This is a genomic window from Streptomyces sp. NPDC052101 (genome assembly GCF_040680235.1).
Lineage (GTDB): Bacteria > Actinomycetota > Actinomycetes > Streptomycetales > Streptomycetaceae > Streptomyces.
This window is the reverse complement of the sequence record NZ_JBFAWH010000001.1, coordinates 57244-113293: the sequence shown is the minus strand read 5'-3', so window position 1 is coordinate 113293 and position 56050 is coordinate 57244. Positions and strand designations below refer to the sequence as shown.

Annotated in this window: 52 protein-coding genes (1 of these 52 cut by a window edge); 25 read left to right on the top strand and 27 right to left on the bottom strand. The window is 71.8% G+C overall.

Going from position 1 to position 56050, the window contains the following annotated elements; translation table 11 throughout:
* Window positions 1-73: 73 nt before the first annotated feature.
* Window positions 74-1183 (bottom strand): ATP-grasp domain-containing protein, encoded by a 1110-nt coding sequence (locus tag AB0L75_RS00515; RefSeq protein ID WP_365173383.1) that lies wholly within the window; start codon window positions 1181-1183, stop codon window positions 74-76.
* Window positions 1184-1505: 322 nt separating this feature from the next.
* Between AB0L75_RS00515 and AB0L75_RS00510 the strand changes: the two genes are divergently transcribed.
* Complete coding sequence (locus tag AB0L75_RS00510; protein ID WP_365173381.1) at window positions 1506-2411, top strand: metallophosphoesterase; 906 nt, start codon at window positions 1506-1508, stop codon at window positions 2409-2411.
* Window positions 2359-3039 (top strand): 4'-phosphopantetheinyl transferase superfamily protein, encoded by a 681-nt coding sequence (locus AB0L75_RS00505; protein ID WP_365173379.1) that lies wholly within the window; start codon window positions 2359-2361, stop codon window positions 3037-3039. The genes AB0L75_RS00510 and AB0L75_RS00505 overlap by 53 nt, the downstream gene beginning before the upstream one ends.
* A 35-nt stretch (window positions 3040-3074) precedes the next feature.
* Here AB0L75_RS00505 and AB0L75_RS00500 read toward each other — a convergent pair whose 3' ends face one another.
* From AB0L75_RS00500 to AB0L75_RS00490, 3 genes are all read right to left on the bottom strand, one after another.
* Window positions 3075-3302, bottom strand: coding sequence for a hypothetical protein (locus tag AB0L75_RS00500; protein ID WP_365173376.1), 228 nt, complete (start codon window positions 3300-3302; stop codon window positions 3075-3077).
* Between the two features lie 186 nt (window positions 3303-3488).
* Window positions 3489-4028 carry a toxin-antitoxin system, toxin component gene (locus AB0L75_RS00495; protein WP_365174802.1) on the bottom strand — a complete coding sequence of 180 codons (540 nt, stop codon included), beginning with the start codon at window positions 4026-4028 and terminating at the stop codon, window positions 3489-3491.
* Window positions 4029-4060: 32 nt separating this feature from the next.
* Window positions 4061-4717 carry a helix-turn-helix transcriptional regulator gene (locus tag AB0L75_RS00490; RefSeq protein ID WP_365173374.1) on the bottom strand — a complete coding sequence of 219 codons (657 nt, stop codon included), beginning with the start codon at window positions 4715-4717 and terminating at the stop codon, window positions 4061-4063.
* A 247-nt stretch (window positions 4718-4964) separates the two neighbouring features.
* Here AB0L75_RS00490 and AB0L75_RS00485 point away from each other — a divergent pair, with 247 nt between their 5' ends.
* From AB0L75_RS00485 to AB0L75_RS00440, 10 genes are all read left to right on the top strand, one after another.
* Window positions 4965-5645 carry a hypothetical protein gene (locus AB0L75_RS00485; protein ID WP_365173371.1) on the top strand — a complete coding sequence of 227 codons (681 nt, stop codon included), beginning with the start codon at window positions 4965-4967 and terminating at the stop codon, window positions 5643-5645.
* Between the two features lie 177 nt (window positions 5646-5822).
* Window positions 5823-6821 (top strand): LacI family DNA-binding transcriptional regulator, encoded by a 999-nt coding sequence (locus AB0L75_RS00480; RefSeq protein WP_365173369.1) that lies wholly within the window; start codon window positions 5823-5825, stop codon window positions 6819-6821.
* Between the two features lie 129 nt (window positions 6822-6950).
* Complete coding sequence (locus tag AB0L75_RS00475) at window positions 6951-8309, top strand: extracellular solute-binding protein (protein ID WP_365173367.1); 1359 nt, start codon at window positions 6951-6953, stop codon at window positions 8307-8309.
* Entirely contained in the window at window positions 8309-9265 is a 957-nt protein-coding gene (locus AB0L75_RS00470) for a sugar ABC transporter permease (RefSeq protein WP_365173365.1), read from the top strand. Before AB0L75_RS00475 ends, AB0L75_RS00470 begins: the two co-directional genes overlap by 1 nt.
* Window positions 9262-10137 carry a carbohydrate ABC transporter permease gene (locus AB0L75_RS00465; protein WP_365173363.1) on the top strand — a complete coding sequence of 292 codons (876 nt, stop codon included), beginning with the start codon at window positions 9262-9264 and terminating at the stop codon, window positions 10135-10137. Before AB0L75_RS00470 ends, AB0L75_RS00465 begins: the two co-directional genes overlap by 4 nt.
* Before the next feature lie 32 nt (window positions 10138-10169).
* Entirely contained in the window at window positions 10170-11777 is a 1608-nt protein-coding gene (locus tag AB0L75_RS00460) for a glycoside hydrolase family 13 protein (RefSeq protein WP_365173361.1), read from the top strand.
* 56 nt (window positions 11778-11833) lie between these two features.
* Entirely contained in the window at window positions 11834-14011 is a 2178-nt protein-coding gene (locus AB0L75_RS00455) for a discoidin domain-containing protein (protein WP_365173359.1), read from the top strand.
* A gap of 117 nt (window positions 14012-14128) precedes the next feature.
* Entirely contained in the window at window positions 14129-14458 is a 330-nt protein-coding gene (locus AB0L75_RS00450; protein ID WP_365173357.1) for a hypothetical protein, read from the top strand.
* A gap of 147 nt (window positions 14459-14605) precedes the next feature.
* Window positions 14606-16654 (top strand): phosphocholine-specific phospholipase C, encoded by a 2049-nt coding sequence (locus tag AB0L75_RS00445; RefSeq protein WP_365173355.1) that lies wholly within the window; start codon window positions 14606-14608, stop codon window positions 16652-16654.
* Window positions 16655-16720: 66 nt separating this feature from the next.
* On the top strand, window positions 16721-17611 hold the full coding sequence (locus AB0L75_RS00440) for a phospholipid scramblase-related protein (protein WP_365173352.1): 891 nt from the start codon (window positions 16721-16723) through the stop codon (window positions 17609-17611).
* 78 nt (window positions 17612-17689) lie between these two features.
* Here the strand turns inward: AB0L75_RS00440 and AB0L75_RS00435 are convergent, their stop codons facing one another.
* Window positions 17690-18667, bottom strand: a complete 978-nt coding sequence (locus AB0L75_RS00435; RefSeq protein WP_365173350.1) for a hypothetical protein — start codon at window positions 18665-18667, stop codon at window positions 17690-17692.
* Window positions 18664-19467, bottom strand: a complete 804-nt coding sequence (locus AB0L75_RS00430; protein WP_365173347.1) for a phosphatase PAP2 family protein — start codon at window positions 19465-19467, stop codon at window positions 18664-18666. The genes AB0L75_RS00435 and AB0L75_RS00430 overlap by 4 nt, the downstream gene beginning before the upstream one ends.
* A 243-nt stretch (window positions 19468-19710) precedes the next feature.
* Here AB0L75_RS00430 and AB0L75_RS00425 point away from each other — a divergent pair, with 243 nt between their 5' ends.
* Entirely contained in the window at window positions 19711-20355 is a 645-nt protein-coding gene (locus AB0L75_RS00425; RefSeq protein ID WP_365173344.1) for a TetR/AcrR family transcriptional regulator C-terminal ligand-binding domain-containing protein, read from the top strand.
* A 117-nt stretch (window positions 20356-20472) separates the two neighbouring features.
* Here the strand turns inward: AB0L75_RS00425 and AB0L75_RS00420 are convergent, their stop codons facing one another.
* From AB0L75_RS00420 to AB0L75_RS00410, 3 genes are all read right to left on the bottom strand, one after another.
* Complete coding sequence (locus tag AB0L75_RS00420) at window positions 20473-21441, bottom strand: DUF2510 domain-containing protein (RefSeq protein ID WP_365173341.1); 969 nt, start codon at window positions 21439-21441, stop codon at window positions 20473-20475.
* A gap of 113 nt (window positions 21442-21554) precedes the next feature.
* Window positions 21555-22748 (bottom strand): anhydro-N-acetylmuramic acid kinase, encoded by a 1194-nt coding sequence (locus AB0L75_RS00415; protein ID WP_365173338.1) that lies wholly within the window; start codon window positions 22746-22748, stop codon window positions 21555-21557.
* A gap of 3 nt (window positions 22749-22751) precedes the next feature.
* Entirely contained in the window at window positions 22752-24074 is a 1323-nt protein-coding gene (locus tag AB0L75_RS00410; protein WP_365173335.1) for an MFS transporter, read from the bottom strand.
* A gap of 173 nt (window positions 24075-24247) precedes the next feature.
* On the opposite strand from AB0L75_RS00410, the gene AB0L75_RS00405 reads away from it, so the two are divergent.
* Window positions 24248-26932, top strand: a complete 2685-nt coding sequence (locus tag AB0L75_RS00405) for an AAA family ATPase (RefSeq protein WP_365173332.1) — start codon at window positions 24248-24250, stop codon at window positions 26930-26932.
* 23 nt (window positions 26933-26955) lie between these two features.
* On the opposite strand, the gene AB0L75_RS00400 is transcribed toward AB0L75_RS00405, so the two are convergent.
* The 7 genes from AB0L75_RS00400 to AB0L75_RS00370 form a co-directional block, all read right to left on the bottom strand.
* Window positions 26956-27747 carry an SDR family NAD(P)-dependent oxidoreductase gene (locus AB0L75_RS00400; protein WP_365173330.1) on the bottom strand — a complete coding sequence of 264 codons (792 nt, stop codon included), beginning with the start codon at window positions 27745-27747 and terminating at the stop codon, window positions 26956-26958.
* Between the two features lie 86 nt (window positions 27748-27833).
* A complete protein-coding gene (pcaD, locus tag AB0L75_RS00395; RefSeq protein WP_365173327.1) occupies window positions 27834-28967 on the bottom strand; it encodes a 3-oxoadipate enol-lactonase in 1134 nt (377 codons plus the stop codon).
* Complete coding sequence (pcaB, locus tag AB0L75_RS00390; protein WP_365173325.1) at window positions 28964-30313, bottom strand: 3-carboxy-cis,cis-muconate cycloisomerase; 1350 nt, start codon at window positions 30311-30313, stop codon at window positions 28964-28966. The genes pcaD and pcaB overlap by 4 nt, the downstream gene beginning before the upstream one ends.
* On the bottom strand, window positions 30310-30912 hold the full coding sequence (gene pcaG / locus AB0L75_RS00385; protein ID WP_365173323.1) for a protocatechuate 3,4-dioxygenase subunit alpha: 603 nt from the start codon (window positions 30910-30912) through the stop codon (window positions 30310-30312). The genes pcaB and pcaG overlap by 4 nt, the downstream gene beginning before the upstream one ends.
* A 5-nt stretch (window positions 30913-30917) precedes the next feature.
* Complete coding sequence (gene pcaH, locus AB0L75_RS00380) at window positions 30918-31691, bottom strand: protocatechuate 3,4-dioxygenase subunit beta (protein ID WP_365173321.1); 774 nt, start codon at window positions 31689-31691, stop codon at window positions 30918-30920.
* 210 nt (window positions 31692-31901) lie between these two features.
* Complete coding sequence (locus tag AB0L75_RS00375) at window positions 31902-32546, bottom strand: CoA transferase subunit B (protein WP_365173319.1); 645 nt, start codon at window positions 32544-32546, stop codon at window positions 31902-31904.
* Window positions 32546-33301: a CoA transferase subunit A gene (locus AB0L75_RS00370; protein ID WP_365173317.1), complete on the bottom strand. Its 756-nt coding sequence runs from the start codon at window positions 33299-33301 to the stop codon at window positions 32546-32548. The genes AB0L75_RS00375 and AB0L75_RS00370 overlap by 1 nt, the downstream gene beginning before the upstream one ends.
* A 190-nt stretch (window positions 33302-33491) precedes the next feature.
* Here AB0L75_RS00370 and AB0L75_RS00365 point away from each other — a divergent pair, with 190 nt between their 5' ends.
* Window positions 33492-33956 carry a MarR family transcriptional regulator gene (locus AB0L75_RS00365; RefSeq protein WP_365173314.1) on the top strand — a complete coding sequence of 155 codons (465 nt, stop codon included), beginning with the start codon at window positions 33492-33494 and terminating at the stop codon, window positions 33954-33956.
* A gap of 9 nt (window positions 33957-33965) precedes the next feature.
* On the opposite strand, the gene AB0L75_RS00360 is transcribed toward AB0L75_RS00365, so the two are convergent.
* Window positions 33966-35000, bottom strand: coding sequence for a DUF3048 domain-containing protein (locus AB0L75_RS00360; protein ID WP_365173310.1), 1035 nt, complete (start codon window positions 34998-35000; stop codon window positions 33966-33968).
* A gap of 305 nt (window positions 35001-35305) precedes the next feature.
* Window positions 35306-36382 carry an ATP-dependent DNA ligase gene (locus AB0L75_RS00355; RefSeq protein WP_365173308.1) on the bottom strand — a complete coding sequence of 359 codons (1077 nt, stop codon included), beginning with the start codon at window positions 36380-36382 and terminating at the stop codon, window positions 35306-35308.
* A 94-nt stretch (window positions 36383-36476) separates the two neighbouring features.
* On the opposite strand from AB0L75_RS00355, the gene ligD reads away from it, so the two are divergent.
* On the top strand, window positions 36477-37496 hold the full coding sequence (gene ligD, locus AB0L75_RS00350) for a non-homologous end-joining DNA ligase (RefSeq protein ID WP_365173305.1): 1020 nt from the start codon (window positions 36477-36479) through the stop codon (window positions 37494-37496).
* A 66-nt stretch (window positions 37497-37562) separates the two neighbouring features.
* Here the strand turns inward: ligD and AB0L75_RS00345 are convergent, their stop codons facing one another.
* Entirely contained in the window at window positions 37563-39683 is a 2121-nt protein-coding gene (locus AB0L75_RS00345) for a HEAT repeat domain-containing protein (protein ID WP_365173303.1), read from the bottom strand.
* 74 nt (window positions 39684-39757) lie between these two features.
* Here AB0L75_RS00345 and AB0L75_RS00340 point away from each other — a divergent pair, with 74 nt between their 5' ends.
* Complete coding sequence (locus AB0L75_RS00340) at window positions 39758-40696, top strand: ornithine cyclodeaminase family protein (protein ID WP_365173301.1); 939 nt, start codon at window positions 39758-39760, stop codon at window positions 40694-40696.
* A 141-nt stretch (window positions 40697-40837) separates the two neighbouring features.
* Window positions 40838-41947 (top strand): LacI family DNA-binding transcriptional regulator, encoded by a 1110-nt coding sequence (locus tag AB0L75_RS00335; protein ID WP_365173298.1) that lies wholly within the window; start codon window positions 40838-40840, stop codon window positions 41945-41947.
* 39 nt (window positions 41948-41986) lie between these two features.
* Here the strand turns inward: AB0L75_RS00335 and AB0L75_RS00330 are convergent, their stop codons facing one another.
* Window positions 41987-42778, bottom strand: coding sequence for a VOC family protein (locus AB0L75_RS00330; RefSeq protein ID WP_365173295.1), 792 nt, complete (start codon window positions 42776-42778; stop codon window positions 41987-41989).
* A gap of 272 nt (window positions 42779-43050) precedes the next feature.
* On the opposite strand from AB0L75_RS00330, the gene AB0L75_RS00325 reads away from it, so the two are divergent.
* The gene (locus AB0L75_RS00325) at window positions 43051-43296 is read left to right on the top strand and encodes a WhiB family transcriptional regulator (RefSeq protein ID WP_365173292.1); all 246 of its coding nucleotides are present in this window, start codon (window positions 43051-43053) and stop codon (window positions 43294-43296) included.
* Window positions 43297-43428: 132 nt separating this feature from the next.
* Here AB0L75_RS00325 and AB0L75_RS00320 read toward each other — a convergent pair whose 3' ends face one another.
* From AB0L75_RS00320 to AB0L75_RS00305, 4 genes are all read right to left on the bottom strand, one after another.
* A complete protein-coding gene (locus AB0L75_RS00320) occupies window positions 43429-44403 on the bottom strand; it encodes an acyl-ACP desaturase (RefSeq protein WP_365173289.1) in 975 nt (324 codons plus the stop codon).
* 264 nt (window positions 44404-44667) lie between these two features.
* Window positions 44668-45444 (bottom strand): dimethylargininase, encoded by a 777-nt coding sequence (ddaH, locus tag AB0L75_RS00315; protein ID WP_365173287.1) that lies wholly within the window; start codon window positions 45442-45444, stop codon window positions 44668-44670.
* A gap of 141 nt (window positions 45445-45585) precedes the next feature.
* Window positions 45586-47211, bottom strand: coding sequence for an ABC-F family ATP-binding cassette domain-containing protein (locus AB0L75_RS00310; RefSeq protein ID WP_365173284.1), 1626 nt, complete (start codon window positions 47209-47211; stop codon window positions 45586-45588).
* 324 nt (window positions 47212-47535) lie between these two features.
* The gene (locus tag AB0L75_RS00305; RefSeq protein ID WP_365173281.1) at window positions 47536-47952 is read right to left on the bottom strand and encodes an SsgA family sporulation/cell division regulator; all 417 of its coding nucleotides are present in this window, start codon (window positions 47950-47952) and stop codon (window positions 47536-47538) included.
* 258 nt (window positions 47953-48210) lie between these two features.
* On the opposite strand from AB0L75_RS00305, the gene AB0L75_RS00300 reads away from it, so the two are divergent.
* Both AB0L75_RS00300 and AB0L75_RS00295 read left to right on the top strand, forming a co-directional pair.
* Window positions 48211-49266, top strand: a complete 1056-nt coding sequence (locus tag AB0L75_RS00300) for an oxidoreductase (protein ID WP_365174799.1) — start codon at window positions 48211-48213, stop codon at window positions 49264-49266.
* 86 nt (window positions 49267-49352) lie between these two features.
* On the top strand, window positions 49353-49685 hold the full coding sequence (locus tag AB0L75_RS00295) for a plasmid stabilization protein (RefSeq protein ID WP_365173279.1): 333 nt from the start codon (window positions 49353-49355) through the stop codon (window positions 49683-49685).
* Window positions 49686-49695: 10 nt separating this feature from the next.
* Here AB0L75_RS00295 and AB0L75_RS00290 read toward each other — a convergent pair whose 3' ends face one another.
* Window positions 49696-49992 carry a YciI family protein gene (locus AB0L75_RS00290; RefSeq protein WP_365173276.1) on the bottom strand — a complete coding sequence of 99 codons (297 nt, stop codon included), beginning with the start codon at window positions 49990-49992 and terminating at the stop codon, window positions 49696-49698.
* Between the two features lie 61 nt (window positions 49993-50053).
* Here AB0L75_RS00290 and AB0L75_RS00285 point away from each other — a divergent pair, with 61 nt between their 5' ends.
* Window positions 50054-50794, top strand: coding sequence for an endonuclease V (locus AB0L75_RS00285; protein WP_365173273.1), 741 nt, complete (start codon window positions 50054-50056; stop codon window positions 50792-50794).
* Here the strand turns inward: AB0L75_RS00285 and AB0L75_RS00280 are convergent.
* Complete coding sequence (locus tag AB0L75_RS00280; protein WP_365173271.1) at window positions 50758-50946, bottom strand: hypothetical protein; 189 nt, start codon at window positions 50944-50946, stop codon at window positions 50758-50760. The two genes, AB0L75_RS00285 and AB0L75_RS00280, sit on opposite strands and share 37 nt — an antisense overlap.
* A 131-nt stretch (window positions 50947-51077) precedes the next feature.
* Window positions 51078-52268: a saccharopine dehydrogenase NADP-binding domain-containing protein gene (locus AB0L75_RS00275; protein ID WP_365173268.1), complete on the bottom strand. Its 1191-nt coding sequence runs from the start codon at window positions 52266-52268 to the stop codon at window positions 51078-51080.
* Window positions 52269-52583: 315 nt separating this feature from the next.
* Between AB0L75_RS00275 and AB0L75_RS00270 the strand changes: the two genes are divergently transcribed.
* The 3 genes in view from AB0L75_RS00270 to AB0L75_RS00260 are tightly spaced (at most 43 nt apart) and all read left to right on the top strand, a layout consistent with a single transcriptional unit that may run on beyond the window.
* Window positions 52584-53744, top strand: a complete 1161-nt coding sequence (locus tag AB0L75_RS00270) for a CaiB/BaiF CoA-transferase family protein (RefSeq protein ID WP_365173266.1) — start codon at window positions 52584-52586, stop codon at window positions 53742-53744.
* Window positions 53745-53787: 43 nt separating this feature from the next.
* A complete protein-coding gene (locus AB0L75_RS00265; protein ID WP_365173264.1) occupies window positions 53788-55002 on the top strand; it encodes an acetyl-CoA C-acetyltransferase in 1215 nt (404 codons plus the stop codon).
* 41 nt (window positions 55003-55043) lie between these two features.
* Window positions 55044-56050 carry the beginning of a 3-hydroxyacyl-CoA dehydrogenase NAD-binding domain-containing protein gene (locus AB0L75_RS00260; RefSeq protein ID WP_365173260.1) on the top strand. It continues 1177 nt past the right edge of the window, so 1007 of the gene's 2184 nt are visible here — the first part of the coding sequence; its start codon is at window positions 55044-55046; its stop codon lies beyond the right edge, outside the window.

The following is a 56050-nucleotide window of genomic DNA, read 5'->3' as shown; positions in this document are numbered from 1 at the left end:
CCTGACGGCCACACTCCGAAAAAAATGTCCCCCGGGTCCCGGAAGAGGGGACCGTGGGGGACAGGCCGGCGGACTAGAGCGGCAGGGCCTCCACCGCCGAGGCCGCCTGCACGGGCAATGCCGGAAGGGCGATCTTCGCCCCCCTCTGCCGGGGAAGCGACACGGGCAGCAGTGATCGCGGCCCCGCGATCACCGTATAGTCCTGCGCCAGGAACGGCGGCTCAAGAACCCCCGGATCCTCACCCAGCGCCAGCTGCACGGCAGCCCAAGGTGCGTTCACCCCGCACAGCGACAACTGGTGCAAGCCCCCGGAGGGCCGCGTGTTGACGTCGAGCAGCACCGGCCGGTCGCCGAGCATGCGGAACTGGATGTTGGACAGATGGTGCAGCCCGAAGCCCTCCGCGATCAGCCGGGCCGGCTCCAGCCACCGCTCGTCCAGGGTGAAGCCCCGCCGGCGGCCGTTCTTGGTGCGGCCCACCGCGAGCCGCAGCCGGTTGTCGCGGCCGGTCAGGCAGTCCACCGAGACCTCGGGCTGCTCCAGGCGCGGCATCACCAGCCAGTCCACCGGTTCCCCGGCCCGCCGCAGCGCCTCGACGACCAGGTCCAGCTGGACCTGCGGGCCCGGGAACCCGGCGAGGTCGTCCAGCGAGAACGGGTCGCGGGTGATCATCCGGAAGCCGACCCCGCCGGCACCGGCGGCGGGCTTGAAGCACGCCATGTGCCCGGCCGACTCCAACTCCTCGACAGCGGCGAGGAGTTCGTCCGCCGTACGCACCCGCCACCACGGCGGCACCGGGACACCGACCGAGCAGGCCGCGTCGTATGCGGTCGCCTTGTCCTCGAACACGGCCACCGCCTCGGCGGTCGGTGCCAGCAGCGCCGTGCCGGCCGCCCGGAACTCCGCGCGGTGCGCCACGATCGCCGCTTGGTGCAGCCGGGGCACGAAGACGTCGATGCCGCGCCGGGCGCACTGGTCGAGGGCGTACTCGACGTACGCGGCCGGGGACAGGCCCTCCGGCTCCAGGTCGGCGGTGTCGGCGGCGGCGAGGACGGGGGAGTCGGGGTCCGCGTGCGTGGCATGGATCTCCACCGCGCGGTCGCTGGGATTTCTGCGCACCTGATCCATGAAGAACACGTTCTCCGCGTACGTGCGGTTGAGCCAGACGCGTACGCGAGAGGGCATGCAGGCCGCCTTTCGGGGCTTTTCGGGCAGGGCGCAGCGGCCCGTGCCCGGGCAGGAAGGAGGAAGGGACACCAAACAACCCCTGCGAAGAGGGAGGTTGGAGTGTCGGTGTCGGGGCGATCATACGGCTTTCAAGAGCCCGCGCGTGCAACGCGCGTGTTACGGAATCCGGGGGCGGTTGTCCAGACGGCTCGCGCAGCCTGCGACCGGCGTGCGCACCCGGCGATGGCCAGAAGGTGACGCACCGCCAGACCCCACTTGTCCGGTGTCCGGGAATGTGTTCTTGTGTTCCCCGTCGGAGGATCATCGGAAGGGGTGCGGGGTGGAGTCTGGGGCCGGGGCCGGGCAGCTGCTGGCCATCAGCGACCTGCACATCAGCTATGCGGAGAACCGCGCCCTGGTCGAGGAGATGCGGCCCGGCAGCGACGAGGACTGGCTGCTCGTGGCGGGTGACATCGCCGAGACGGTGGCCGATATCCACTGGACGCTGGAAAAGCTCGCGGGCCGGTTCCGCAAGGTGGTCTGGGCCCCGGGCAACCACGAGCTGTGGACCCACCCGAAGGACCCCGTCACCCTGCGCGGTGTCGCACGCTACGAGCATCTGGTGGACCTGTGCCGGGAGCTGGGCGTCGTCACGCCCGAGGACCCCTACCCGATCTGGCAGGGCCCGGGCGGCCCGGTCGCCGTGGCCCCGCTGTTCCTGCTGTACGACTACTCGTTCCTGCCGCCCGGCTGCGCCACCAAGGCCGAGGGCCTGGCCTACGCCGAGAACACGGGCGTCATCTGCAACGACGAGTACCTGCTGCACCCCGACCCGTATCCGACCCGCGACGCCTGGTGCCGGGCGCGGGTCGCCGAGACCGAGCGCCGGCTGGCCGCGCTGCCCGCGGACCTGCCCGTCGTACCGGTCAACCACTATCCGCTGCACCGGCATCCCACCGAGGTGCTGTGGTACCCCGAGTTCGCCATGTGGTGCGGCACCCTGCTGACCGCCGACTGGCACCGCCGATTCCCGGTCGCCACGATGGTCTACGGCCATCTGCACATCCCGCGCACCACCTGGCGCGACGGAGTCCGCTTCGAAGAGGTGTCCGTGGGCTATCCCCGCGAATGGCGCAAGCGCCCGGAACCGCCGGGAAAGCTGCGCCCCATCCTGCCGATGGAGGTCGAACCCGGTGATCGAGGAGCTGCTCCCGGAGTCGGTCGTGGCCGTGGAGGCACACGGTGACGACCCGCTGTGGGACGCCCCGCTCTACCCCGAGGAGGCGGCGCACGTCGCGCGTGCGGTGACCAAGCGCCGCCGCGAGTTCGCTGCCGTGCGCGGCTGCGCCCGGCGTGCCATGGAGAAGCTCGGTGTTCCGGCGCAGCCGATCGTCAGCGGCGAGCGGGGAGCACCGCGCTGGCCGGACGGCCTGATCGGCAGCATGACCCACTGCGACGGCTTCTGCGCCGCCGCCCTGGCCCGCGCCGGCGATCCGACCTCCCTCGGCATCGACGCCGAACCGCACGGCCCGCTGCCGGACGGCGTCGGCCTCACCGTCTTCCTGCCGGCCGAGGCCGAGCGGCTCGCCCGGCTCGCCGGGCAGCGGCCCGCCGTGCACTGGGACCGGATCCTGTTCAGCGCCAAGGAGTCCGTCTACAAGGCGTGGTTCCCCCTCACCCGCGCGTGGCTGGACTTCTCCGAGGCCGACATCACCCTCCACCCGAGCCCCGACGACGAGTCGCAGGGCACCCTGCGCGCCGAACTCCTCGTCCCGGGGCCCTGGGTCGGCGGCCGCCGGCTCCAGGTCTTCGACGGCCGGTGGATCGTACGCGACGGGCTGGTCGCCACCTCCGTGGTCATCCCGCGCCCCTGACGCCCGGCCGCGGCGGCCTGAAGCGCCCCCGCCGGTCAGACGGGCGGGTACCAGTCGCGGAGCAGACGGAAGAACTCCGCCTCGTTGCCCGACAGACCCGCCCGCGCCAGGGCCTGCTCCGCCTCGGCCAGCACGGCGGGCGGCACCACGGCCGGCCGACCGCCGTCCGGTGGCCCGTCGAAGGCGGCGCGCACGGTGTGCAGCAGCCGCAGATAGGCCTGTACGGCGGTGCGCTCACGGTCGGTCAGTACGGCGGTGGGCATCGGTCGGCTCTCCCCGAGTAGGCGTCACGGTCACGCGCGCTGCGGCGCACCACTCCAGCTTGCCGCCCACCACTGACAACGCCCCTCGGGTCCGCCCCGGATCGCCCGCTCAGCGGAGGCCAAACCCGCTGCCCGAGGGCCATCGGGGTGGCCGGGGCGCGGATCAGGGGCGTGCACGCCCCCGGCTCAGCCCTGTGCGCCCGGATACCCCAGGGACGCCTCGATCCGGCCGGCCACGTCGTCACGCTGCACCGGTCCGCGCAGGACCGAACCGGCCAGCCAGGTACGGCACTTGCTGGCCAGCAGCAGACCGAAGGTCTCGGCCGCGCGCTCCTCGACGAGGTCGAACCGGGTCCGCGCCGCGACCCGCTGCACCGTGGCCACGAGCGCGTCCTGGTCGGTGTCGTCCTGCAGCAGCCGCGTGGCGACCCCGATGCCGTCGACATCGTGTCCGCGGTGGTCGGCCTGCATGTGCCACAGCTCATGGCCGAGGATCACCAACTGGTGGTCGGGCGCGGTGCGTTCCTCCACGACGACGAGGTCGCGGTCGCTCAGATCCAGCCACAGCCCGCTCGCCGTACCCGGCGGGAAGGCGGCCGCACGGAAGTGCACCGGTCGGCCGCGGCGGCGGCCCATCGCGTCGCACAGCGCGCGATACAGCTCCCGCGGTGGCGCCGGCGCGGGCAGCGCCAGCCCGCCCACCAGCTCGTTGCACAGCCGGCGCATGTCCCTGCCGATGCCCACAGTCCTCCCCCGGCTCACGACTCGGGCCGCTTGACGCTCTCCAGGAGCATGTCGAGCCATTCCGCGACCTTGTCCCGGTGCTGGTCGGTGGGCAACTGCGCGGCCCGCCAGGCTATTCCGCGCACCCCGTGGTCCTGCAGCAGCCGCTCCAGCGGATCCTGGTCGGTCCTCGCGGCGGCCCGCTCCCGGTCGGCGAGCTTCTGCAGCAGCTCCTGCTCGGTGCGCTGCAGCGCGCCCGCCAGCGCCTCGGGGTCCTCCGCGGTCAGGAAACCGGCGTGCACCCGGAAGAAGCGCTGCAGCGCGTCGCAGTGCTCCATGGTGGGCCGCCGGTCGCCGTTGATGAGCGCGCCGGCCTGCTGCCGGGACATGCCCGCGCCGTCCGCGATCTCCTGCTGGGTGTACTTGCGGCCGTTGGGTTTCAGCCGGGTGCGGCGCAGCAGGCCCAGGCGCTGCAGAAAGCGCGCCTGGACGTCGGGCTCGCCCGCCGGCCGTCCGGTGAGCAGGGCCTTGACCACCGCCTCCGGAACACCACAGGCCACGGAGAGCCGCCCGACGTCGAAGACCTCGGCGTGCCGCACACCGAGCCGGTCGGCGAGCGCGGTGACGCGGGCGACGACGGCCGGCAGCTGGGCGGTCGCCGTGGCGCCCGGATCCTCGTAGCCATCCGTCACCGACAGAACTCCTACGTCTCTCAAGGGCTTCAGATGTGTCCGTGCATGTCAGCTTCTCACGAGCGATCGCGTGAACTTCCCGGAGAGTAGCGGGTGCCTCGAACTCACATCCAGGTGTCGCCACAACTGTGGCGAATTTCAGCCGTCAACGGCCGCAAAATGCCACGATAGTTGACACGGACTTGTCGGGAGCCGCAGGATCGCAGGGCCGCGTCAAGGCCGCAGAGGCAAGAGGGGTGACCTCCCGATGGCACATCAGGCAGGAGGGCAGCGGCCGGCACCGCGGCCCGTCCCCGAGACCTGCGAAACACAGGCGTACCTCCAGGACTACGCCGTCCTGCTGGATGCCCTCGGCTGCCCGTCCCTGGTCGTCGACCACCGCTGGGACGTGGTCATGGCCAACGGCGCCTTCGAGACACTTTTCCGAGGGATGCGCCCGCAGGCCTCGGCCATGCCCGGGGACAACTTCCTGCGGTTCGTCCTGTTCCACCCGGACGCGGGCGACGTCCTCGGCGAGCACGAGCAGGGCTGGTGCCTGCCGATGCTGGCCCACCTCAGGTCCGCCCTGGAGGCGTACGGTCACGACCACGAACTCCAGGCGATCCGCCGTGACATCGCCCAGGACCCGCTCATGGAGGCGGCCTACCGAGAGGGCCTGCCGCACTGGATCCGGGCCGTCGGCGAGAGCGCGACGCGGCTCGACGGCGCCGTCCGGCTGCTGCTCCACCCCGATCCGCGCCGTGGCCCCACCGAGTGCCGCATCGTCGAGGAGACGCCCGAGATCCTGCGGGAGCTGGGTTATCGGCGCCTGACGATGGTCCTGCGCGAGAACCGCCGGCCCGCCGTGCCCGTACGGCGCCCGCGCCGCCCGCGCGGGACACGGGGGAGCGCGGGGCATCTCACGGTGGTCCGGGCGCCCGAGGACTGACCCGGCACCGCCGGCGTTCAGGTCGTCGGCGGCGCCGGGTCGAAAGAGCATCCCCAGCCATCCGTTCGGCTTCCACGCGTCCCGCCGCCCACTCCGCTTCCGCACACCCGAAGACGTGGACTCGCGCACGCAGCCCTTACGCAAGCCGTTTGCATGACTTGCGCTACGCTTGCGTTCATGACGCGACGACTTGCGGAAGTGGCGAAGAAGGTCGGGGTCAGCGAGGCCACGGTCAGCCGGGTGCTCAACGGCAAGCCCGGGGTCTCCGAAGCCACCCGGCAGACGGTGCTGACCGCGCTCGACGTCCTCGGCTACGAGCGCCCCACCCAGCTGCGCGGCGAACGCGCCCGGCTCGTCGGCCTGGTCCTGCCCGAGCTGCAGAACCCCATCTTCCCGGCGTTCGCAGAGGTCATCGGCGGTGCACTCGCCCAGCTCGGGCTCACCCCGGTGCTGTGCACGCAGACCAAGGGCGGCGTCTCGGAGGCGGACTACGTCGAACTGCTGCTGCAACAGCAGGTCTCCGGTGTGGTCTTCGCCGGCGGCCTGTACGCGCAGGCGGACGCCCCGCACGACCACTACCGGCTGCTCGCCGAGCGCAACATTCCCGTGGTGCTGGTCAACGCGGCCATCGAAGACCTCGGTTTCCCCGCTGTGTCCTGCGACGACGCCGTCGCCGTCGAGCAGGCGTGGCGGCACCTCGCCTCTCTCGGCCACGAGCGCATCGGGCTGGTCCTCGGCCCCGGCGACCATGTGCCCTCCGCGCGCAAACTGGCCGCGGCGCGGGCGATCGCCGATGGCCTGCCGGAGGAGTTCGTCGCCCGGGCGATCTTCTCCATCGAGGGCGGTCACGCGGCCGCGTCCCGGCTGATCGACCGGGGTGTCACCGGGATCATCTGCGCCAGCGACCCCCTGGCGCTCGGTGCGATCAGGGCCGCGCGACGCAAGGGGTACGACGTCCCGGGCCGGATCTCGGTCGTCGGCTACGACGACTCGGCGTTCATGAACTGCACCGAGCCCCCGCTGACCACCGTGCGCCAGCCCATCGAGGCCATGGGCCGCGCGGCCGTCGAGTTGCTGAACGCGCGGATCGGCGGCACCGCCGTACCCGCGGAGGAGCTGTTGTTCGAGCCCGAGCTGGTGGTGCGCGGATCCACGGCGCAAGCGCCACGCCATTGAGATCGAGAAGGTCCAAGCAATAGTCGAATAATTTCAAATTCTGCGCGACATCTTGCGGGCCGATGTCGGCGGTGCTTGAGTGTGCGGCGCCCACCGCTCCTGCCATGAGTGCCACCAGGGGGTCCACCGATGACAAGCACCGGGTTCCGCCGTACCTGCGTCGCGATCGGCGTCTGCTCCTCACTCGCCCTCGCTTCCACCGCCTGCGGCTCGGGCGACGGGGACGCCGCCGGCGGCAGGACGCGCATCACCGTCAACTGCGAGCCGCCCAAGAGTGCCAAGGTCGACCGCACGTTCTTCGAGGAGGACATCGCCTCCTTCGAGAAGCAGAACCCGGACATCGACGTCGTCGCGCACGACGCCTTCCCCTGCCAGGACCCGAAGACCTTCGACGCCAAGCTCGCCGGCGGTCAGATGGAAGACGTCTTCTACACGTACTTCACCGATGCCAGGCACGTCGTGGACATCAACCAGGCGGCCGATCTCACGCCGTACCTGAAGGAGCTGAAGTCCTACGACACCCTTCAGAAGCAGCTGCGGGACATCTACACCGTGGACGGAAAGGTCTACGGCATACCGCGTACCGGATACAGCATGGGGCTGATCTACCACCGCAAGCTCTTCCAGAGGGCCGGCCTCGACCCCGACAAGCCCCCCACCACCTGGGACGAGGTCCGCGCCGACGCCAAGAGGATCGCCGCGCTCGGCGGCGGCATCGTCGGCTACGCCGACTACAGCGCCCAGAACCAGGGCGGCTGGCACTTCACCGCCGAGCTGTACGCGCACGGCGGCGGTGTCGTCAGCGCGGACGGCAAGAAGGCCACCATCGACACCCCCGAGGCCCATGCCGTCCTGCAGAACCTGCACGACATGCGGTGGACCGACGACTCCATGGGCAGCAAGCAGCTCCTCGTCATCAACGACGCGCAGCAGATGATGGGTTCGGGCAGGCTCGGCATGTATCTCGCCGCCCCCGACAACATCCCGATCCTGGTCAAGGAGAAGGGCGCGCACTACGCCGACATCGCCATCGGCCCCATGCCCGGCGGCAAGGCCACGCTCATCGGCGGCGACGGCTACATGTTCGACAAGCACGACACGCCCGCCCAGATCCGGGCCGGCCTGAAGTGGCTGGACCACATGTTCCTCACCCCGGGAACCGGTTTCCTCGGAGACTACGCCCGCGCCAGGAAGAACGACGCCCCCGTCGGCCTGCCCGAGCCGCGCCTGTTCACCGGTGCCGCCGACGCCAGGGACCAGCAGGTCAAGAAGGCCAACGCCAATGTCCCGGTGCAGAACTATCACCCCTTCCTCGACGGCAACCAGCAGCTGACGATGAAGATCGAGCCGCCGGACGCCCAGCAGATCTACTCCGTCCTCGACGGCGTCGTCTCCGCCGTCCTCACCGAGAAGGACGCCGACACGGACCAGCTCCTCAAGGACGCGTCCGGCAAGATCGACAGCATTCTGGCCCGGAGCCGGCCGTGATGACCAAGACGGCCGAGCGGCAGCCCGTGACGAAGGCAGCCGTTCCCCCGGTCCCGGCGCCGTCTCCGGCAGGGGACCGCAGGCGGCGCCGCCTGATCGACCAGGCCCGCGCCTACGCCTTCCTCCTCGGCGGCCTGATCTGCTTCACCCTGTTCTCCTGGTATCCGGCGATCCGCGCGGTCGTCATCGCCTTCCAGAAGTACACGCCCGGCTCCGAACCCCAGTGGGTAGGCACCGCCAACTTCACCCGCGTCCTGCACGACCCCGAGTTCAGCGCGGCCTGGCGCAACACCCTCACCTTCACCCTGCTGGCGCTGCTGGTCGGCTTCGCGATCCCCTTCCTGCTCGCCCTCGTCCTCAACGAACTGCGGCACGCCAAGGCGTTCTTCCGTGTGGTCGTCTACCTGCCGGTGATGATCCCGCCGGTGGTCAGCGCCCTGCTGTGGAAGTGGTTCTACGACCCCGGAGCCGGCCTCGCCAACGAGGCGCTGCGTTTCCTGCACCTGCCCACGTCGAACTGGTCCAACGGCACCGACACCGCGCTGATCTCGCTGGTGATCGTGGCCACCTGGGCCAACATGGGCGGCACCGTCCTGATCTACCTCGCAGCCCTGCAGTCCATCCCGGGCGAGCTGTACGAGGCCGCCGAACTGGACGGTGCGAACCTGCTCCAGCGCATCCGGCACGTCACGGTCCCGCAGACCCGGTTCGTGATTCTGATGCTGATGCTCCTCCAGATCATCGCCACCATGCAGGTGTTCACCGAGCCGTTCGTCATCACCGGCGGCGGCCCGGAGAACGCCACGGTGACCGTTCTCTACCTCATCTACAAGTACGCCTTCCTCTACAACGACTACGGCGGCGCCTGCGCCCTCAGCGTGATGCTCCTGGTCCTGCTCGGCGCGTTCTCCGCCGTCTATCTGCGGCTCACCCGCACGGAGGGGGTCACCGCATGAGCACCCGCACCCTGATCTCCCCGGCCACTCTCGCCCGCCCGCGCGGCAAGGCGGTGTACTGGACCGTTTTCACAGCCGTCGTGGTCCTCTTCGCGCTCGCCTTCCTCTTCCCGGTCTACTGGATGGTGACCGGCGCGATGAAGTCCCCGGACGAGGTGGCCCGGACCCCGCCGTCACTCATCCCGCACCACTGGCGCCTCGGCGGCTACACCGACGCCTGGGACCTGATGCAGCTGCCGCGGCACCTGTGGAACACCGTGGTGCAGGCGGCCGGCGCCTGGGCGTTCCAGCTGGTGTTCTGCACGGCCGCCGCCTACGCCCTGTCCAGGCTGCGGCCGGCCTTCGGCAAGGTGATCCTCGGCGGCATCCTGGCCACCCTGATGGTCCCGGCGCAGGCCCTCGTCGTACCGAAGTACCTGACGGCCGCCGATCTGCCGCTGATCCACACCAGCCTGCTCAACGACCCCCTCGGCATCTGGCTGCCGGCCGTCGCCAACGCCTTCAGCCTCTATCTGCTCAAACGGTTCTTCGACCAGTTGCCGCGCGATGTGCTGGAGGCCGCCGAGATCGACGGAGCCGGCAGCCTGCGCACCCTGTGGTCGGTCGTGCTGCCCCTGTCCCGTCCCGTCCTCGGCGTGGTGTCGATCTTCGCGCTGGTCGCCGTCTGGCAGGACTTCCTGTGGCCGCTGCTGGTCTTCTCCGACACCGACAAGCAGCCGATCAGCGTGGCCCTGGTCCAGCTGTCGCAGAACATCCAGCTCACCGTGCTCATCGCCGCGATGGTGATCGCCAGTCTTCCGATGGTGGCGCTGTTCCTCGTCTTCCAGCGGCACATCATCGCGGGGATCAGCGCGGGCAGCACCAAGGGCTGACGCCGGCGCACCGCCTACAGAAGGGAAGCACCGTGGGACAGCCCACCCATGCCCCGAAGGACCGCGACTGGTGGCGCTCCGCCGTCATCTACCAGGTCTACGTCCGCAGCTTCGCGGACGGCGACGGCGACGGCACCGGCGACCTCGCGGGCGTTCGCGCACGGCTGCCGTATCTCGCCGAACTCGGCGTGGACGCCCTGTGGTTCAACCCTTGGTACCAGTCGCCGATGAAGGACGGCGGTTACGACGTCGCCGACTACCGCGCCGTCGACCCGGCCTTCGGCACCCTCGCCGAGGCGGAGAAACTCATCGCGGAGGCGCGGGAGCTGGGCATCCGGACCATTGTCGACATCGTGCCCAACCACGTCTCGGACCAGCACCCCTGGTTCCGCGCCGCGCTCGCCGCCGGACCCGGCAGCCCGGAGCGCGAACTGTTCCACTTCCGGCCGGGCCGCGGCCCGCACGGTGAACTCCCGCCGAACGACTGGCCGTCGCAGTTCATCGGTTCCACCGCACCGGTGTGGACACGCCTCGCCGACGGCGACTGGTACCTGCACCTGTTCACGCCCGAGCAGCCGGACCTCAACTGGGCCCACCCGGCAGTGCGCCAGGAACACGAGGACATCCTGCGTTTCTGGTTCGAGCGGGGCGTCGCCGGCGTCCGTATCGACTCCGCGGCCCTGCTCGCCAAGGACCCGGACCTGCCCGACCTCGCCTCGCACCCCGAGCCGCACCCGTTCGTCGACCGCGACGAACTCCACGACATCTACCGTTCCTGGCGCGCCGTCGCCGACAACTACGACGCCGTCTTCGTCGGCGAGGTCTGGCTCCCCGACGCCGAACGCTTCGCCCGCTATCTGCGCCCCGGCGAACTCCACACCGCCTTCAACTTCTCCTTCCTGTCCTGCCCCTGGGACGCCGGCCGGCTGCGCTCGGCCATCGACACCACCCTCGCCGAGCACGCCCCCGTCGGCGCCCCGGCCACCTGGGTGCTCTGCAACCACGACGTGACCCGCACCGTCACCCGCTACGGCCGCGGGGAGACCGGTTTCGACTTCGCCGCCAAGGCCTTCGGCATGCCGACGGACCTGGCGCTCGGCACCCGGCGGGCCCGGGCCGCCGCCCTGCTGTCCCTGGCGCTGCCGGGCGCGGTCTACGTCTACCAGGGAGAGGAACTGGGGCTGCCGGAGGCCGAGATCCCGGCCGGCCGGATCCAGGATCCGATGTACTTCCGCTCGCAGGGAGCCGACCCCGGCCGGGACGGCTGCCGGGTGCCGCTGCCATGGGCCGACGGTATGCCGTACGCGGGATTCGGGTCACAGCAGGAGCCGTGGCTGCCGCAGCCGGTCGACTGGGCATCGTATGCAGTCGACCGTCAACGCAATGATCTGGGCTCCATGCTCACCCTCTACCGCCGAGCCATCGCCGCCCGCCCCCACTTCGGCGGCGGCCCACTGACCTGGCTGCCCGCCCCCGAAGGCGTCCTCGCCTTCACCCGTGGCAAGGGCATGACCTGCATGGTCAACCTGGCGCCCACCCCCGCCGAGCTTCCCGGGCACTCCCGACTCCTGCTCATCAGCGGCCCGTTGGACGACAAGGGCCGGCTGCCGCAGGACACGGCGGCCTGGCTGCGGAGCTGAGTCGCCGACACGCCGCGCCATCCATCCCTGCACCCCCACCCCGAAGGGATCAGCACATGCAGAGCACCTTGCCCAGATATGTCAGGAGCATGCCAGCCATGGCTGCCGCTGTGGCTCTCGCCACCGGCATGCTCGTCGCCGTCGCGCCCGCCGCCCATGCGGCCGCCGGTGCCAGCCTCCCCTTCACCTCGGTGGAGGCGGAGTCGGCGACCGCCACCGGCACCAGGATCGGCCCTGACTACACCCAGGGCACGCTCGCCTCCGAGGCCTCCGGGCGGCAGGCCGTGCGCCTCACCTCCGGACAGCGTGTCGAGTTCACGGCGCCGCAGGCCGCCGACGCCGTGAACGTCTCCTACAGCGTCCCCGACGGCCAGTCCGGCACGCTCGACGTCTACGTCAACGGGGTCAAGCTCGCGAGGGCCCTGACCGTCACCTCCAAGTACTCGTACATCGACACCGGCTGGATCCCCGGCGCCAAGCAGCACCATTTCTTCGACGATGCGCGTCTGATGCTCGGCCAGTACGTCCAAGCGGGCGACAAGGTCGCCTTCGAGGCGACCGGCACCCAGGTCACGGTCGACGTCGCCGACTTCGAGCAGGTCGCGGCCGCCGCCACACAGCCCGCCGGCTCGGTGTCCGTCGTCTCCGAGGGCGCCGACCCCACCGGCACCGGTGACTCCACCCAGGCCTTCCGGGACGCCATCGCCGCGGCCCAGGGCTCAACGGTGTGGATCCCGCCCGGCGACTACCGCATCACGTCCTCCCTGAGCGGTGTGCAGAACGTCACCCTCCAGGGGGCCGGCAGCTGGTACTCGGTCGTGCACACCTCCCGGTTCATCGACCAGTCCAGCTCCTCCGGAAGCGTCCGCATCAAGGACTTCGCGGTCATCGGCGAGGTCACCGAACGAGTCGACTCCAGCCCCGACAACTTCGTCAACGGCTCTCTCGGCCCCGGCTCCTCCGTCTCCGGCATGTGGATCCAGCACCTCAAGGTCGGCATGTGGCTGATGGGCGACAACGACAACCTGGTCGTGGAGAACAACCGCTTCCTGGACACCACCGCCGACGGCATCAACCTCAACGGCAGCGCCAAGGGCGTCGTCGTGCGCAACAACTTCCTGCGCAACCAGGGCGACGACGCCCTCGCCATGTGGTCGCTCTACTCCCCTGACACCGGCTCCCGCTTCGAGAACAACACGATCTCGCAGCCCAACCTCGCAAACGGCATCGCGATCTACGGCGGCACCGACATCTCCGTGAAGAACAACCTGATCTCCGACACCAACGCCCTCGGCAGCGGTATCGCGATCTCCAATCAGAAGTTCCTCGACCCCTTCTCCCCGCTGTCCGGCACCATCACGGTCGACGGCAACACCCTTGTACGCACCGGCGCGATGAACCCCAACTGGAACCATCCGATGGGCGCGCTGCGGGTCGACTCCTACGACAGCGCGATCAACGCGGCCGTGAACATCACCGACACCACGATCACCGACAGCCCGTACAGCGCTTTCGAGTTCGTTTCCGGCGGTGGGCAGGGATACCCGGTGAGGGGCGTCGACGTCACCGGCGCGACCGTGCGCAACACCGGTACGGTCGTCGTCCAGGCCGAGGCGCAGGGCGCGGCCACCTTCAAGAACGTCACCGCCACCCAGGTCGGCGCCGCGGGCGTCTACAACTGTCCCTACCCGGCGAACTCCGGTTCCTTCACGCTCACCGACGGCGGCGGCAACTCCGGCTGGAACAGCACCTGGTCGGACTGCTCCACCTGGCCCCAGCCCGGCCAGGGCAACCCCGACCCCGACCCGAACCGCAACCTCGCCAAGGGCCGGCCGGTCTCGGCAACCGGTTCCCAGGACGTCTACACACCCGGCAGGGCCGTCGACGGTGACGCGGGCTCCTACTGGGAATCCACCAACAACGCCTTCCCGCAGTCCTGGACGGTCGACCTCGGCTCGTCCCATGCCGTACGACGCCTGGTGCTGAAGCTGCCGCCCTCCTCGGCCTGGGGTGCGCGCACCCAGACCATCACCGTGCTCGGCAGCACCGACGGCTCGGCCTACTCCACCGTCGTCGGCCCCCAGGGCTACCGCTTCGACCCGGCCACCGGCAACACGGCCACGGTCTCCCTGCCGAGCACCACCGACCTGCGCTACCTCCGGCTCACCGTCAGCGCCAACACGGGCTGGCCGGCGGGGCAGTTCAGTGAGGTGGAGGCCTATCTGACGCCCTGACACCCCGGCCGGTCCTCGGCCCTCGGCCGAAATGATTCGCACATATTTCCCATCATTCGCCGCAATGGGAAGTTACTGTGAAGGTTCTGGTGATTGTGCCATGTTTGTGCCATCTATATGTCGCGCATCGACTACGCCTCGCGCCTGGCCCAGTGGATGAGGATCGCCGAGCGGGATCCGGGAAAGGGCTTCACCGACGTACGCGCTCTCACCCGGCCTCCCAACGTGCCCATCGGGCCGCACGAGCGGGCGATGATGGAGGAGCTGAACCGGCTGAGCAACAAGCCGGTGGTGGCGAAAAGGCAAAGGAAAGCAGGCGTCCACGCTCGTGGTGTGCCAGGTCTACGCCCTCGCCCGGGTCCTCGTCGGCAACCCGCCCACCTCATCGCAACGGCCGAAGAGGTCAGCCGGGCCGAGGAGGAAGAGAAGCGGGCCGCCGCGCGCTGAGCGGGCCGCACCGCACGGACCGCCGAGTTTCACACTGGCGCCATCAGACCCTTCCCTGACGTTTGGTGTTCTTGGAACACTCGCTCCGCGCAGATTCCGTCATTTGAACGGCATCACGTACGTCAGGACGAGAGGACCCTCACACCCATGGCCGAAGCAAACCGGCGCCGTTTCCTTCAACTCGCGGGCGCCACCACGGCGTTCACCGCGCTGTCCAGCAGCATCCAGCGCGCCGCCGCCCTGCCCGCGCACCACCGCACCGGGACGGTCCAGGACGTCGAGCACATCGTCGTCCTTATGCAGGAAAATCGATCCTTCGACCACTACTTCGGCACGCTCCGGGGCGTCCGCGGCTTCGGCGACCCCCGTTCCGTCTCGCAGAACGGGAAGTCCGTCTGGAAGCAGTCCGACGGCACGAAGGACATCCTGCCGTTCCACCCCGACGCCGACGACCTGGGCCTGGCCTTCATCCAGGACCTGCCGCACGGCTGGAACGACACGCACGCGGCGTTCAACGGCGGCAAGTACGACAAGTGGGTGCCGGCCAAGGGCAGCACGACCATGGCGTACCTGACGCGCGAGGACATCCCGTTCCACTACGCGCTCGCCGACGCCTTCACCCTCTGCGACGCCTACCACTGCTCGTTCATGGGCTCCACCGACCCGAACCGCTATTACATGTGGACCGGTTACGTCGGCAACGACGGCCAGGGCGGCGGTCCGGTCCTCGGCAACGACGAGAAGGGCTACGGCTGGACGACGTATCCCGAGCGCCTGGAGCGGGCCGGGGTCTCCTGGAAGATCTACCAGGACGTCGGCGACGGCCTGGACGCGGCCGGCGGCTGGGGCTGGATCAACGACGCCTACCGCGGCAACTACGGCGACAACTCGCTGCTCTACTTCAACCAGTACCGCGACGCCAAGCCCGGCGACGCGCTGTACGACAAGGCCCGCACCGGCACCGACGCCAAGAAGGGCGAGGGCTTCTTCGACCAGCTGAAGGCCGACGTCAAGGCCGGCAAGCTGCCGCAGGTCTCCTGGGTCGTGGCCCCCGAGGCCTTCACCGAGCACCCCAACTGGCCCGCCAACTACGGCGCCTGGTACGTCTCCCAGGTCCTGGACGCGCTCACCGCGAACCCGGACGTCTGGGCGAAGACCGCGCTGTTCATCACCTACGACGAGAACGACGGCTTCTTCGACCATGTCGTCCCGCCCTTCCCGCCGGCCTCCGGCGCCCAGGGCAAGTCGACCGTGGACGCCTCGCTCGACCTGTTCAAGGGCGACGTGGCCCATGCCGCCGGCGCCTATGGTCTCGGCCAGCGGGTGCCGATGCTCGTCGTCTCGCCGTGGAGCAAGGGCGGCTACCTCTGCTCCGAGACCCTCGACCACACCTCGATCATCCGGTTCATAGAGCGCCGCTTCGGCGTGCACGAGCCGAACATCTCGCCCTGGCGGCGTGCCGTCACCGGCGATCTGACCAGCGCCTTCGACTTCTCCCGCAAGGACACCAAGCCGGTCGCGCTGCCGTCCACGGCCGCCTATGAGCCGCCGGACCACAACCGGCACCCCGACTATGTGCCCAAGCCGCCCGCCAACCCCTCCCTGCCCAAGCAGGAGCGTGGCAGCCGGCCCACCCGTCCGCTGAAGTACGCCCCGGCGGTGGACGGTGCCGCGGACAGCGCGGCCGGCACCTTCACGCTCACGTTCGCCTCGGGGGCGCACGCGGGCGCCGCCTTCCTCGTGACCTCCGGCAACCGCACCGACGGCCCCTGGACGTACACCACGGAGGCCGGCAAGTCCCTCTCCGACACCTGGAACTCGGCCTACTCCGGCGGGGTGCACGATCTCGCCGTGCACGGTCCCAACGGCTTCCTGCGCGTCTTCAAGGGCAAGGGCAAGGCGGCGGGACCCGAGGCGACCGCCCGGCGCCTGGGCGACGACCTGGAACTCACCTTCACCAACAAGGGTTCCGGCACCGTGAAGCTGAAGGTCGTCAACGGTTACGGCGGCCACCCGGCCACCGTGACCGTACGGCCCGGCGCGACCGTCCACCACATCGTCGACCTCGCCGCGAGCAGGCGCTGGTACGACCTGACGGTCACCTGTGACGGCGATCCGGCCTTCCTGCGGGGCTTCGCCGGGCACGTCGAGAACGGGCACCCCGGCGTCAGCGACCCGGCGATCGCCGCGGAGTGAACGGGCGATGAAGACCGCTCCGTGCGGACTGGTCAGGTACCGGTCAGGGCAAGGTAGTGTGCCCCGGTGACCACGCAATCAAACACTCCCGCAGGCTGGTACCCGGATCCGCACGGAGCGCCGCAGACCCTCCGCTACTGGGACGGCGCGCAGTGGACCGAGCACACCAACCCGGCCCAGGCGCCCGCCGGTCAGGTGCCGCAGCAGCAGGCGGCTGCCCAGCACCAGCAGCAGGCCGCCCCGCAGCAGCAGGCCGCCCCTCAGCAGTACGGCGTGCCGCAGCCGCACGCCGCCGACCCCAAGGTGCAGCGCCAGGTGCAGCAGCAGGCCGGGGTCGCGGCCGGCGGCCCCGGCGGCGGCACTCTCTTCACCGAGCCCGTCCTGGTCGTGAACCAGAAGGCCAAGCTGATCGAGGTGACCAACGAGTACAAGGTCATGGATCAGAACGGCCGGGACATAGGCTCGGTCACCGAGGTCGGACAGGGCGCGCTGAAGAAAATCCTGCGCTTCGTCTCCAGCCTCGACCAGTTCATGACCCACAAGCTGGAGATCCGCGACGCCTACGGCCAGCCCCAGTTGGTGCTGACGCGGCCCGCCAAGTTCCTCAAGTCCCGGGTGGTCGTGACCCGTCCGGACGGCTCGCCGGTCGGTGAGATCGTTCAGCAGAACATGATCGGAAAGATCAACTTCGCGATGAACGCCAACGGCCAGCAGGTCGGCGCGATCAAGGCGGAGAACTGGCGGGCGTGGAACTTCGCGATCGTCGACCACGCGGACAACGAGGTGGCCCGGATCACCAAGACCTGGGAGGGCCTCGCCAAGACGCTCTTCACGACCGCGGACAACTACGTGCTGCAGATCCACTACCAGCTGCCCGAGCCGCTGCTGAGCCTCGTGGTGGCGACGGCCCTGACCGTCGACACCGCCCTCAAGCAGGATTCGCGGGGCTGGAACTGAGCGGGCCCCGACGGGGGAGAACGACGACGGCGGCCGGAGCGCACGAGAGGTGTGCGCACCGGCCGCCGTCGTGTTGCCTCAGAGCGCCGTGAGATGTCCGGACTGTTCCGCCTGGCGTGGCACCAGTACCGGTTCGGCGGCCGCTGTGCCCGGTTCCAGAGCCAGTACCGCGGCCACCGGATGGTCCTCGTCCTCGTCCTCGTGCTCGTCCATGGGTACCGGCTCCGGTGCGACCGCCGGTGCGACCCGGGTGAGCAGGACCACGCCCCAGGAGGCCAGGCCCGCGCCCGCGAGAGCCAGCAGGACGCCGGCGGGGCCGCCCCGCAGGCCCTGGCCGAGCAGCATGAGGCCGATCGCCGCGGCGGCCACCGGGTTGGCGAGGGTGACCACGGCCAGCGGTGCGCCGAGCCCGCCGCGGTAGGCGGTCTGCGACAGGAGCAGCCCGCCGACGGCGAAGGCGGCGACGAGCACGGCGACCACGATCACCTCCGTGCCGAACACCGGGCCGGTGCGCTCCGTCGCCGCCACGGTCACCGTCTGGGTCAGCGCCGAGGCGACACCCGAGGCGAAACCGGACGCCGTCGCATGCCGGAGGCCGGGCCGGGCGCCGGGCCGGGAGAGCAGGCCGATCGCGGCCGCGGTCGTACCGGCGACCGCCAGCGCCTCGGGCAGCGACAGCACCCGCGAGGGCGCCGGACCCGAGGCCGTGACGAGCAGCGCGGCGAGCCCGAGCAGCGTCAGCGCCGTACCGCGCCACTCCGCCGCGCTGACCCGGCGGCCGGCCGCCCGCGCACCGAGCGGCACGGCCGCGACCAGGGTGAGCGCACCCAGCGGCTGGACGAGGGTGAGCGGGCCGTACTTCAGGGCGACGACGTGCAGCAGGGCGGCGGCCGCGTTCAGGCCGACCGCCGACCACCAGGCTCCGGTGCCGAGCAGCCGCAGCAGGCCGGTGCCGGCGGTGCGGGCGGCGAGGCGTTCCTGGGCCACGGCGGCCAGGGCGTAGGCGATCGCCGAGACCAGGGAGAGGGCGACGGCGATCGCGGCGGCGGCGCTCATCGGCCCGCTCCCACCAGGACGCTCTCGCGCGGCGCGAGCCGGCCGGTGCCGCGTCCCGCCGTGGTGGCCGCCGCGCGCGGCGGATGGATCACGGCGAGGACGATGCCGAGCATGGCCGTCGCGACGATCGCGTCGAGCCAGTAGTGGTTCGCCGTGCCCACGATCACCAGCAGGGTGATCAGCGGGTGCAGCAGCCACAGCCAGCGCCACCGGGACCGGGTGGCCACGATCAGTCCGATCGCCAGCATCAGCGCCCAGCCGAAGTGCAGCGACGGCATCGCCGCGAACTGGTTGGACAGATGGTCGCTGGAGGGCGGGCCGTACACCGACGGGCCGTAGATCCTCGCGGTGTCCACCAGGCCGGTCCCGCCCAGCATCCGCGGCGGCGCCAGCGGGAAGGTGAACGGCAGCACCAGCGCGGCCGTGGTGACGACCGCGAGGACCCGGCGAGCCCACACATAGTGCCCGGGCCGCCTGAGGTAGAGCCAGACCAGGAAGGCGAGCGTCGCCGGGAAGTGGACGGTGGCGTAGTAGGTGTTCGCGAGGCGGACGAGGGTGCCGCCGTGCAGCAGTGCGGACTGCACGGCGTTCTCGTGGGGGAGATGCAGCGCCCGCTCCAGGTCCCACACGCGGTGGGCGTTGTGGAGGGCGTTCCCGGTGTGGCCCGTGGCCAGCTGCCGGCCGAGCTTGTAGACGAGGAAGAGCCCCGCGACGAGCAGGAACTCGCGCAGCAGCGGCGGGCGCGATATCGCGTCCGGCGGCTCCGCTTCTGCCTCTGCAGGCTCGGTTCGGGCGTTCATCCCCCGACCCCCTCGCTGACGGTGGTGCGTGTGGTGGTGCGTGCGGGCCCCGGCCCTGGGCCGGAACTCATCGATACGTCTTCGTACCGATACGCCAGTGTACCGATACGGTCGAGTACCGGTACACTGGCGTATCGATTGATGTGCGACACACTGGAGACAGGGTCGGCCGCCCCGCTACAGCGACGCTTCAGCGGGACGTGAGCGACTGGCCCACCGGACACGAGCGAGGGGAAGCACCGCATGACGTCGCAGGCCGCGGACGGACCGGAGACGGTCGCCGCCTCGCGCCGCTCCAAGATCACGCCCGAGCGTGAGCGGGAGTTCTTCGACGCCGTGCTGGAGCAGATCCGCGAATGCGGTTACGAGTCCGTCACCATGGAGGGCGTCGCCGCCAGCACCCGGTGCAGCAAGTCCACGCTCTACCGGCAGTGGAAGACCAAGCCGCAGTTCGTCGCGGCCGCGCTGCGCGCCAGCCGCCGGGTGCGCTTCGCGGGCATCGACACCGGATCGCTCGCCGAGGACCTGCGCCAGGCCGCGCGGGCCGTGGGCGACTGGTCCGGCAAGGACACCAGACTGCTGCAGGCGCTGGGCCACGCGTGGACGGCCGACGAGGAACTGGCCCAAGCGCTGCGCGAGGCCCTGGTGTATCCGGAGATCGCCGCGCTGCAGGAGATGCTGGCGCGGGGTGTGGCCCGCGGCGAGGTCCGTGCGGACCATCCGGCGCTGGAGTACGTCCCCGCGATGATGTTCGGCGTGCTGCGCGTCCGGCCGGTGCTCAGCGGTGAGTACGCCGACGCCGACTATCTCGCCCGGTTCGTGGAGGCCACCGTGCTCCCCGCGCTCGGGCTGGCACCAGACCCAGGCCGCCGTTCACGGGATGACTGAACGGTGACCTGTCCGCGCCGCACCGTGGGGACGGGAGCGGCGCGCACCCCCGGCCGGGTGGGGTTCCTCTTGAGCGGAAGGAACCCCGCCCGGCCGCATACGTCTCCGCGGCGCAGATCAGACGTCCTGGCCGTTCCCGCTGCCGGACGAGACCTTGATCCCCTTCAGGATCTCGTCGACCACCGACGTGTCCTGCCCCGCGTCGATGCCGAAGCGCACCACCACGATCCGCTTGGCGTCGTCGGGCGAGGGGAAGGCCACCGACTCGACATAGCCGTCGGCGCCCTTGCTGGTGACCGCCTTCCAGCGCACCAGATAGCCCTTCTGCCCGGCCACCGTCACCGCCTTGGAGGCCAGCACCTGGTGCGAGGTGATGCTGCCGTAGGTGGTGCCGCCGTAGGACTCCTTGGCGTTGGCCGCGATGTCGGCCTTGGCGACCTCCTCGGCCGTGTCGCCGGAGGTGCCCAGCGCCACGGCCGGAGCCGTGTAGGCGCCGCCCGCGGTGCAGGTCTGGGTGGAGTTGCCCGGGCATTTGTAGGAGTCGTCGGAGGTCATCTGCGCGCCGACGCTGATCGTCTGCCCGGTCCAGCCCTTCGGCACCGGCAGGCTGATGCCGTTGACCGGGTCCGGCACCGTACCGCCGCCCTTGACCTTGGGCACCGCGGACTGGCCCGGCGACGGCGAGGCCCCGCGGGACCCGCCCGAACCGTCCGACCCTCCGGAGTCTCCCGAACCGCCGGAGCCGCCGTCCGGCCCGCCGGCCGCCCCCTGCCGTGACCCGGCCCGGTCGTCGCTGCCGCTGCCGTCGTCCTTGGCGAGCGCGTACACGCCGATCCCGATGCACGCCAGGACCGCGGCCGCCACCGTGACCGCGACGCCGTTGCGCAGCCCGCGCCGGGTCCCGGTCTGCGGCGGGGCGGGGTAGCCCGGATACGCCGGCTGCGTCGGGGGACCCCATGCGGCGGCCGTCCCGGCGGGGCGGGTCTGGTCCGTCCAGGCCTTGCCGTCCCACCAGCGCTCGGTGGGCGGACCGTCGTTCGTCTGCCCGGGGTCGGGGTACCACCCGGGAGGAGTCACCTGCGTCATGCCCTTACCGTATGAGGCGACCGTGAAAGCGGGATGAGAGGATCCGCCGCCAAACGGCCGGACCGGACATTTCACGCCGGTGATTTTTCTCTACGACCCCGAGTGCCGCGACGCTACGGCACCGAGCGGGCCCTTCCCCCCTGACCCGCCCCCGTCTCCTCCACCATCAGCCGCACCGGCGCGCGCACCGCGGCCGGCGGCAGCCGGAAGCCGTCCCTGCCCGGGGTCAGCGACCCCAGCAAGCTCGGGTGACGGGCGCCGGTGCTGCGCGGATCGGTGCCGGGCAGGCCGTGGACGGTCAGGAAACCGAGGACCGCGAACGCGTACGCCTCCTTCGCGGCGGCGGGCAGCCCCAGGTCGTCCGAGGCGCGCACCGGGACCGGGGCGAGCTGCTCCCGGAGCATCCCGGTCAGCACCGGGTTGCGGATGCCCCCGCCGGACGCGATCACCTCGGTGGCCCCCACGGACCGCACCGCGTCCGCGACCGTCCGGGCCGTCAGCAGGGCGAGGGTCGCCAGCGCGTCCTCGGGGCGGACGCCGTCGAACAGGCCGGCCGAGCGCAGATACCCGGTGTGGAACACCTCCTTGCCGGTCGTCTTCGGCGGCGCCAGCGCGTAGTACGGCTCCGCGAGCAGCCCCTCCAGCAGCCCCCGCCGCGGCCGCCCGCGCCCGGCCAGCGCACCGTCCGCGTCGTACGCCGCGCGTCCGCCGCTGAACTCGCGCACCGCCGCGTCCAGCAGCGCGCAGCCCGGCCCGATGTCGAACGCCGTACCGTCGGGCGCGGTCAGATTGGCGATGCCGCCGATGTTCAGGGCCACCGCCCGGCCCGGTCTGCCGCGCAGCCACAGCAGGTCGACCAGGCTGACCAGCGGCGCGCCCTGGCCGCCGGCCGCGACGTCCCGGGCCCGGAAGTCGGCGACCACCGGCAGCCCGCTCGCCTCCGCGATCCAGGCCGGCCGGCCCAGCTGCAGCGTGCCGTGCACCCGGCCGCCCTCCGCCCAGTGGTAGACGGTCTGCCCGTGCGAGGCCACCAACTCGGCCCGCCCGCCGCACAGTTCGCGGTCAGCCCGGACGGCCGCCGCCGCGAACGCCCGCCCGATGCCGGTGTCCAGCCGGCACACCTCGGCGAGCGGCACGGAGGCCGGCGGCAGCGCCCGGCTGAGTGCCGCGCGCAGAGGGTCGCCGTACGGGGTGCTCACCAGCCCCAGAGGCCGCAGCAGCAGCGTGTCACCGTCGAGCCGCAGCTCGGCCGCCGCGGCGTCGACCGCGTCGTACGACGTCCCCGACATCAGCCCGATCACCAGCACCGGTCAACTCGCCTTCTGGGTAGGCTGTTTCAGCAGGGCGAGGGCGCTGATCGCGCAGGCCGCCGCCGCGTAGTACGCGGGGATGTCGGGGTCACCGGTGCGGCGTACCGCCTCCGTGATGATCAGGCCCGCGCAGCCGGAGAACACCGCGTTCGCCAGGGCGTAGGCGAGACCGAGGCCCGTCCAGCGCACCCGGGTCGGGAACGTCTCGGCCAGCAGTGCGGGCCCCGGACCCGCCATCAGGCCCACGACCGCGCCCGCGGCGACGAGTGCCGCCCCCTTGACGGCCCTCGAAATCCCGGGATCCTGCAGGCAGTCGAGGAGCGGCACCGACATCGCCGTCACCAGGACCGCCCCCGCGAGCAGCACCGGCCGTCGGCCGACCCGGTCGCTGAGCAGCCCCGCCGGCAGGATCGCCGCCGCGAATCCGGCGTTGGCCAGGGTCGCGGAGAGCAGCGCCTGCCGGACGTCCGCGTGCAGAGTGACCTGCAGATACGACGGCAGCACCACCAGAAAGGTGTAGCCGGCCGCCGCCCAGCCCGCCACCCGCGCCGCCGCGACCAGCAGCACCCCGAGCCCGAGCCGCACCCCGCGCGCGTCCGCGTTCTCGGCGTCCTTCGCATCCTCGGTGCCCTCGGTGTCCTTTGTGCGCGCCAGGAAGGACGGCGTCTCCGTCAGCCCCGCCCGCAGCCACAGCGCGACCAGGCCGAGCGGCAACGCCAGCAGGAACGGCAACCGCCAGCCCCAGGAGGCCAGTTGGGGTCCGGTGAGCAGCGTGGCCGTCAGCGCCGCCACACCCGCCCCCAGGAGCAGCCCCAGCGCCACCGTGAACGACTGCCACGCCCCGTACAGACCCCGCCGCCCCGGCGGCGCGAACTCCGTCAGCACCGCCACCGAGCCACCGAACTCCCCGCCGGCGGAAAGTCCCTGAACCGCTCTCAGAGACGTCAGCAGCCAAGGCGCGAGGGCGCCGGCGGTGCCGTACGTCGGCAGCACGCCGATCAGCGTCGTGGTCAGCGTCATCACGGCGATCACCGCGATCAGCACCGGCCGCCGCCCCCACCGGTCGCCCAGCCTTCCGAACAGCACCGCGCCGAGCGGCCGGAAGAAGAACGCCAGCGCGAACGCGGCGTACGTCCGCACCAGCCCCTCGGCGCCGCCGCCCGCCGGGGCGAAGAACCGCTCGGCCAGCACCGTGGCCAGAAAGCCGTAGACACCGAACTCGTACCACTCGACGAGGTTGCCCACCGACCCCGCCGCCACCGCGCGCACCGCCGGCCCGCGCGCGAGGGCGCGGGATGCGGAAACCGGTTTCGTGCCAGCCATGGTTGACGCTCCGTCCGCTGCTGAGCGGCTGGTCCGGGCGGGTGCGCGTCGCCTGTCCGCATCCACTTTCACCCACTGGGGCAACAGCTGCCCCGACCGGCCACCACACATCCCACCGGACGGCTAGGCTCGTGGTCTGTACGTCATTCGGGCGACCTTGGGGAGGTAACGGGATGACGGAGGGAAGGCCGCCGACGGCCGCCTCGGCTTCCCTGTGGGAGCGGGACGCGGAGATCGCCACTGTCGCGCAGGCACTCGACCTCCTGTGCGCCGACCGGTCGTCGGCGGGCAGCCTGCTGGTCCTGCGCGGCGAGGCGGGACTCGGCAAGACCGCCCTGCTCGCCGAGACACGCCGCATCGCCGAACGCCGCGGCTGCGCCGTGTGGGCCACGCGCGGCGCGGAGACCCTGAAGTCCGTCCCGTTCAACGTCGTACGGCAGCTGCTTCAGCCCGCCCTGCTGTCCCTGCTGCCGGAAGAGGCCCGCGAGTACCTCGGCGACTGGTACGACATCGCCGGCCCCGCCCTCGGCATAGTCGACCCGCAGGAGGGCCTCGCCGACCCCCAGTACGTGTGCGACGGACTCGTCGCGGCGGTACGCCGGCTGGCCCGCCGCGAGTGGCCGCTCGTACTGCTGATCGACGACGCGCACTGGGCCGACCAGGAGACCCTGCGCTGGCTCGCCGCGTTCGCCGAGCGCCTGGACGACGTCTCCGTCCTCGTCGTGGTCGCCCGCCGGCCCGGCGAGGTCAGCGGCGACAGCGCCCGCCACCTCGACACGGTGGCCGCCGCCGCGGGCCGGCCCGTCACCAACCTCCACGCCCTCACTCCCGAAGCCGCCGCGGGGCTCACCCGCGCCACCCTCGGCCGGCACGCCGACGACGCGTTCTGCCGCGAGGTCTGGGCCGTCACCGCGGGCAACCCCTACGAGACCGTCGAACTCCTCGCCAAGGTGCAGGACAGCGAACTCCAGCCGGTCGAGGCCCGCGCCGGGGAGCTGCGCGCCCTCAACCGCGCCGCCCGCGGCGGCGGACTGGTCGACCGGCTCAAGGGACTCGGCCTGGAGGCCACCCAGTTCGCCTGGGCGGCCGCCATCCTCGGCACCGGGATCACCGTCGACATGGTCGCCCGCCTCGCCACCATGGACGAGGCCATCGCCGGGCACTGCGCCGAACTGCTCTGCACCGCCCGCATCCTCACCGAACCCGAACCGGTGGCCGGCATCGAACGCGAGGAGGGCGAGCTGGAGTTCGTCCACCCGCTCATCGCCACCGCCGTCTACAACTCCATCCCGTCCGGTGTCTGCACCGCCATGCACGGCGTGGCCGCCCAGATCATCACCGAGCTGGGACGCGGCGCCGCCCAGGCCGCCCGGCACCTGCTGAAGGTGCACCCGGACGGCGACGAGGAACTCGTCGAGCAGCTGCGTGAGGCGGCCCGCGACCACCTCGCCGTCGGCGCGCCCGACGCCGCCCGCACCTGCCTCGAACGCGCCCTGCAGGAGCCGCCGCTGCCCGAGGTGCACGCCCACGTCCTGTACGAGCTGGGCTGCGCCACCCTGCTCACGGCGCCCTCCGTCACCGTCGAACACCTCCAGCACGCGCTCGGCATGCCCGGCCTCGAGGGCGAGCGGCGGGTCGACGCGGTGGTTCGGCTCTCCCAGGCGCAGCTCCACAACGACCAGCTGGAGGAGGCCGTCCGCACGGTCGAGGCCGAGGCCACCCGGCACGAACCGGGCCCCGTCAAACTGCGGCTGCAGGCCGTGCAGTTCATGTGGGAGAGCATCCACGGCGAGACCGTCTCCCCGGCCCGCTCCCGGCGCCTCGCCGAACTCGCGAGCACCTGCAACGGCCGCGACAACGCCGAGCGCGCCCTGCTCATCCTGCGCGGCTTCGACGCCATGACCCATGGCGAGAGCGCCGACGAGGTCCTCGAACTGTGCGACCGCGCCCTGGTCAACGGCCGCCTCGCGCCCGGCCTCGGCTGGACCGACCAGGAGTGGGGCATGGAGCTGCTGATGATGCTCGGCAGCGCATACGCCTACGCCGACCGGCTCGACCGCGCCGAGAGCCTCTTCGCCGAGGCCCTGCGCGCCTACACCACCGGCGGCTGGCGCGGCGGCCACCTCTCCCTCGCCAACGCCTTCCTAGGCCTCGCCTACCGCAGACAGGGCCGGCTGCGCGACGCCGAGTCCACCCTGCGCGAGGCCCTGGTCCTCGCCGAGCGCGTCGGCCGCCGGCTGCCGCTGTACTGGTCGGCGACCTGCGGACTGGTCGACACCCTGCTGGCCCGCGGCCGTATCGACGAGGCCTGGTCGATCGCCGAGCAGTACGGCTTCGCACCGCCGTACCCCTCCACGATCGTGCTGCCCGACATCCGCTGCGTACGCGGCCGGCTGCTGCTCGCCGTCGGCCGCACCGAGGACGGCATCCACGAACTGGAGGCCGCCGAGAAGACCGCCGCCTCGCGCGGCGGCCACAACCCCGTCCTCTCCCCGTGGTCCATCGACCTCGCCAAGGCCGTCGCCGCGCAGAACCCGGCCCGCGCCGCACAGCTCGCCGCCGACGCCCGCCGGCAGGCCGAGCGCTTCGGCACGGACACCGCCATCGGCGAGGCCTTGCGCTGCGCCGCCGCCCTGGAGACCGGCGGCCGTGCGGTCCAGCTCGCCGCACGGGCCGTCACCTACCTGGAAGCCTCACCCTGCCAGTACGAACACGCGGCGGCCCGCGTCGAGTACGGCATCGTCGCCCGCTCCGCCACGGAACTCAACCGGGGCCTGGACCTCGCCCGGGCCTGTGGCGCGGAGGGCCTCGTGGCCCAGGCGAGGGAGGTACTGGAGACCGGACGGGGGCTGCGGTAGCGGCTCCCGCGGCGGCTCACGGCTCACTCTCTGAGCAGCTCCTCCGTGACCGCCGCCAGCCGTTTGCGCACCTCCGGGTCGTACGTCCCCTCGTGCGCCCGCGCCCGCCGGGTGCCGTCGAAGTACCCTCCGCTGCCCGTCTCCTCGGTGGCCAGCGCGAGGACGCCCGGCGCGCCGTCGGCGACCGAGTTCCACGGGGTGACGGCGCTCTCGTGGACCATCGCCGTGTCCATGAAGGTGGCGGGGTGCAGCACGTTCACCGACACCCCGCTGTCCGCCAGTTCTTCGGCGAGCGTGAAGGTGTGTGCCGCGAGGGCGAACTTGCTGCGGCAGTACGCCGACATCCCGCCGTAGCCGCGGGTGAGTTCCGGGTCGGCGAAGTCGAGTGGCTCCTGGCCGGCCGAGCCGACGTTCACGATCCGGGCCGGCGCGTTGGCCCGCAGCACCGGCAGCAGGGACCGGGTGAGGACGACGGGCGCCAAGTAGTTGACGGCCAGCCGCAGTTCATGGCCGTCGGCGCTCAGCTCCCGTCCGGCACCGGGCGCACCGCCGCCCACCCCCGCGTTGTTGATCAGCACGTCGAGGCCGGGATGCGCCTCGGCGACCCGCGCGCCCAGTCCGCGCACCTCGGCGAGCCGGGCCAGATCGGCGACGAACCCCTCGGCCTCGCCCTCCGTGCGCAGCTCCGCGACCAGCCGCTCGGTGCGCTCCCGGTCACGGCCGTGGGCGAGGACGACATGGCCGGAGCGGACCAGTTCGAAAGCGACGTACCGGCCGAGTCCGGACGTGGCTCCGGTGATCAGAATGGTGGACATGATCCCAGCGTAGGCACGGTCCGGCGCCACAAGGGGGGTGCTGTCGAAGCTACGACCGGCAGGGTCAGCCTCGCCCCCGACAAGGCCTAGGCCTCGCCCGCCTCCTCGGCGAGTTCGGCGAGGACCTGCTGGGCCGTCGCGAACGCGGAGTTGGCGGCCGGCACCCCGCAGTAGACGGCGGTCTGCAGCAGTACCGCGCCGATCTCCTCCGGAGTCAGCCCGACGCGCCGCGCCGCCCGGACGTGCATCGCCAGTTCGGCGTCGTGGCCGTGGGCGACCAGCGCGGTCAGTGTGATCAGGCTGCGCTCGCGGCGGGACAGCGTCTCGTCGGTCCAGATCTCTCCCCAGGCGTAGCGGGAGATGAAGTCCTGGAAGCGCGCCGTGAACGGGGTCTGCCGGGCCTGCGCCCGGTCCACGTGCGCGTCGCCCAGCACCTCCCGGCGCACCGCCATCCCGCTGGCCGGCGGCCCGTCGAGCTGGGTGCGCAGTGCGGCCAGTACGGACTGCGGGCACTGTGCGGGCGCCAGATGGGAGGCGCCGGGCAGCTCCACCAGCGTCGAGCGGGGCACCGCGTCGGCGATCTCCCGCAGATACGCGGGCGGCGTCGCGGGATCCTGCCTGCCCGCCACGAGGAGTGTCGGTACGGCGATCTCGCCGAGCCGGTCCCGCAGGTCGAACGCGGCGAGCGCGTCGCAGCAGGCGGCGTACGCCTCCGGATCGGCGTCCCGGTGGTCCCGTACCAGCCTCGGCACGGTGAACCCGGGCGTGAACCAGCGAGCGTCGGCACTCTCCACCAGCCACTCCATGCCCTCGCGCCGCACCCGCTCGGCCCGCTCCCGCCAGGCCGTGCCGTCGCCGAAGCGGGCGGCGGAACACATGACCGCGAGTGAGGTCAGCCGCTCGGGGTGGTGCACGGCCAGATGGAGGCCGACGGCACCGCCGAGGGAGACGCCCGCGTAGCCGAAGCGGTCGATGCCGAGCGCGTCGGCGAGGGCCAGCACGAGCGCGGCCAGATCACCGACGGTCGCGCCCGGCCCGATCAGGCCCGGCGCCGATCCGCCGTGCCCGGGCAGGTCCCAGCGCACCACGCGGTGGGTGCCGGACAGTTCCGGCGCGACCGCGTCCCACAGGGCGTACGAGGTGCCGAGCGAGGGACCGAGCAGCAGCGGGGGAGCGGAAGCCGGGCCTTCGGACCGGTGGTTGAGGAGTTTCACGGTCAACGTCGCTCCAGGGCACGGTCGGTGAGGAAACCGGCGAAACCGGTGTAGCGGGCGGGGTCGGTGAGGACGGACAGATCCAGGTCCTTCAACTCCGGCTGTTCCGCCAGGAGTTCGCCCAGCGAGCGATCCTCGGAGTGGGTGCGGCGGGCGAGTTCGGTGAGCAGTTCCTTGGCCCGGGCCCGCCCGAGCCGGGGTGCCAGGGCGGCGGACAGCCGCTCGGAGACGATCAGCCCGCGGGTGAGGTCCAGGTTCCGGCGCATGGCGTCGGCGTTCACCCGCAGCCCCTCGGCGAGTTCGGCCGCGTCCCGTGCCGCGCCCCCGGTCAGCCGCAGCAGCTCGCGCAGCGGCTCCCACTCGGCGTGCCAGGCACCGGCAGGCCGCTCGTCACCGGCGGCGACACAGCCGTACAGCGTGGCCGCGAGCTGCGGGGCGCGCCGGGCCGCGGCCGCGAGCAGGGTGGAGCGCACCGGGTTGGCCTTGTGCGGCATGGCGGAGGAACCGCCGCCGCTGCCCTCGGCCACCTCACCGATCTCGGTGCGCGACAGCGTCAGCACATCCTCGCCGATCTTGCCCAGGGCGCCCACGGCGAAGGCCAGGGCGCCGACCAGGTCGGCGACGGGGGTGCGCAGCGTGTGCCAGGGCAACAGCGGTGCGGCGAGGCCGACTTCGCGGGCGTACGCCTCGGTGAGCGCCGTCGGGTCCGTGGTGCCGTACGTCTGAAAGGCGGCCAACGTACCTGCGGCGCCGCCGAGTTGGGCGGGCAGTGCCATGCGCACCCGCTTGATGCGGTCCCGGGCGTCGAGGACCAGTGACCGCCAGCCGGCCGCTTTCAGGCCGAACGTCGTCGGGACCGCGTGCTGGGTCAGTGTGCGGCCCGGCATCGGGGTGTCCCGGTGCGCGGCGGCCTGCCGGGCGAGCGCGTGCGCGGTGCGGGCGAGGTCGGCGAGGACCGGCTCCAGGGTGCGGGCGGCGACCAGCATGGCCGCGGTGTCCAGGATGTCCTGGCTGGTCGCGCCCCGGTGGACGTACGGGCCGTACGGTTCGCCCACCGCGGCCGTGAGGTCGGCGACGAGCGGAATCACCGGATTGCCGCCGGCGCGGGCGCGTTCGGCGAGGGAACGCACGTCGAAACGGGCGGGGTCGGCCGCCCGGATCACCGCGTCCGCGGCCTCGGCCGGGGCGAGGCCCAGCGCGGCCTGGGCCCGGGTCAGGGCGGCCTCGGCGTCCAGCAGGGCCCGCAGATACGCGCGGTCGCCGGTCGCGCGAGCGGCGGGGGAACCGGCCCACCCGGGGGCGAGCAGACCGGTGTCGCTGCTGCTGCCACTGTCGCTGTCGTCAGGTGTCACTGGTACTCCAGGAAGACCGTCTCGCCTTCGCCCTGAAGGCGGATGTCGAAACGGTAGGTGTCCCGGCCCTCGTCGCCGGCGATCAGCGTGTCGCGCCGCCCGCCCACCCGGGTGAGCAGCGGATCGGCGGTGAGCGCGGCCTCGTCGCCGGGCAGATAGATCCGGGTGAACAGGTGCACGAGCAGGCCGCGCGCGAAGACACAGACGCTGAGGTACGGGGCGCTCCGGCCCCGGGCGCCGGGGCGGAGCGTACGGGCGTACCAGTGGCCGTCGGCGTCCGTCTGGACGCGGCCCCAGCCGGTGAACTCCACGCCGTTGCGGCCCGGATACCCACCGGTGGCCTGATCCCGTCGGATGGAACCGGTTGCTCGGGGGACCGTGCCGTCCGGGCGCGGACCCCACAGCTCCACGAGGGCGTCCGGCAGCGGATCGCCCGCGCCGTCGACAACGTATCCGTGCACGGTGATCGTGTCCGGGTGGCCGAGCGGTGCGATGTCCTCGCCGCCGTGGAACGGCAGGGCGTAGCCGTAGAAGGGGCCGACCGTGTGGGACGGGGTGGGCGGCACCTGCTCCGGGCCGCTCGTGTCGATCTTCGTCATGGCGGTCAGCGTCCTTCCTCGATCCAGGTGGCGGCCGGGCCATCCAGCACGATGTCCCAGTGGTAGCCGAGCGAGAACTCCGGCACCGACAGGCTGTGGTCGTAGGTGGCGATCAGCCGCTGCCGGGCCGCGTCGTCGGTCACCGACTGCAGGATCGGGTCGTACGGGAACAGCGGGTCGTTCGGGAAGTACATCTGCGTCACCAGCCGCTGCGTGAACGCCGTGCCGAACACCGAGAAGTGGATGTGGGCCGGGCGCCAGGCGCCCACGTGGTTGCGCCACGGGTAGGGGCCGGGCTGGATGGTGGTGAAGTGGTAGCGGCCCTCGGCGTCGGTGAGCGTGCGGCCGGCGCCGGTGAAGTTCGGGTCGAGCGGGGCGTCGTGCTGTTCACGGTGATGGGCGTACCGCCCGGCCGAGTTCGCCTGCCAGATCTCGATCAACTGGCCGCGCACCGGGTGCCCTTCACGGTCCAGCAGCCGCCCGGACACGGTGATCCGCTCGCCGACCGGCGCGCCGCGGTGGTGCCGGGTGAGGTCGTTGTCGATCTCGGTGATGTCGCGCTCCCCGAAGGCGGGGGAGTGCAGCTCCACCAGCTCGGGGTCCTGTGCGGTGTCGATGGCCACCAGGGGCTGCTCGGGGTGGCGGAGCACGGAGGAGCGGTAGGGCGCGTAGTCGCGGCGTGGATGGTGCTCGACGGGGGCGCCGTCGGCGATGCGCTTCTCGTACGCGGCGCGCTGCGCGGCGATCTTCTGGTCGATGTCCTGCTGGGTGAGAGTCATGGCGATACCTGAAGCTTCCTTGGCGTTCGGGGACGGCGCCGCCTTGCGCGGCGGGACGGGCACGGGGACCATCTCGGCGTCGAACAGCCCCTGTTCCCGTGCGGCGTCATGGAGTCCACGCCGCCCGCCACGGCGATGTGCGGGTCACCGACGGCGACTGTACGGACGGCCCGGTGGGCGACGCACACCGTGGTGACGTATGAACCGTGTTCACAGCAGGTTCTCGGCGATGATGAGTTCAGCATCGGTCCGGGCGAGGACGTCGTTCACCGACACACCCGGTGCGGTCTCGACCAGCACGAGCCCGTCCTCGATGACGTCCAGCACGGCCAGATCGGTGATGACTCGGTTCACGCAGGCCTTGCCCGTGAGCGGCAGCGTGCACTGCTTGAGGATCTTCGCCGAGCCGTCCTTGGCGGTGTGGGTCATGACCACGATGACCGTACGGGCACCGTGCACCAGATCCATCGCCCCGCCGATCCCGGTCACCAGCTTGCCCGGCACGGCCCAGTTGGCCAGATCGCCGCGGGCGGAGACCTGCATCGCGCCGAGCACGGCCACATCGATGTGCCCGCCGCGGATCATGGAGAAGGACAGCGCCGAGTCGAAGAAGGAGGCGCCCGGCAGGACCGTGACCGTCTCCTTGCCCGCGTTGATCAGGTCCGGATCGACGGCGTCCTCGGCCGGGTACGGGCCGGTGCCCAGGATGCCGTTCTCCGACTCCAGCACCACCTCCACACCCTCGGGCAGATGGTTCGGGATCAGCGTCGGCAGCCCGATGCCGAGATTGACGTACTGCCCGTCGCGCAGCTCGCGGGCCGCCCGCGCGGCCATCTCCGTACGCGTCCAGGCCATCAGTTACTCACCGTCCGCCGCTCGATCCTCTTGTCCGCCGCCTGCTCGGCCGTCAGCGCCACCACCCGCTGCACGAAGACGCCCGGCAGATGCACCGCGTCCGGATCGATCGCACCGGGCTCGACCAGCTCCTCCACCTCGGCGATCGTGACCCTCCCGGCCATCGCCGCCAGCGGATTGAAGTTCCGGCTCGACTTGCTGAACACCAGGTTTCCGTGCCGGTCCCCCTTCGCCGCTCGCACCAGCGCGAAGTCCGTACGGATGCCCCGCTCCAGCACATACTCGCAACCGTCGAACTGCCGCACCTCCTTCGCCGGCGACGCCAGCGCCACCCCGCCCTGCCCGTCGTACCGCCACGGCAGCCCGCCCTCGGCGACCTGCGTCCCGACCCCGGCCGGAGTGTAGAAGGCGGGGATACCGGCCCCGCCCGCACGCAGCCGCTCGGCCAGCGTGCCCTGCGGAATCAGCTCCACCTCCAGCTCACCCGCCAGATACTGACGGGCGAACTCTTTGTTCGCCCCGATGTAGGAACCGGTCACCCGGGCGATCCGCCCCGCCGCCAGCAGCACCGCCAGCCCGGACTCCATCGCCCCGCAGTTGTTGGAGACGACCGACAGTCCGGCGGTGCCACGCTCGTACAACGCCTGGACCAGCACGTTCGGCACACCGCTCAACCCGAACCCGCCCACCGCCAGCGACGCGCCGTCCGGCACATCGGCCACCGCCTCCACGGCCGTGGCGACCACCTTGTCCATCCGTGAAGCCCCATCTCGTCAATTAATCAGGGCACTGAGTATTTCAGCGAGGTGCTCCTCACGCTGCCACCGGGGCGGGGAAGCCGTCAAGTACCCTGCATATAAGCGTTCCGCTCGGAGGGTAGCCGGGCTGATCGTCGGGTACTGTTCAGTACACAAACTAATCGATCAAGCGATCAGGGGAGCGTATATGGCCGCCGTGGATCTGGGCACCCATCCCGGGCATCTGGCCCGGCGGCTCCAGCAGGCGCACTACCTGCTGTGGAACACGATGGTCTCCGAGGAGATCACCTCACCGCAGTTCGCCGTCATGAACGCGCTCGTCGCCGAGCCGGGTCTCGATCAGCGGACCGTGGGGGAGCGGGTGGGCCTGGACCGGTCGACCATCGCCGAGGTCATCAGCCGGCTCGGCCGCCGGGGGCTGCTGACCAAGGTGCGCGACCCGGAGGACGGCCGGCGCTTCCTGCTCCGCCTCACCGACGACGGACTGCGCACCCACCGCAAGCTGACCGTGCGCACCGCCCGGATGAACCAGGTCTTTCTCGCACCGCTGTCGCCCGAGGAGCAGACGGTGTTCCTCGATCTGATCCGGCGGGTGGCGGACGCGGCGGAGGAACTGCGGAATCCGGCGGAGGCCGTGGCGGCGCAGCACTGACCTAAGGGGTCACGGCGCCGGGGCGAACACCACCCACACCTGACCGTCGGCGAAGTTCATCCGGCCGCCGTCCGCCGCCGTGAACGTCGTACCGTCCGTCGCGGTCGGCCGCGACCAGGAGGCGCTGAACGACCGGCCGTCGCGCAGCACCTCCGCCTTCCCCGAGCCGACCGTCTCGGTGTACGGCGTGTGGTTGCCGAGCACGTCGTGATAGCGGGAGTCACGGATCCGCACGTACTGCACGACGACCGTCGCCGGCGCCACCCGCACCCCGTCCGCCGTCACCGTGGGCGTGCCGTCCATCGCGACCTGCCAGCGGTGCTGTTCGGCGGACCAGGTGAAGGCGAAGCGCGCGGCCGGGTAGCGAACGGTGCGCGAGGACGTGGGGGTGCCACCGGACGGGGCCGGGCCGTAGCTGAAGCCGGTGGTCAGCGCCGCCCTGCCGGGGGCGGACGGCAGCAACTTGGCCGGGTGCACATAGAGGTTGTGCGGGGCGGCCTTCCCGGCGACCCGGAAGTAGGCCGCCGGGTCCGCAGCGACGGATTCCGCCCGCAGCGGCGTCCTGTCGATCAGCGGCAGCAGCTTGTGCTGGGCGCCGGAGAAAGCGAGCGTCGGCCGGTGGAACTGGCGCAGCAGCTCCAGATCGGACTCGCGGGCGCTGCGTACCGGTCCGACGCTCTGCGGAAGCCTGGTCGCGTACACCGCCATCAGCCTGCTCAGACCGCCCTCCACCTGCTCGGTGTACACCACGTCCGCCGCGTCGAGCCCGGCCTGCGGGCGGGCCTCCGGCACGTTGTCGATCTTCACGGCGAGCGGTGAGCCGGCCACCGTCGCCGAGGGTGCCGGGGCCGGTGGCGCGGCGGGTGTGGCGGTGTGCTGCGGGGCGCGATTGTCGTCCGGGCCGTGGTGGGAGCAGCCGGCTGTGAGCGAGACGCTCAGCGAGGCGGCCAGCCCCGCCGCCGTCAGTGTCGCGCGGCTCGTGCGCGCCCTGTGCCTGATGCCCACCGTGGCCACCCCGTCCGTGTTGTCAGATTGTGCGCTCATAGGGTCGTTTCTTGCCATACCCGAACGATTGCGGTCATGCGCGCTCCGTGGGCCGAACGGCCCCGAGACATGACCCGTGCGGGCGGCGACCGTGCGCGGGGTGGTGGGTGGGGTGGCGGTACGAGCGGGCGGCGGTGCGCGGGGTGGCCGTCGGAGGGCGCCGTGTGCGGGGTGGCTGTCGCGGGTTCCCGGGGTGTATGGGGCGCCGTGCTCCGGGTGGTGGTGGGTGGGGGGCGGGTCCAGACGTGGGCAGTGGCCGCTGCCTGGCGGCCACCGGACGCCCGCCCGCCGCGGCTCTGCGTCACTCAGTCGCGGTCTTTCTCGCCGAGGATCTCCGCGAGGTCGTAGCGCACCGGCTCCTCCAGCTGGGCATACGTGCAGCTCTCCGGTGTGCGGTCCGGGCGCCAGCGGCGGAAGCGTGCGGTGTGCCGGAAGCGCTGCCCGTTCTCCATGTGGTCATAGGCCACCTCGGCGACCCGCTCCGGCCTCAGCGGCACCCAGGACAGGTCCTTCTTCCCCGACCAGCGGCTCGGCGCGCCCGGCAGCCGAGCCGTCTCATGGGCGGCCTCGTCCGACCAGGCCGCCCACGGGTGCCCGGCCACGTCGTCCATGCGCAGCGGTTCCAGTTCCTCGACGAGTTCGGCCCGCTTCTTCATGGAGAAGGCGGCCGACACCCCCACGTGCTGGAGCCTGCCCTGGTCGTCGTGGAGCCCCAGGAGCAGCGAGCCGACCACCGGACCGCTCTTGTGGAAGCGGTACCCGGCCACGACCACGTCCGCCGTCCGCTCGTGCTTGATCTTGAACATGGCCCGCTCGTCCTGCAGATAGCGCAGTGTGAGCGGCTTGGCGACGACCCCGTCGAGACCGGCGCCCTCATACTGCTCGAACCACTGCTGCGCCACGTCGAGATCCGTCGTCGCCGGAGCCAGATGCACCGGCGGCGTCGCCTCGGCCAGCGCCCGTTCCAGCAGCGCCCTGCGGTCGGTGAGCGGTGCGTCGAGCAGTGAGCCGTCGTCCAGGGCGAGCAGGTCGAACGCGACGAACGAGGCCGGGGTCCTCTCGGCCAGCATCCGCACCCGGGAATCGGCCGGGTGGATCCGCTCGGTCAGCGCGTCGAAGTCCAGATGCCCGTCCCGCGCGATCACGATCTCCCCGTCCAGTACGCACCGCCCGGGCACCCGCTCCTTCAGTGCCGCCACCAGTTCGGGAAAGTACCTGGTCAACGGCTTTCCGGTACGGCTGCCCAGCTCGACCTCGGCCCCGTCCCGGAACACGATCGCCCGGAACCCGTCCCACTTCGCCTCGTAGTGCATACCCGGCGGGATCTTCGCCACGGACTTGGCGAGCATGGGCTTCACGGGTGGCATCACCGGCAGATCCATGCCCTCGATTCTGCTCGCATACGACCCCTGTCGCCCGGTATGCGGAATTCCGTCCCGGTATGCGCGCCATGCGGCGTACGCCTACCGTGGCCGCATGGGTGACGCGGTGGAACTGGAAGCAGGCGGCCGCACCGTACGGCTGTCCAGCCCGGACAAGGTCTTCTTCCCGGAGCGGGGTTTCACCAAGCTGGATCTCGCGCAGTACTACGTCGCCGTCGGCCCCGGCATCCTGCGCGCACTGCGCAACCGCCCCACCACCCTGGAGCGCTACCCGGACGGCGTGGGCGGCGAGTGGTTCTATCAGAAGCGGGCCCCGAAGGGCATGCCCGACTGGATCCCGACCGCGCACATCACCTTCCCCAGCGGCCGCAGCGCCGACGAGATGTGCCCCACCGAGCAGGCCGCCGTGGTGTGGGCCGCCCAGTACGGCACCCTCACCTTCCACCCCTGGCCGGTGCGCGCCACGGACGTCGACCACCCCGACGAACTCCGCATCGACCTCGACCCACAGCCCGGCACCGACTACGACGACGCCGTCCGCGCCGCCCACGAACTGCGCGCCGTCCTCGACGAGTTCGGCGGACTGCGCGGCTGGCCGAAGACCTCCGGCGGCCGGGGCCTGCATGTCTTCGTGCCCATCGAACCGCGCTGGACCTTCACCCAGGTGCGCCGCGCCGCGATCGCCGTCGGCCGGGAGATGGAACGCCGGATGCCCGACCAGGTGACGATCAAGTGGTGGAAGGAGGAGCGGGGCCGCCGCATCTTCCTGGACTACAACCAGACGGCCCGCGACCGCACCATCGCCTCCGCCTACTCCGTACGGCCCCGCCCGAACGCCCCCGTCTCGGCACCCCTGCGCTGGGACGAGGTCGGTGCGGCCCACCCAGCCGACTTCGACCTCGCCACCATGCCGGCCCGCTTCGCCGAACTCGGCGACGTCCACTCCGACATGGACGACCACGCCTACTCACTGGACGCTCTGCTGGAACTGGCCCGCCGCGACGAACACGACCACGGCCTGGGCGATCTGCCCTACCCGCCGGAGTACCCGAAGATGCCCGGCGAACCCAAACGCGTCCAGCCGAGCCGGGCACGGCAGGAGAAGACATCCTGAAGCAGACCTCCTCGCCTGGGTCGGCCGGTCAGCCGGACCGCTGCCCGCCCGCTCGGCCCCCCCGGATCACTGCTCGCCGCACCCGGACAGAACGCGCCGGCAATCGCTCAGCAGCGCCTCGTCCGAGGTGACGTCGTAGCGCATGTTTCCGCGGCGGGGGCGGTCGTTGGAGTGGCGGCGGGGGGATGCCAGTTCCGTGCGTATCAGGGGGAGGGCCGCTGCCGCCGCCGGGCCCATCCCGGCGAGGCACGCGGCCATGGCGGGGCGCCGGGTCGGTGTGGTCGGCCACTGTGCGAGCAGGACGGGGAGCGCGTCCTCCGGTTCGCCGGTCACTTGCCACAGGGCGATGGCCGCATCCAGCTGGGCCTGGCCTTCGGCGATCATCGCGCGCAGCTGCGGTACGAGCGTGGCGCCGGACCGGCCGAGCGCCCCGGCCAGCTCCAGCGCATGCCGCCGGACCCAGTGCTGCGACCGCATGTGTCGGCCGATCACCGGCAGCACTCTCTCCGCGTCCCCGGTCAGGGACCACAGCGCTCCGGCGACGTGGACGCGGTCCCAGTCCCGGAGGGTGTCGTCCTCCTCCATCCGGAGCAGTGCCGGCAGGGCCTCGGCCGCCGCGGGACCGTAGAGGGGGAGGGCCTGCAGCGCCGCCGTCCTCGTGCGGCCGTACTCCGCGTGCTCCAGAAGCCGCAGCAGCAGGGGGAGCGAAGGGGTGTGCCGCAGCAGGCCCAGGGAGCCGGCGAGCCGGTCCGAGCCCGGGTCCTGGGAGCCGTGGCCCAGCTCGGCGAGCCGGTCGTGGAGCACCGGGGCGAGCGGGGCCGCCGCGTCCGGGCCGAGCGCCTCGATCCAGCGCTCCAGCTGCTCGGGGACGGCCACGACCGCCAGCAGATGACCGAGCGCGGGCACGACACGCGCGTCGCCCTGGAGCGCCAGGATCTCGAAGGCGGTGCCGACAGCCTTGTCCCGGAACGGGGTGTCCTCTTCGGTCGGGCGGTCGTCCCAGCTCTGGATGTACTCGACGATCTCCTCGGAGGCGCAGCGGGCAGCCGGCCCGAGGTTGCGCAGCTCCGACAGCACGCTCTTCTGGATGCCCAGCTCGTCGTCGCGCAGCAGCTCGGCCAATGCCATGACCGGTGCGTCGTCCGGCGCCCGCCAGCCGGTCAGCAGCTGCCCGGCCATCGACACGGCGTGCGCGCGCCGCCTGCGGTCGGGGCTGCCCAGCATGCCGACGACAAGGGGGATGCGGAGGTCGACGCGGTCGAACAGCCGCAGGTGCAACTCATTGAGCAGCTCGTCCGCCTCGTCCAGACCGAGGGTACGACGGTGCTGCTCCTTCAGTTCACGCAGATAGGAGATCATGGTGTCGGTGCGCGGGACCTCCGCGGGCTCCTCGCTCCCGGCCGGTTCGCGGGAGAGCCGCATCATGTCCAGCGTCAACCGCGCCGTGTCCTCGGGCAGTTCATCGGGCGCGCAGCGCGCCAGTTGGGTGAGGGACGTCATACGCAGCGCCGGGTCCTGTGCTCCGGCGACGACCGAGCGCAGCAACTTGGCTGCGGCGGGTCGGAGTTCGGCCGGCTTCCGTAGGGCCGTCGTCGCCAACGCGCGGACCAGGGAACAGGCCGCCGACGGGTCGGTCTCGGCGGGTACGCGCTCGCGCAATGCGGTGAACACGCGCACCGGATCCGGGTGGAGCCGGGCCAGCGCCCCCGAAGCCGCGCCGCGCACCGCGGGATCAGGATCGCGGAGCAGGTCCAGGAACGCCCCCGCGCGCTCCCGGATCATGTCCCGGGCGATGAAGAAGTGCTCCTCCCACTCCTCGTGCACCTCCTCGTCGAACTCGGCCCAGTACGCCGCGTCCTCCGCGTCCTGCGGATCCTCGTCCTCGTCGAAGGGATCGCCGATGCTGTGCAGCAACCCGACGACGGCACCCCGGCCGGCCACCGCCCCGTGCGCCGCCAGTTCGAAGAGGAACGGCACACACGCGACCGTGCTGTCGTACACCGTCCCCTGGTGGAGCACCGCGCCGTACATCCCGTCCAGCGCGGTCTCGCGGCGCTGCGGGTCGTCCGACGCCAGCCCCCACAACAGGTCGGGCACATCGGTCGCCGACTCCGTGTACGCATGTGTCAAAGACGCCCAGTCGACGTCCTCGATCCCCTTGAACACCTTGTCCTCCCCCTGGTCCACGGCGCCGCTCCGCCACTGATCACAGCATGCACCACGCCACTGACAACGGCCCCGGAACAAGCGATCATGCGGGCATGACCCGTGTCCTGACCCGAAGCGGCCTGGAGGCCGTGCTCGAGCCCACGGCTTGTCTCGCCGCCCTGCGCGACGGCTTCCGCACGGCCGGCGCCGCCGCCGTACCCGGTCAACGGGTCCGTACCGACCTGCCGTTCCCGGGCACCGCCACCGCGCTCATCCCCGGCCTGCTGCCCGGCATCGACGCGTACACCGTGAAGGTCAACGCCAAGTTTCCCGGCGCCCGGCCCGCCCTGCGCGGAGTGATCTGCCTGCACAGCGGCGCGGACGGCGAACTGCTCGCCCTGCTGGACTCGGCGACCGTCACGGCCTGGCGGACCGGACTGGCCGCAGCCCTCGGCACCACGCTCCTGGCACCGGACGACCGCGGCGTGCTCGGCGTCATCGGGGCCGGCGCCCAGGCCGAGTTGACACTGCGCGGACTGGCGAGCGCACGCCGGCCCCGTCACCTCGTCGTACACGACACGGACCCCGGGCGGGCCGCCGCGTTCGCCGACCGGCACGGCGGCCGGGTGCTGCACTCGGCCGGCGCGGTGGCCGAGGCGGCGGACACCGTGCTGCTCGCGACCTGGTCCCGGGCCCCGCTGCTCGCCCTCGCCGACACCCGCGCCGGACAGCACTTCACGAGCCTCGGCACCGACGAGCCAGGCAAGCGGGAACTCGCCCCCGACCTGCTGGACGCGGCGCTCCTCGTCGTCGACGACGCCGAACTCGCCGGGCGCATGGGCGCGTTGGCGGCACCGGGGCTCGCCCGCACCATCGCCGACGCCACCCTCACGGATGTCCTGCGCGGCACACACCCCGGCCGCACCTCGGCCCGGCAGCGCACGGTGTACGCCCCCGTCGGGCTGCCCTGGCAGGACCTCGCCCTCGCCTGGCTCGCCTGGCGGGAGGCGGAGCGCCGGGGGGTGGGCGCGACGATCGACCTGCTGGACTGAGTGACGACTCCTGCTGCTGTGCTGAGCGATGGCTCCTGCTGCTGGACCGAGTGATGGCTTCCGTAGGTCTCCGTCGCTCCACCCGCGGTGCCGCCACCGCGCGGTTATCCTGACCGGCAGCGCCCGATGAGGAGTCCCGAAGTGACCGAGGCAGTGTCGCGTCCCACGTTGGAGGCCGTGGCCGCGCGGGCCGGTGTGTCCCGGGCCACGGTGTCCCGGGTGGTCAACGGCGGCGACGGGGTGCGTGAGCCGTTGGCCGAGCGGGTCCGGCAGGCCGTGGCGGAGCTGGGTTATGTCCCCAACCAGGCGGCGCGCAGCCTGGTCACCCGGCGGCACGACGCCGTCGCGGTCGTCATCGCCGAGCCGGAGACCCGGGTCTTCGCCGACCCCTTCTTCGCCCTCCAGCTGCGCGGCATCAGCAAGGAGCTGACCGCCCACGACAACCAGCTGGTGCTGCTCCTCACGGAGGGCCGTGCCGACCACGCGCGCGTGGCCCGGTATCTCGCCGGAGGCCATGTCGACGGCGCGCTCGTGTTCTCCCTCCACCTCGACGACCCGCTGCCCGGCCTCATCCACGACGCCGGCGTGCCCACCGTGTTCGGCGGCCGGCCCGGCTGGGGCGACGACGGCCACGCGGCCGGCCCCACGCGTTCCCCGGGCGAGGACCCGGACGTGGTGTACGTCGACTGCGACAACCGGGGCGGGGCACGTGCGGCCGTACGGCATCTCGTGGACCTCGGCCGCACACGCATCGCCCATCTCACCGGCGCCCTGGACCAGACATCGGCGGTGGACCGGCTCGACGGCTACCGGGACGTCATGGGCGAGCTGCCCGGCGCCGGCGATCCCCGGCTGGTAGTGGAGAGCGACTTCACCCTCGGCGGCGGCGAACGCGCCATGCGTGAACTCCTCGACCGCTGCCCGGATGTGGACGCCGTGTTCGCCGCCAACGACCTCACCGCGCTCGGTGCCCTGCGCGTGCTGCGGGCGAGCGGCCGGCGGGTGCCCGAGGACGTGGCCGTGGTCGGTTTCGACGACATGCTGCCCGTCGCCATGGAGGCCGACCCGCCGCTGACGACGGTCCGTCAGGACATCGAGGAGATGGGCCGCCTGATGGCCCGCCTGCTGCTGCGCGGCCTCGCCGACGGCCGCGACCGGACCGGCGTCGCGGCGGTGCGGGAGGACACGGACCAGCCGCCCGCCGGAGGTGTGATCCTCCCGACCACGCTGATACGACGGGCCTCCGCCTAGCCCTCTCGGGCCCGGCCCCGGTCCGGTCGGCCGAACGGCTCAGCCCTGCGGCGACTCGCTTCTGATGACCGCGAACCGGGCGCCGTACGGGTCGGTGAACTTGGCCATGCGGCCGACGCCCTCCAGGGTCGTCGCCGGCATGCGCACCTGTCCGCCGAGCTGCTGGACCTTGTCGGCCACGGCGTCGGTGTCCTCGACCTCGAAGTACGGCAGCCAATGCGGCCCGCCCTCGGCCTCGGACGGCGCGTCGGCCAGCGGCACGATCCCGCCGAACATCGCGTCCTCCCCGCCGTCGGCCGGGTTGACGCAGGTGTACGTCCCGCCCGGGAAGGGCACGGCGGAGGTCTCCAGGCCGAGCACCTGGTGGTAGAAGGCGGCGGTTGCCGCGATGTCCGGGGTGTACAGCTCGACCCAGCACAGCGCGCCCGGTTCGCTCGCCACGTCGACGCCCTTGGTCTGCCCGGGTTGCCAGATCCCGAAGGGCACGCCCGCCTGGTCGGCGAGGATCGCCATATGGCCCTGGCCCATCACGTCGATCGGCTGGAACAGCACGCTCCCGTGCGCCTGTTCGGCGGACTTGGCGGTGGCCTGCGCGTCCGCGCTCTGGAAGTACACCGTCCAGGTCGGCGGGCCCTGCTCGGGGCCGCTCTGCATGCCGCCCGCGACCGTCTTGCCGTCCAGTTGGAAGAAGCCATAGCCGCCGGCGTCCGGTCCCGCCGACTGGAACTGCCAGCCGAAGACACCGTCGTAGAAGGAGCGGGCGCCGTCGATGTCCGTCGTGGAGACATCGATCCAGTTCGGAGCGCCATTGACGAAACGGGTGGTGAGCATCTTCGCCCTCCTCGAAAGGGGTCCCGTCCAGTGCACTGCCGAGTCTGGCACCGCCCACTGACAATCGCCGCCGGAGCGCCGCGACGCGCCGGACCGGCGCCCCCTCTCACCCTGGGTGACCGGCCGCGATCTCCGGGTTTTCGTGCCGTCCCGCGCGCCGCCGTGCGCGGGTGCGGGCCGGGGGAGCATCATCGGGTACGGCCGGAGGCCCTGTCGGCGGCGTTGACCCGGCGTTGATCGAACGTTTTTCGTCGCGCGGCACGATCCTGTTCATGCACTTCGAGACGATCACCCCGGCCGACGACACCTGGAAGGCGCAGGCCCTGTGCGCGCAGACCGGGCCGGACTTCTTCTTCCCCGAGCCCGGAAGCTCCGTGCGCGAGGCGAAGCGCATCTGCGCTATGTGCGAGCTGCGCCCGGCCTGCCTGGACTACGCGCTGGCCCACGACGAGCGCTTCGGTGTCTGGGGCGGCCTGTCCGAGAAGGAACGCCTCGCCCTGCGCCGTACATCCCACTGACGACGGCCCGCTGAACGATGTCCCCCTGGCCGACGTTCCGCTCAACGACGTCCCACCGCACGCCGGACCGCCGACCGCCCCGGCGACGGTCGGCTCCGTGAGCGTCAGGCCCTGTGACAGGCCCTGTGAGCGTCAGGCCCCGGCGCGGGCCGCCATGCGGGCCTTGCGTGCGGCCAGCTTCTCGTCGAACTTGGCGGCCTCCGAGTCCAGGCCCCCCATGAACAGACCGAGTTCCTCCTGCGCCTGGCGTCCCTCGGGGCCGAGGCCGTCGATCTCCATGATCTTCAGGAAGCGCAGCACGGGCTGCAGCACGTCGTCGTGGTGGATGCGCAGGTTGTAGACCTCGCCGATGGCCATCTGCGCGGCGGCCCGCTCGAAGCCGGGGATGCCGTGGCCGGGCATCCGGAAGTCGACCACGACGTCCCGTACGGCCTGCATCGTCAGGTCGGGCGCCAGCTCGAAGGCCGCCTTCAGCAGGTTGCGGTAGAAGACCATGTGCAGGTTCTCGTCGGTGGCGATGCGGGCCAGCATGCGGTCGCAGACCGGGTCGCCGGACTGGTGGCCGGTGTTGCGGTGCGAGATCCGGGTGGCCAGCTCCTGGAAGGCTACGTAGGCGATCGAGTGCAGCATCGAGTGCCGGTTGTCGGACTCGAACCCTTCGCTCATGTGCGCCATCCGGAACTGCTCCAGCTTGTCCGGGTCCACCGCGCGCGAGGCGAGCAGGTAGTCGCGCATCACGATGCCGTGCCGGCCCTCCTCGGCCGTCCAGCGGTGCACCCAGGTGCCCCAGGCGCCGTCGCGGCCGAAGAGCGTGGCGATCTCATGGTGGTAGCTCGGCAGGTTGTCCTCGGTGAGCAGATTGACCACGAGGGCGATGCGGCCGATCTCGGTCACCTTGGACTGTTCCTTGTCCCAGGCCTCCCCGTCCTCGAACAGGCCCGGGAAGTTGCGGGCGTCGCTCCAGGGCACGTACTCGTGCGGCATCCAGTCCTTGGCGATCTTCAGATGCCGGTTCAGTTCGGTCTCGACCACTTCCTCCAGCGCGAACAGCAGCCGCGCGTCGGTCCATGCGGACGGGCTGCCGAGGTGAGGGGAGGCGATGGTCACGGGAACTCCAGGGGGACGCCGAACAACGGGGGAAGGAAGGGGGGGGGCGGTCCGGCGAGCGGTGCCGGAAACCTACGAGATCGTAGGCTACGAATCCGTAGGTTACGAAGCCGTAGGTTAAGTTCGCTGTAAAGATCGCTGATCAGCGTGGTCAAAGTCGCCCTCCCGGCCGTTTTCGGCGCCGTTCCGCAGCGCTCTCCCCGGTATGCCGGCGGCCTCCGGATTCCTGGATTCCGGGGCCGCCGGAGTGACGGGATCACCCGATCAGGCGTACAGCTCCCGCATGCGTACCGACAGGCACGTCACGCAGCCCTCCAGCTTCTCGAACTCGCTGATGTCCACGGTCACCACCTCGTGGCCGAGATCGGTCAGCAGTTCCGCGGTCTTCGGGGCACTTGCCGCCATCAGCAGCTTGTGGCCGCCGAGCAGCACCACATGCGCGCCGGACTCCTCGGGCACCGAGAGGAAGCCCGGGAACAGCGACGGCCGGTCCACCTTCGGTATGTGCCCGATCACCGTGCCGTCGGGCAGCGCGGTCACCGCCGACTTCAGGTGCAGCACCTTGCTCACCGGGACGGCGACCACGCGCGCGCCCAGCGGCTCGAAGGCGGCCCGCACCTGCTGCACGCCGGCCGCGTTGGTGCGCCCGCCGCGGCCGACGTACACCGTGTCTCCGACCTTCAGGACGTCGCCGCCGTCCAGCGTGCCCGGCTCCCAGATCCAGTTCACCGAGCAGCCGAGGCGGGCCACCGCCTCCTCCACACCGACCGTCTCCTCGCGCCGGGACTGAGCGCCGGGCCGGGTGATCAACGCCACGTTCTTGTACATGACGACGGTGTCCTCGACGAACACCGAGTCCGGGCAGTCGTCCTCCGGCTCGACCTCGACGGTCTCCCAGTCGTGCGTGCGCAGCGCCTCGACGTACGCCTCCCACTGCTCGACAGCGAGCCCCACGTCGACCTTCTCCCGCTCGATGTGCGTCACCAGGCCGTCGGCGAGGCGGGGGCCGGGGCGGCGGACGAGGGCCTTCTTGCTGGGCACGAGGGGCCTTTCGAATCGACGGTGCGGTTGTCGGCGCCGGTGGACGCGGCGCCGGTTGGCCATCATGCAGTCCGCTATGGCCAGGACAAAACCCTCGTTGTCAGGCTGTGCCCCTCCTGAGACGTCCCATCGTGTCCCGCGCTAGGCGGGAAAGCCGATGTCCTCCGGCGTGATCTCCTTCAGTTCTCCCTCCTCCATCAGCAGCCAGCGGGTGATCCCGATCGACTCCAGGAACGGCAGGTCGTGGCTGGCGACGAGCAGTGCGCCCTCGTACGACTCCAGGGCCGAGGTCAACTGCCGCACGCTCGCCATGTCGAGGTTGTTGGTCGGCTCGTCGAGCAGCAGCAGCTGGGGCGCCGGTTCGGCGAGCATCAGCGCGGCCAGGGCCGCCCGGAACCGCTCGCCGCCCGACAGGGTCGCCGCCTGCTGGTCGGCCCGCGCGCCCCGGAACAGGAAGCGGGCCAGACGCGCCCGGATCCGGTTGTGGGTGGCGCCCGGCGCGAACCGGGCCACGTTCTCCGCGACCGTCAGCGCGTCGTCCAGCACGTCCAGCCGCTGGGGCAGGAAGCGCAGCGGCACGTGCGTCCGCGCCTCTCCGGACACCGGCGCCAGTTCTCCGGCGACGGTCCGCAGCAGCGTCGTCTTGCCGGTTCCGTTGCGGCCGACCAGCGCGATCCGCTCCGGGCCACGCAGATCGAGGACGCCCTCGACCCGCGCACCGTAGGCTGTCGCCAGGTTCTCCAGCGTGAGTACCTGCCGGCCGGGCGGCACGGCCGTGAACGGCAGGTCGACACGGATCTCGTCGTCGTCCCGAACCGCGTCGACCGCCTCGTCCAGGCGCTCCCTGGCCTCGGCGAGCTTCTCCTCGTGCATGATGCGGTGCTTGCCCGCGGACTCCTGGGCGGCGCGCTTGCGGGCGCCCATGACGATCTTCGGCTCGCGCTTCTGCTCGTACATCTTCTGGCCGTACCGCTTGCGGCGAGCCAGCTTGACCTGGGCGTCGGCCAGTTCGCGCTTCTGCTTGCGCACATCGGCCTCGGCGACGCGCACCATCCGCTCGGCGGCCTCCTGCTCCGCGGCGAGCGCCTCCTCGTAGGCCGAGAAGTTGCCGCCGTACCAGGTGACCTCCCCGGAGCGCAGCTCCGCGATCTGGTCGACCAGGTCGAGCAGTTCCCGGTCGTGGCTGACCACGACCAGCACGCCAGGCCACGCGGCGACGGCCTGGTACAGCCGGCGGCGCGCGTACACGTCGAGGTTGTTGGTGGGCTCGTCCAGCAGCAGCACGTCCGGGCGGTGCAGCAGCAGCGCGGCCAGCCGCAGCAGCACCGACTCGCCGCCGGAGACCTCGCCGACGGTGCGGTCCAGGCCGATATGGCCGAGGCCCAGCTCGCCGAGGGTGACGAGGGCGCGCTCCTCGACGTCCCAGTCGTCGCCGACCGTCTCGAAGTGAGCCTCGGCGACGTCGCCCGCCTCGATGGCGTGCAGCGCGGCCCGCCGTTCGGCGATACCGAGAGCCTCGTCGACGCGGAGGGCGGTGTCGAGGGTGACGTTCTGCGGGAGATATCCGACCTCGCCGGAGACCTTGACGGTGCCGTCGACGGGTGCGAGTTCACCGGCGATGAGCTTCAACAGGGTGGACTTCCCTGAGCCGTTGACGCCGACGAGCCCGGTCCGGCCGGGCCCGAACGCGATGTCGAGGCCGTCGAAGACGGCGGTGCCGTCGGCCCAGGTGAAGGACAGGCACGTACAGGTGAGGGAAGATGACATGAGGGCCTCGCGAGGGGTGTCGTGCGGTCTGGTGGGCGCATGTCGAGACACCGCGAGGCGGGAACCGAAAGGTCGTGGGGCACGAAGAGGCCATGAAGAAGGCCTGTGCCGGAGGACGGCTCGTACGCCGAGGTCGTACGCCGCGCACACCTCTACCGGGTGCGACGCGGTGTCTCAGGACCTCAGACGAGCAACGTCCTTCTCCAATCGACGGCAACAGAACCAATATACACCGTACGAGGGGGGCCGGGGGCTGTCAACGCGATTAAACGCGGGCGGTACGCGTGCGTAGTCAAGAACTCGGGCGGCACGCGTGCGTGGCGGTCAGCAGGCGTCCCGCATCAGCTCGGCCAGGCCGTGGTCCAGGTCGAGCTGGAGGTGTTCCAGGCCGACGGGCACGAGCGCGTTGGCCGCCTCCAGGAAGCGCCGGATCTCGCCCGAGCGCACATGCACGATCGCGGTGCCCTCGGGGGCGTGGAACTCCAGCACCGTGCGGTCGTAGCCGTACGGCCGCACCCGGACGTCCCCGTGGCCCTCGGGCCCGTGCAGCCCCGCCGTCAGCAGCTCGCGAGAGAAGGTCCAGCACACCTCGACGCCCTCGAGGGTGGCCGGGGCCGGGAAGGTCATGACCACGGCGAACGGATCGCGCCGGTCGTAGCGCAGCGTCGCGGGGATGCTCGGCATGCGCGGTGCGGCGGCGACGAGACGGGCCTCTACGGGCTGCTCGATGACGGTGGACAACGCCTTGCTCCCTCGTGACGGCTGGACTACGCCCGGATGTGCGGCACCCGGCAATGGAAGAGACGACGGATACGGCCGAAGCGTGCACAGGGAGGGCGAGTGACCTCGGTCACCGAGTTCATGCCTGGCGACCGGTCGTCCGAGTCCGCCCGCGATGACCGGATTTCGGCCTCTGGACGGCGCCGGGCCGGTGGGCTAGCTTCGCCCGCCATGAGGCGCTTGGGGAGCACGCGACGCGGCGGACGCACGAGCAGGCTGATGGCGGCGGGGGCGGCGTGCGGGGCGGCGCTGGCCGCGCTGACCGTCCCGGCGGCCGAGGCAGGGCCCCTCGGGCGGGGGCCCGTGCACTGGGCGCCGAAGGACCCGGGCACCACGCAGGTCCGCTTCCGGGGCCTGGCGGCCGTCGACCGCCGCACCGCCTGGCTGGCCGGTACCGGCGGCACGGTGCTGCGCACCACGGACGGCGGAACGAGCTGGCGGAACGTCTCCCCGCCTGCTGCGGCCGGTCTGGAGTTCCGGGACGTCGAGGCGTTCGACGCGCGGCACGCGGTGGTGCTGGCCATCGGCGAGGGCGAGGCGTCCCGGGTGTACCGCACCGACGACGGCGGGGCCACCTGGACGGAGTCCTTCCGCAACACCGACCCCAAGGCGTTCTACGACTGTCTGGCCTTCTTCGACCGCCGGCACGGCCTCGCGATGAGCGACCCCGTGGACGGAAGGTTCCGCATCCTGTCCACGAGCGACGGCGGCCGCTCCTGGCGGGTGCTGCCCGCGGACGGTATGCCGCCCGCCCTGGACGGCGAGGCGGGCTTCGCCGCGAGCGGCCAGTGCCTGGTCACCTCGGGCCCGGAGGACGTCTGGCTGGCCACCGGCGGCGGCGCCCACGCGCGCGTGCTGCACTCCGCCGACCGGGGACTGACCTGGACGGCCGCCGAGACCCCGGTACCGGCCGGTGATCCCGCCAAGGGCGTCTTCGCACTCGCGTTCCGCGACCGCGGCCACGGCCTCGCCGTCGGCGGCGACTACCGCCCCGACCAGTCCTCGCCGCGGTCCGCCGCCGTCACCGCGGACGGCGGCCGCACCTGGACCCCGGCCGCCACTCCTCCGCCCGCCTACCGCTCCGGGGCCGCCTGGCTGCCGCACAGCCGCACCGCTGCGCTCGCCGTCGGCCCCACCGGCACCGACCTGACCACGGACGGCGGCCGCACCTGGCGCACGATCGACACCGGCTCGTACGACACCGTGACGTGCACGCCCGACCTCAGCTGCTGGGCGGCCGGCGAGAAGGGCAGGGTGGCGCGGCTGGAACACTGAGGCCGGTGTCCGTCCGCAACCCGGGTACTCGTACCGCACGGACGCGAGAGCAAGCGCGCCCGGGAAGCGGTACGAAGGGAGCGATCATGCCCGCCGGTTCCAGCTCCAAGCGCGAGCGTCAGTACGAGCACATCAAGAAGAGCGCACAGGACCGGGGCGAGAGCGCCAAGCGCGCCGAGGAGATCGCCGCGCGGACCGTCAACAAGGAACGCGCCCGGTCCGGCGAGTCCAGGACGGCGAGCCGCAGCTCGACCCAGGACATGTCGTCCGGCGAGCGCGGCGGCAAGAGGTCGGGCCACGGTTCCCAGGGCCCGACCTACGACCAGCTGTACAACGAGGCGAAGCAGCGCGGCATCGAGGGCCGTTCGAACATGAACAAGGGCCAGTTGCAGCGCGCGCTGAACGCCAAGAAGGGCTGACCGGCGACGATCAGTCCAGGGTCTGCCGGTAGCGGGCGAGTTCGGGGACCGTCTTCGTGGCGATGAACTCCGTGATGCGGTACGCGCACACACCGCCCACGGTGAACGGGTCGCCCGCGACCAGCTCCTCGATCCGGGCGCGGTCCTCCGCGACGGCGAGGATCACCCCGCCGTCCCGGGGGTTCTTGCGCCCGGACGCCAGGAAGAAGCCCTTGTCGTACTGCTCCTCCAGCCACGCCACGTGGTCCTGCAGCAGCGCGTCGACGGCATCGAGAGGGGCGGTGTAGGCCAGCTCCAGTACGAACATGATCACGAGCCTACCCCCGGGCTCCGACACCCCGCCACGGACCCGTACAGTCGACGTCACCATGACGACCGTAGGCGTACCCGCGGGCTGGCCCGCGACCGAGGAAGAGGCCCGCGCGGTACAGGACGAACTGCGCGCACGGGTGGTGCTCGACGAGCGCGGACCGGAGCCCGGGACGGGCTGTGTCACGGGGGTCGACGTCGCCTACGACGACGACCTCGACCTCGTCGCCGCGGCGGCCGTCGTGCTGGACGCCGCCACCCTGGACGTCGTGGCCGAGGCGACGGCCGTCGGCCGGGTCTCCTTCCCGTATGTGCCCGGCCTGCTCGCCTTCCGCGAGATCCCCACCGTCCGGGCCGCCCTGGACCGGCTGCCCCGCCCGCCCGGGCTGGTCGTCTGCGACGGCTACGGCCTGGCCCATCCGCGCCGCTTCGGCCTCGCGAGCCACCTCGGCGTGCTCACCGGCCTGCCGGTCATCGGCGTCGCCAAGAACCCGTTCACCTTCACCTACGACGATCCCGGTCCGGAGCGAGGCGCTTTCGCCGGCCTGTTCGCGGGGACCGAGGAGGTCGGACGCGCGCTGCGTACCCGGGACGGCGTCAAACCGGTCTTCGTCTCCGTCGGCCACCGGGTGAGCCTGGACAACGCCGTGGCCCACACGCTGGCCCTGACCCCGCGCTACCGGCTGCCGGAGACCACGCGCCGGGCGGACGCCCTGTGCCGCCGGGCCCTTCGGGAGGCGGCACAGAACGCCGGAGACAGCGCTCAGGAGGCGACGATGCGCCAGGCGCCGACCTCCTGATACCCCGAGTCGTGGACGGCCGAGCCGTCGCCCGGTTCGAGGGCGTAGTGGCCGAGATTGCCGCCCCAGTAGCGCAGGATCCGCCCCAGCTCACCGGCGCGCTCCTGCGCCGACGCGCCCTCGTCCACGGTCACTTCGAGCACGAACTTCATGCCTCACCGCCTCCTTGTGGCTTCGGCCCGTCGGCCTGGGCTTCCATCGTTTCATTGAAAGACCCCGTGAGACTTTCGACGCGATGGACGCAGGCAGCCGGGGGTTGCCGGATGCGGAAGTCTCAAACCGGTCAGGAGGCGCCCGGTCCGGCGGCCGCCACGCGGAAGGTGATCCCGGCGGCGCGCAGCCGCTCGGTCAGGGCGTCGCCCATCGCCTGCGCGGTGGTGACCTGCCCGGCCGTCGGCGGGAGGTCGTCGAAGGCCAGGCACAGCGCCGCCTCGGCGAGCATCTTCGCCGTCTCGTCGTAGCCTGGGTCGCCGCCCGAGACCTCCGTGAACACGCGCCGCCCGCCGCCCTCGCCGACGAACCGCACCGCGAACCGGCTCCTCGCCCGCTTCTGCGCGCTCGGCCCGTCGCCCGGCCGCAGCCGTGCCGACAACCAGCGCCGTGCGGGCGGCAGTTGGGCGGCCGCCAGCACCGCGCCGACGGCGGTGACGCCGCCGAGGGCGACCGGCAGGTGCCGCACCGCCGCGTAGTGCCGGTAGCGGAAGTCGGGGCCGTACCGGTCGAGCGCCTTCGCCGAGCGGCGCACGATCTGCGGGTCGACGGTCGGCAGCGGCAGCGCCCATGCGCCGACCTCCTTGGCGAACCGGGGCGCACCCGCGGGCGCCGCGACCCGGCGTCCCATCAGCCGCGGCTCGTGCCGGCCCCGTTCGCGCGCGGCGGCCAGCAGCCGGCGGCCACGCGCGAACTGGTTCAGCGCCGAGGCCAGGGTGCCACCGGAGAAGGCGGCGTCGGCGGTCACATAGCCGTCCACGGTCAGCGGCACCCCCTCCGGCAACTGCCGGACGGTGAAGTACACGCCCAGGTCGTGGGGTACGGAGTCGAAGCCGCAGGCGTGCACCAGCCGCGCGCCGGTCTCCCGCGCGCGCGTGTCGTGCCGGACGTACATCAGGTCCACGAACTCCGGCTCGCCGGTCAGGTCCAGATAGTCGGTCCCGGTGTCCGCGCAGGCGGCGACCAGGTCCTCGCCGTACAGCACGTACGGCCCGACAGTCGTGGCCACCACGCGCGCGTGCTCGGCGAGGGCGCGCAGGCTGGCGGGTTGCGTCACGTCGGCCCGCAGGACGCCGACATCCGCGCCGCCGGGCAGCCGCTCGCGCAGCCGCTCCAGCTTCCGCTCGTCGCGGCCCGCCACCGCCCAGCGCAGGTCCTTCGGCGCGTGTGCGGCGAGATACTCCGCCGTGAGGGCGCCGACGAAGCCGGTGGCTCCGAAGAGCACGAGGTCGTAGGGACGATCCGTCCTGTTCAGCCTGCTCATGACACCCCTTGGTCCCGCAGCTCGCGCCGCTGTCGGTGGCTGAGGCTAGCGTGAGGAGAACCAGTGACGACGACCAGCCCGGAGGCAGCGATGGCCGCGGCCGAGAACGCCGGGAGGAAGCGGGAGACGGCACGCGAGTCTCCTGGCGCACCCGGCACCCGTTGCGCCGCACCCGCCTCTCACTCTCCCGGGTGAACCGTGCCGAGCCGGGCACTTGGCTAAGCGCTTGCTCGTTGGGTCTTGTGTCCGGTGGAACGTGTTCTTAGCATCGCCGGTGTTACATCAGTTGTGTCACACACTGTTGGGGGTCGGAGCATGACGACGGAAGGGACGCACGCGACGCCGGGCGGCGGTCCGCTCTCCGGTGTGCGCGTGGTCGAGCTGGCGGGCATCGGGCCGGGCCCGTTCGCTGCCATGCTCCTCGCCGACCTGGGCGCCGACGTGGTCCGGGTGGACCGCCCGGGCGGCCCCGGTCTCGCGATCGACCCCGCGTACGACGTCACCAACCGCAACAAGCGCTCGATCGTGGTCGACCTCAAGGCAGCGGACGGCCCCGCGCGCGTGCTGGACCTGGCCGAGCGGGCGGACATCCTCATCGAGGGCTACCGCCCGGGCGTCGCCGAGCGGCTCGGCGTCGGCCCCGGGGAGTGCCACGCCCGCAACCCCCGCCTGGTCTACGGACGTATGACCGGCTGGGGCCAGGACGGCCCGCTCGCCGACCGCGCGGGCCACGACGTGGCCTACATCGCGCTCACCGGCGCCCTCGGCATGACCGGCCGCCCGGACGAGCCCCCGGTCTTCCCCGCGAATCTCCTCGGCGACTACGCGGGCGGTTCGCTCTACCTGGTCGTCGGCGTCCTCGCCGCCCTGCACCACGCCCGCGCGACCGGCACCGGACAGATCGTCGACGCCGCCATCGTCGACGGCACGGCCCACCTGTCCGCGATGATCCACGGCATGCTGGCGGCCGGCGGCTGGCAGGACCGGCGCGCCGCCAACCTCCTCGACGGCGGCTGCCCCTACTACGGCACCTATGAGACGGCCGACGGCAAGTACATGGCGGTCGGCGCCCTGGAGGGGCAGTTCTACGCGGAGTTCCTGCGCCTGCTCGGCCTGGACGATCTCGCCCCGGCCCGCAAGGACTGGACTCGCTGGGACGAGCTGCGCGAGCGCGTCGCCGCCCGGTTCAAGTCCCGTACCCGTGACGAGTGGACGGCCGTCTTCGAGGGGACCGACGCCTGCGTGGCCCCCGTGCTGTCCCTGCGCGAGGCACCGCAACACCCGCATCTCGCCGCCCGCGGCACCTTCACCGAGCAGGCCGGCATCACCCAGCCGGCCCCCGCCCCCCGGTTCTCCGCGACCCCCACCACCGTCCGCACCGGCCCTGCCCTGCCGGGCGCGGACACCCAGGCGGTGGCGCGGGACTGGGGGATACCCGCACTCGTGAACGACGACCCGGTCGCCGGCGCCGACTGACCCCGCCCACCCCGCTCGGCCCACCCTCCCGAAAGGCACACCAGTGAGCACCGAAGCGTACGTGTACGACGCGATCCGCACCCCGCGCGGCCGCGGCAAGGCGAACGGCGCCCTGCACGGCACGAAGCCCATCGACCTGGTCGTCGGTCTCATCCACGAGATCCGCGGCCGCTTCCCCGGCCTCGACCCGGCCGCGATCGACGACATCGTGCTCGGTGTGGTCGGACCGGTCGGCGACCAGGGCTCCGACATCGCCCGGATCGCCGCGATCGCCGCCGGACTGCCGGACTCGGTCGCGGGCGTGCAGGAGAACCGCTTCTGTGCCTCGGGCCTTGAGGCCGTCAACCTGGCCGCGGCCAAGGTCCGTTCCGGCTGGGAGGACCTGGTCCTGGCCGGCGGTGTGGAGTCCATGTCCCGGGTCCCGATGGCCTCCGACGGCGGCGCCTGGTTCAACGACCCGATGACCAACCTCGCCGTGAACTTCGTGCCGCAGGGCATCGGCGCCGACCTGATCGCCACCATCGAGGGCTTCACCCGCCGGGACGTCGACGAGTACGCGGCGCTGTCCCAGGAACGCGCGGCCACGGCCTGGAAGGAGGGCCGCTTCGACCGCTCGGTCGTCCCCGTGAAGGACCGCAGCGGCCTGGTCGTCCTCGACCACGACGAGCACCCGCGCCCCGGCACCACCGCCGACTCCCTCGCGAAGCTCAAGCCGTCGTTCGCGGACATCGGCGAGCTGGGCGGCTTCGACGCCGTCGCGCTGCAGAAGTACCACTGGGTGGAGAAGATCGACCACGTCCACCACGCGGGCAACTCCTCCGGCATCGTGGACGGCGCCTCGCTCGTCGCGATCGGCTCCAAGGAGGTCGGTGAGCGCTACGGCCTCACCCCGCGCGCGCGGATCGTCTCCGCGGCCGTCTCCGGCTCCGAGCCGACCATCATGCTCACCGGGCCCGCCCCCGCCACCCGCAAGGCCCTGGCGAAGGCCGGCCTCACCATCGACGACATCGACCTGGTCGAGATCAACGAGGCGTTCGCCGCGGTCGTCCTGCGTTTCGTGAAGGACATGGGCCTGTCCCTGGACAAGGTCAACGTCAACGGCGGGGCCATCGCCCTCGGCCACCCGCTCGGCGCGACCGGCGCGATGATCCTCGGCACCCTCGTGGACGAACTGGAGCGCCAGGACAAGCGCTACGGCCTCGCCACCCTGTGCGTCGGTGGCGGCATGGGCATCGCCACCATCGTCGAGCGCATCTGAACTCCCCGCGGAATCACCAGACTTCAACGGAGACAACTGTCATGACCGAGAGCACGACCATCCGCTGGGAGCAGGACGACACCGGTGTCGTCACCCTCGTCCTGGACGACCCGAACCAGTCCGCGAACACCATGAACCAGGCGTTCCGCGCCTCCATCACGGCGATCGCCGCGCGCGCCGAGGCCGAGAAGGACTCCATCCGCGGCATCATCTACACCTCCGCCAAGAAGACGTTCTTCGCGGGCGGCGACCTCAAGGACATGATCAAGGCCGGTCCCGAGGACGCCCAGCAGGTCTTCGACACCGCGACCGAGATCAAGAACGCCCTGCGGCGCATCGAGACGCTCGGCAAGCCGGTCGTCGCCGCCATCAACGGCGCGGCCCTCGGCGGCGGTTACGAGATCGCGCTCGCCTCCCACCACCGCATCGCCCTGGACGCCCCCGGCTCCAAGATCGGCCTTCCCGAGGTCACGCTCGGTCTGCTGCCCGCCGGCGGCGGCGTCACCCGCACCGTGCGCCTGATGGGCATCACGGACGCACTGCTGAAGGTGCTGCTGCAGGGCACCCAGTACAACCCCCGCCGCGCCCAGGAGAACGGCCTGGTCCACGAGGTGGCGGCCACACCCGAGGAGATGCTCGCCAAGGCCCGCGCCTTCATCGATGCGCACCCCGAGTCGCACCAGCCCTGGGACGTCCCCGGTCACAGGATCCCCGGCGGTACGCCCGCGAACCCGAAGTTCGCCGCCAACCTGCCCGCGTTCCCGGCCAGTCTGCGCAAGCAGACGAACGGCGCCCCCTACCCGGCCCCGCGCAACATCATGGCCGCGGCCGTCGAGGGCTCCCAGGTCGACTTCGAGACCGCGATCACCATCGAGACCCGCTACTTCACCGAGCTGGTCACCGGGCAGACCGCCAAGAACATGATCCAGGCGTTCTTCTTCGACCTCCAGGCCGTCAACTCCGGCGCCAACCGGCCCAAGGGCATCGAGCCCCGCCAGGTCCGCAAGGTCGCCGTCGTCGGCGCCGGCATGATGGGCGCCGGCATCGC

What these genes read in the sequence shown, in the direction of transcription:
- AB0L75_RS00515 (WP_365173383.1), bottom strand. Translation starts at nt 1,183, where the DNA reads ATGCCCTCTCGCGTACGCGTCTGGCTCAACCGCACGTACGCGGAGAAC.
- AB0L75_RS00500 (WP_365173376.1), bottom strand. Translation starts at nt 3,302, where the DNA reads ATGCCCACCGCCGTACTGACCGACCGTGAGCGCACCGCCGTACAGGCC.
- AB0L75_RS00495 (WP_365174802.1), bottom strand. Translation starts at nt 4,028, where the DNA reads ATGCGCCGGCTGTGCAACGAGCTGGTGGGCGGGCTGGCGCTGCCCGCG.
- AB0L75_RS00485 (WP_365173371.1), top strand. Translation starts at nt 4,965, where the DNA reads ATGGCACATCAGGCAGGAGGGCAGCGGCCGGCACCGCGGCCCGTCCCC.
- AB0L75_RS00480 (WP_365173369.1), top strand. Translation starts at nt 5,823, where the DNA reads ATGACGCGACGACTTGCGGAAGTGGCGAAGAAGGTCGGGGTCAGCGAG.
- AB0L75_RS00475 (WP_365173367.1), top strand. Translation starts at nt 6,951, where the DNA reads ATGACAAGCACCGGGTTCCGCCGTACCTGCGTCGCGATCGGCGTCTGC.
- AB0L75_RS00470 (WP_365173365.1), top strand. Translation starts at nt 8,309, where the DNA reads ATGACCAAGACGGCCGAGCGGCAGCCCGTGACGAAGGCAGCCGTTCCC.
- AB0L75_RS00465 (WP_365173363.1), top strand. Translation starts at nt 9,262, where the DNA reads ATGAGCACCCGCACCCTGATCTCCCCGGCCACTCTCGCCCGCCCGCGC.
- AB0L75_RS00455 (WP_365173359.1), top strand. Translation starts at nt 11,834, where the DNA reads ATGCAGAGCACCTTGCCCAGATATGTCAGGAGCATGCCAGCCATGGCT.
- AB0L75_RS00450 (WP_365173357.1), top strand. Translation starts at nt 14,129, where the DNA reads ATGTCGCGCATCGACTACGCCTCGCGCCTGGCCCAGTGGATGAGGATC.
- AB0L75_RS00445 (WP_365173355.1), top strand. Translation starts at nt 14,606, where the DNA reads ATGGCCGAAGCAAACCGGCGCCGTTTCCTTCAACTCGCGGGCGCCACC.
- AB0L75_RS00435 (WP_365173350.1), bottom strand. Translation starts at nt 18,667, where the DNA reads ATGAGCGCCGCCGCCGCGATCGCCGTCGCCCTCTCCCTGGTCTCGGCG.
- AB0L75_RS00430 (WP_365173347.1), bottom strand. Translation starts at nt 19,467, where the DNA reads ATGAACGCCCGAACCGAGCCTGCAGAGGCAGAAGCGGAGCCGCCGGAC.
- AB0L75_RS00425 (WP_365173344.1), top strand. Translation starts at nt 19,711, where the DNA reads ATGACGTCGCAGGCCGCGGACGGACCGGAGACGGTCGCCGCCTCGCGC.
- AB0L75_RS00420 (WP_365173341.1), bottom strand. Translation starts at nt 21,441, where the DNA reads ATGACGCAGGTGACTCCTCCCGGGTGGTACCCCGACCCCGGGCAGACG.
- AB0L75_RS00410 (WP_365173335.1), bottom strand. Translation starts at nt 24,074, where the DNA reads ATGGCTGGCACGAAACCGGTTTCCGCATCCCGCGCCCTCGCGCGCGGG.
- AB0L75_RS00405 (WP_365173332.1), top strand. Translation starts at nt 24,248, where the DNA reads ATGACGGAGGGAAGGCCGCCGACGGCCGCCTCGGCTTCCCTGTGGGAG.
- AB0L75_RS00400 (WP_365173330.1), bottom strand. Translation starts at nt 27,747, where the DNA reads ATGTCCACCATTCTGATCACCGGAGCCACGTCCGGACTCGGCCGGTAC.
- pcaG (WP_365173323.1), bottom strand. Translation starts at nt 30,912, where the DNA reads ATGACGAAGATCGACACGAGCGGCCCGGAGCAGGTGCCGCCCACCCCG.
- pcaH (WP_365173321.1), bottom strand. Translation starts at nt 31,691, where the DNA reads ATGACTCTCACCCAGCAGGACATCGACCAGAAGATCGCCGCGCAGCGC.
- AB0L75_RS00375 (WP_365173319.1), bottom strand. Translation starts at nt 32,546, where the DNA reads ATGGCCTGGACGCGTACGGAGATGGCCGCGCGGGCGGCCCGCGAGCTG.
- AB0L75_RS00370 (WP_365173317.1), bottom strand. Translation starts at nt 33,301, where the DNA reads ATGGACAAGGTGGTCGCCACGGCCGTGGAGGCGGTGGCCGATGTGCCG.
- AB0L75_RS00365 (WP_365173314.1), top strand. Translation starts at nt 33,492, where the DNA reads ATGGCCGCCGTGGATCTGGGCACCCATCCCGGGCATCTGGCCCGGCGG.
- AB0L75_RS00360 (WP_365173310.1), bottom strand. Translation starts at nt 35,000, where the DNA reads ATGAGCGCACAATCTGACAACACGGACGGGGTGGCCACGGTGGGCATC.
- AB0L75_RS00355 (WP_365173308.1), bottom strand. Translation starts at nt 36,382, where the DNA reads ATGGATCTGCCGGTGATGCCACCCGTGAAGCCCATGCTCGCCAAGTCC.
- ligD (WP_365173305.1), top strand. Translation starts at nt 36,477, where the DNA reads ATGGGTGACGCGGTGGAACTGGAAGCAGGCGGCCGCACCGTACGGCTG.
- AB0L75_RS00340 (WP_365173301.1), top strand. Translation starts at nt 39,758, where the DNA reads ATGACCCGTGTCCTGACCCGAAGCGGCCTGGAGGCCGTGCTCGAGCCC.
- AB0L75_RS00330 (WP_365173295.1), bottom strand. Translation starts at nt 42,778, where the DNA reads ATGCTCACCACCCGTTTCGTCAATGGCGCTCCGAACTGGATCGATGTC.
- AB0L75_RS00325 (WP_365173292.1), top strand. Translation starts at nt 43,051, where the DNA reads ATGCACTTCGAGACGATCACCCCGGCCGACGACACCTGGAAGGCGCAG.
- AB0L75_RS00310 (WP_365173284.1), bottom strand. Translation starts at nt 47,211, where the DNA reads ATGTCATCTTCCCTCACCTGTACGTGCCTGTCCTTCACCTGGGCCGAC.
- AB0L75_RS00300 (WP_365174799.1), top strand. Translation starts at nt 48,211, where the DNA reads ATGGCGGCGGGGGCGGCGTGCGGGGCGGCGCTGGCCGCGCTGACCGTC.
- AB0L75_RS00295 (WP_365173279.1), top strand. Translation starts at nt 49,353, where the DNA reads ATGCCCGCCGGTTCCAGCTCCAAGCGCGAGCGTCAGTACGAGCACATC.
- AB0L75_RS00290 (WP_365173276.1), bottom strand. Translation starts at nt 49,992, where the DNA reads ATGTTCGTACTGGAGCTGGCCTACACCGCCCCTCTCGATGCCGTCGAC.
- AB0L75_RS00285 (WP_365173273.1), top strand. Translation starts at nt 50,054, where the DNA reads ATGACGACCGTAGGCGTACCCGCGGGCTGGCCCGCGACCGAGGAAGAG.
- AB0L75_RS00280 (WP_365173271.1), bottom strand. Translation starts at nt 50,946, where the DNA reads ATGAAGTTCGTGCTCGAAGTGACCGTGGACGAGGGCGCGTCGGCGCAG.
- AB0L75_RS00275 (WP_365173268.1), bottom strand. Translation starts at nt 52,268, where the DNA reads ATGAGCAGGCTGAACAGGACGGATCGTCCCTACGACCTCGTGCTCTTC.
- AB0L75_RS00270 (WP_365173266.1), top strand. Translation starts at nt 52,584, where the DNA reads ATGACGACGGAAGGGACGCACGCGACGCCGGGCGGCGGTCCGCTCTCC.